We start from the raw sequence: 57671 nt of genomic DNA, 5'->3' as shown, positions 1-57671 counted from the left end.
ACAGCACGACAGTGTTCTCTGTTTACAGAAACACCTTCGGGTTGTGAGGTTAAGTGACTAAGCGTACACGGTGGATGCCTAGGCAGTCAGAGGCGATGAAGGGCGTGCTAATCTGCGAAAAGTGTCGGTAAGGTGATATGAACCGTTATAACCGGCAATACCCGAATGGGGAAACCCAGTGTGTTTCGACACACTATCGTATGGTGAATACATAGCCATACGAGGCGAACCGGGGGAACTGAAACATCTAAGTACCCCGAGGAAAAGAAATCAACCGAGATTCCCCTAGTAGCGGCGAGCGAACGGGGAACAGCCCAGAACCTGAATCAGTTCTTGTGTTAGTGGAAGCGTCTGGAAAGTCGCGCAGCAAAGGGTGATAGCCCCGTACACTAAAATGCATTAACTGTGAGTTCGATGAGTAGGGCGGGACACGTGACATCCTGTCTGAATATGGGGGGACCATCCTCCAAGGCTAAATACTCCTGACTGACCGATAGTGAACCAGTACCGTGAGGGAAAGGCGAAAAGAACCCCGGCGAGGGGAGTGAAATAGAACCTGAAACCGTGTACGTACAAGCAGTGGGAGCACCTTCGTGGTGTGACTGCGTACCTTTTGTATAATGGGTCAGCGACTTATATTTTGTAGCAAGGTTAACCGTATAGGGGAGCCGTAGGGAAACCGAGTCTTAACTGGGCGAATAGTTGCAAGGTATAGACCCGAAACCCGGTGATCTAGCCATGGGCAGGTTGAAGGTTGGGTAACACTAACTGGAGGACCGAACCGACTAATGTTGAAAAATTAGCGGATGACTTGTGGCTGGGGGTGAAAGGCCAATCAAACCGGGAGATAGCTGGTTCTCCCCGAAAGCTATTTAGGTAGCGCCTCGTGAACTCATCTTCGGGGGTAGAGCACTGTTTCGGCTAGGGGGCCATCCCGGCTTACCAAACCGATGCAAACTCCGAATACCGAAGAATGTTATCACGGGAGACACACGGCGGGTGCTAACGTCCGTCGTGAAGAGGGAAACAACCCAGACCGCCAGCTAAGGTCCCAAAGTCATGGTTAAGTGGGAAACGATGTGGGAAGGCATAGACAGCCAGGATGTTGGCTTAGAAGCAGCCATCATTTAAAGAAAGCGTAATAGCTCACTGGTCGAGTCGGCCTGCGCGGAAGATGTAACGGGGCTAAACCATGCACCGAAGCTGCGGCAGCGACGCTTAGGCGTTGTTGGGTAGGGGAGCGTTCTGTAAGCCGTTGAAGGTGAACTGTGAGGTTTGCTGGAGGTATCAGAAGTGCGAATGCTGACATAAGTAACGATAAAGCGGGTGAAAAACCCGCTCGCCGGAAGACCAAGGGTTCCTGTCCAACGTTAATCGGGGCAGGGTGAGTCGACCCCTAAGGCGAGGCCGAAAGGCGTAGTCGATGGGAAACAGGTTAATATTCCTGTACTCGGTGTTACTGCGAAGGGGGGACGGAGAAGGCTAGGCTAGCCGGGCGACGGTTGTCCCGGTTTAAGCGTGTAGGGGGGTGTTCCTGGTAAATCCGGAACGCTATCAACCCTGAGGCGTGATGACGATGCACTACGGTGCAGAAGTAGTTGATGCCCTGCTTCCAGGAAAAGCCTCTAAGCATCAGGTAACATCAAATCGTACCCCAAACCGACACAGGTGGTCAGGTAGAGAATACCAAGGCGCTTGAGAGAACTCGGGTGAAGGAACTAGGCAAAATGGTGCCGTAACTTCGGGAGAAGGCACGCTGGCGCGTAGGTGAAGAGACTTGCTCTCGGAGCTGAAGCCAGTCGCAGATACCAGCTGGCTGCAACTGTTTAATAAAAACACAGCACTGTGCAAACACGAAAGTGGACGTATACGGTGTGACGCCTGCCCGGTGCTGGAAGGTTAATTGATGGGGTCAGCCGCAAGGCGAAGCTCTTGATCGAAGCCCCAGTAAACGGCGGCCGTAACTATAACGGTCCTAAGGTAGCGAAATTCCTTGTCGGGTAAGTTCCGACCTGCACGAATGGCGTAATGATGGCCAGGCTGTCTCCACCCGAGACTCAGTGAAATTGAACTCGCTGTGAAGATGCAGTGTACCCGCGGCAAGACGGAAAGACCCCGTGAACCTTTACTATAGCTTGACACTGAACATTGAGCCTTGATGTGTAGGATAGGTGGGAGGCTTTGAAGTGTGGACGCCAGTCTGCATGGAGCCAACCTTGAAATACCACCCTTTAATGTTTGATGTTCTAACTCGGCCCCATAATCTGGGGTGAGGACAGTGTCTGGTGGGTAGTTTGACTGGGGCGGTCTCCTCCCAAAGAGTAACGGAGGAGCACGAAGGTTAGCTAATCACGGTCGGACATCGTGAGGTTAGTGCAAAGGCATAAGCTAGCTTGACTGCGAGAGTGACGGCTCGAGCAGGTACGAAAGTAGGTCTTAGTGATCCGGTGGTTCTGAATGGAAGGGCCATCGCTCAACGGATAAAAGGTACTCCGGGGATAACAGGCTGATACCGCCCAAGAGTTCATATCGACGGCGGTGTTTGGCACCTCGATGTCGGCTCATCACATCCTGGGGCTGAAGTAGGTCCCAAGGGTATGGCTGTTCGCCATTTAAAGTGGTACGCGAGCTGGGTTTAGAACGTCGTGAGACAGTTCGGTCCCTATCTGCCGTGGGCGTTGGAAGATTGAGAGGGGTTGCTCCTAGTACGAGAGGACCGGAGTGAACGCACCACTGGTGTTCGGGTTGTCATGCCAATGGCACTGCCCGGTAGCTAAGTGCGGAAAAGATAAGCGCTGAAAGCATCTAAGCGCGAAACTTGCCTCGAGATGAGTCTTCCCTGGGCCTTTAAGGCCCCTGAAGGAACGTTTAAGACTAAGACGTTGATAGGCTGGGTGTGTAAGTGCAGCGATGCATTGAGCTAACCAGTACTAATGATCCGTGAGGCTTAACCTTACAACACCAAAGGTGTTTTAGAGTAGACGACAATTTTCAGCGACGTTCCGAGATTGGTTTCGATGGCGACACGAGAGTGAAGCGGTTGGAATGAAACAGAATTTGCCTGGCGGCAATAGCGCGGTGGTCCCACCTGACCCCATGCCGAACTCAGAAGTGAAACGCCGTAGCGCCGATGGTAGTGTGGGGTCTCCCCATGCGAGAGTAGGACACTGCCAGGCATCAATTAAGCCAAGAGGCCATCCGCAAGGATGGCCTTTTTGCTATGCGCAGAAAACAGGAAATAACAGTGAAAACCCCTCACCCCAGCCCTCTCCCAGAGTACCCACCGAGAATATCCTGAACACTTGTGTAGGGGAGAGGGAGCTGTCCGGCATCGTGGGTGAGCCTGTGCGGCTTCGGCAAGTCGGAACCTTTGATTAGCCTGTACTGCTTCAGAACGTTGGGAGCAAGAAGAAAGATGGGGTATTGCGCAGGAATATCAGCGGACTCGATCGGTTCCCTCTCCCTGTGGGAGAGGGTTAAGGTGAGGGGTCATTACTCGGCTATCCCGAATTATCTCCGCATCGGTAAACGATTAAATATAACCGGGTTCCCACCTGGAAATATTCATGAAATTTTTAGTTCCACACCCGCCTGGCTAATTCATACATATCATTAATGCCTATAGCCTTTATATAACTTAGACTTGTGCTTGAATCGAGATAATGGAATTATCATATTATTATGATTTGCAAGGATATTTTTAATGTCCGATGAAGTCAGCGGTTATTAGCTAACAAGAAATTACAAGTGAATAAAAACAAATAATAGCCATGCGCGGTGGATCGAGTAGACTAGATGATAATTTGTTCCGTCAGAGTATTTAAATCATGTCTACTGAAAGCGCGTCTTTAAAAAATCACAATACTTTTGCGCTCCCGGTCAACGCAGCGCATTTAGTCATTGCTGAAGAAATTGAAATGATGATTAAAGCCTGGCAGCAAGCGCAAAAGCGCCAAGAGCCACTGCTGGTACTCGGTGAAGGGAGCAACGTCCTGTTCCTGGAGGATTTTGCCGGTACGGTCATGATTAACCAGTTAAAAGGTATCACCGTCAGGGAAGAGCAGGACGCCTGGCATCTGCATGTTAGCGCCGGGGAGAATTGGCACCATCTGGTTAGCCAGATGCTCGAGCGTGGCATCCCCGGGCTGGAAAATCTGGCATTGATCCCGGGGTTGGTCGGTTCGGCTCCGATCCAGAATATCGGGGCGTACGGTATTGAGCTCAAACAGGTCTGTGAGTATGTCGATCTGCTGAACCTAACTACGGGTGAAATCGATCGCATGGATCCTGAACGCTGCCAATTTGGTTACCGGGAAAGCGTTTTTAAGCATGAACTTAAGCAAGGCTTCGTGATTGTGGGCGTTGGTTTACGGCTTAGCAAACAGTGGAGCCCGTTGCTGAACTACGGCGACCTTACCAAGCTGGATCCCAAGACGGTAACGCCGCAGCAGGTATTTGACGCGGTATGCGCCATGCGGCGCAGCAAGCTGCCAGATCCACGTATTACCGGTAATGCAGGTAGCTTCTTTAAAAACCCGCTGGTGAGCGGGGAAGCCGCTAAAACGTTATTAGCCCAGTATCCTGCAATGCCACATTATCCGCAGCCGGACGGGCAAGAAAAGTTGGCTGCCGGTTGGCTGATCGATCAGTGTTCACTCAAGGGGCATCAGATCGGTGGCGCAGCGGTGCACCGTCATCAGGCCTTGGTATTGGTAAATGTCGATAATGCCAGCAGCCAGGATGTGGTGGCACTGGCCAGGCACGTGCGCAATACGGTAGCGCAGAAATTCGATGTCTGGTTAGAACCGGAGGTACGTTTTATGGGGGCCACTGGTGAGCAGGATGCCGTAGAGGTCATTTCATGAGAGACACCACAGTTCCACTGAAGATCATCTCCCTACTGGCGGACGGCGAGTTCCACTCTGGCGAACATTTGGGTGAGTCATTGGGAATGAGCCGCGCAGCGATTAACAAGCATATTCAGACCATCCGGGAGTGGGGTTTGGATGTGTTCACGGTTCCGGGGAAAGGCTATAGCCTACCTGCGGTGATCAACTTGCTGGACGCTGAGCGTATTCTTGGCTTACTGGAAGACAAGCGTGTCACGGTGTTGCCCGTGGTTGATTCAACCAACCAGTATCTGTTGGACAGGCTTGCAGAACTGACTTCCGGTGATGCCTGCATAGCCGAGTATCAGCAGGCAGGACGTGGGCGGCGTGGTCGTCAGTGGATTTCACCCTTCGGAGCTAACCTATATTTATCCATGTTCTGGCGTCTTGAACAAGGGCCGGCGGCCGCGATGGGGTTAAGCCTGGTTATTGGCATCGTGATGGCAGAAGTGTTGCAGCGTCTCGGTGCAGAACAGGTTCGTGTGAAGTGGCCAAATGATTTATACCTTAACGATCGCAAGTTGGCCGGTATTCTGGTTGAGCTGACTGGTAAAACCGGGGATGCAGCCCAGTTGGTGCTCGGAGCGGGTATCAACATGGCGATGCGCGAAACCAACGCCAGTCAGATTGATCAGCGCTGGATCAACCTACAGGAAGCCGGGATCACTATCGATCGTAATGAATTGGCCGCCAAATTGCTTAATGAGCTACGCAATTCATTACGGCAATTTGAAATAGACGGGTTAGCTCCCTTTATTTCACGTTGGCGTAAATTAGATAACTTTATCGATCGCCCGGTTAAGCTATTAATTGGTGAACAACAGATTTTTGGTATTGCCCGCGGTATTGATCAGCAGGGCGCATTGCTGCTTGAGCAGGAAGGGGTAATAAAACCCTTTATTGGTGGTGAGATATCTTTGCGGAGTGCTGAATAAGCTAAAATAAGAGAGGCCATTGGCCTCTCTTACGCTATCGATTATTTCCGTAACCGTACACTTTCCACAGCGTGATTGGCACTCTTAGTCATAATCAAGCTGGCTCTCTCGCGAGTCGGTAAGATATTCTGCTGTAAATTCAATCCATTAATCTCATTCCATAGCTGAGTGGCGATGTTGATCGCCTCCGTTTCCGGCAACTGCGCATAGCTATGGAAATAGGAGTCTGGGTTAGAGAACGCACCCTGACGGAATTTCAGGAAGCGGTTGATATACCAGCTTTGCAATAGATCGCCAGGGGCATCAACATAGATTGAGAAATCAACAAAGTCGGAAACAAATACCCGGTGAGGATCGTGTGGATAGTCCATACCGCTTTGCAAAACATTCAATCCTTCCAGGATCAGAATATCAGGCTGTTCGATAACTTTATTGCCTTCAGGCACGACGTCATAGATAAGGTGAGAGTATACCGGCGCAGTAACACGTTTGGCACCGGATTTAACTTCCGAAACGAATTTCACCAGGCTATGCATATCGTAGGATTGCGGGAATCCTTTTTTCTTCATCAGGCCGCGCTCGTTCAGCACCTTGTTCGGGTGCAGAAAGCCGTCTGTGGTGATCAGCTCCACGCTACGATGTTCAGGCCAGCGGCTCAACAACGCCTGCAATAAACGCGCTGTGGTACTTTTACCCACGGCTACGCTGCCAGCAATGCCGATCACATAAGGAATGCGTTGACCATCAGTGCCAAGGAATTGCTCCAGAACTGCCTGGCGACGCAGGTTAGAACTGATATAGAAGTTCAGCAACCGTGAGAGCGGCAAGTAGATCTGTGCGACTTCTTCCAAGGAGAGATCTTCGTTAATCCCTTTGAGTTTAACAATCTCTTCTTCTGACAGCGTCAGCGGCACCGAATCCCGTAACGCGGCCCACTGGCTGCGATCGAACTGAAGGTAAGGCGTCGCTAAAGATTGATCTCTTTTTATCATAAGCCAAATTCTGCCTGTTAACGCAGGTTGGGAAAGGCGCTGGACGCCAACTCCAGATAATAATCAAACTGCATATTATAGACAGCTGGCTTTTAGGCGTAGACTTTTTTCGCAATTGTGGTCGATTAGTGGCAGTTTTTACCAATAGTGCGAACAGGCACGCAATTGAGAAAGGGCCTGTTGCAATGCGGTATCACTGGGCAATGATACCGTTTTCAGGTCAGCTGGCGGCGGCGCGAGAGGGTTGCTGAACGGCAAACAGCCGCTTGTAGTAAATCGCCGTAGGATGGTAATACCCGTCGGGAGCCGCGGCGTAATCGGGTATCTCCCCGAGGCAACGATAGCCTAACGAGCGATACAGCCCTTCGGCTGCAGAACCGGCCTGAGTGTCCAGATAAAGCAGGCCACGGCGGATCTCAAGCGCCATTTTTTCTAGCGATTTCATCAACGCCTGCCCAACGCCATTGCGGCGGGCGCGGCTGTGCACCAGCAGTTTTTGTACTTCGGCCCGGTTGCGGCCGTTCGGCTTTTGACACAGGGCGAGTTGGACTGTGCCAATGACGCCGCTTTCGTCTCTGGCAATCCACAATAACAACTCTCCTTTGGCCAAAGCAGGGCGTAGGCTATGGAAGTAGCTCTCGGCATCTTCGTGGGGAATTTGCGTGTCGTAACCTACTGAAGCCCCGTGAGTGACCGCATCGGTGAGCAACTGCGCCAGCTCGGCGCGGTAAATGGGAAGCGTTGCCGCATTGATCAGGACAATTTTCATCGGTCATACCTCCTGGCTATTAGGGATAATGATGATAAGCAATAAGCGCGCCAATGCGGCTAACCTGTGCGGGTGCAGCCAGTCCAGGGACGAAAGCGGTATATAAGCACCATCAGAGAGCACCGTCCTCTTTGTTGCGCACCATCCCGATCGCGGCTTTCAACCGATAGGCTATCTTTGATTGAGCGATACGGAAAAGTGCAGGGAAAGCCTCAGCAGGGTAGGTCTAAAATAGTTTAGATTAATGCCCATAATTGATGAAATTTTGCGCCTCAACGGTAAAAAATTGCGAGCCGGATGCAGAAATCGGCTGATTTATGAGCGATAGGGCTTAGATCGCAATTTTTTTGTTGCATAGCCCGTCAGCTCTACCTAGAATGCGCTGCACTTGATGCCGGCTTAGCTCAGTAGGTAGAGCAACTGACTTGTAATCAGTAGGTCACCAGTTCGATTCCGGTAGCCGGCACCATTCAAGTATAAAGTAGTTAAAATCTGGTGGGGTTCCCGAGCGGCCAAAGGGAGCAGACTGTAAATCTGCCGTCACAGACTTCGAAGGTTCGAATCCTTCCCCCACCACCATTTTAGACCCGAGGCACTGGGTCACACCGAGCGGAATCATTAAGATGAGCATCGTTCGGGGAAGGTAAGAACCTTATAACAAGGTTCAAGTCTCACAAAGTGAGACAATGCCTTCAAACAGTTCGCGCCGCGTAACGGAAGTTGCTGGCACGAAGGGTGAAGAGTTAAGCGACGAACAATCCTTCTCTCCACCTTTAAAGTCTACAGAAAAGTCAGGTAGCCGAGTTCCAGGATGCGGGCATCGTATAATGGCTATTACCTCAGCCTTCCAAGCTGATGATGTGGGTTCGATTCCCACTGCCCGCTCCAAGATGTGCTGATATAGCTCAGTTGGTAGAGCGCACCCTTGGTAAGGGTGAGGTCGGCAGTTCGAATCTGCCTATCAGCACCACTTCTTAATTTCTCGCCCCCTGATTTTCTTTCTGTTTCCTGAATTCAACAAGCAAATGCTTGGTTGATGTGGTGATACCACCGATTTATCCGTGTCTTAGAGGGACAATCGATGTCTAAAGAAAAATTTGAACGTTCAAAACCGCACGTTAACGTCGGTACTATCGGCCACGTTGACCACGGCAAAACTACCCTGACTGCTGCAATCACTACCGTTCTGGCTAAAACCTACGGTGGTTCTGCACGTGCTTTCGACCAGATCGATAACGCGCCAGAAGAGAAGGCTCGTGGTATCACCATCAACACTTCTCACGTTGAATATGACACCCCGACTCGTCACTACGCGCACGTTGACTGCCCAGGGCACGCCGACTACGTGAAAAACATGATCACCGGTGCTGCTCAGATGGACGGCGCTATCCTGGTTGTAGCTGCGACTGACGGCCCTATGCCTCAGACTCGTGAGCACATCCTGCTGGGTCGTCAGGTTGGCGTTCCTTACATCATCGTATTCATGAACAAATGCGACATGGTTGATGATGAAGAGCTGCTGGAACTGGTAGAAATGGAAGTTCGTGAACTTCTGTCTGCTTATGACTTCCCTGGTGATGACCTGCCGGTTGTTCGTGGTTCAGCGCTGAAAGCACTGGAAGGCGAAGCTGAGTGGGAAGCTAAAATCATCGAGCTGGCCGGTCACCTGGATTCTTACATCCCAGAACCAGAGCGTGCTATCGACCTGCCGTTCCTGCTGCCAATCGAAGACGTATTCTCCATCTCCGGTCGTGGTACCGTAGTTACCGGTCGTGTTGAGCGCGGTATCGTTAAAGTTGGCGAAGAAGTTGAAATCGTTGGTATCAAAGACACCGTTAAGTCTACCTGTACTGGCGTTGAAATGTTCCGCAAACTGCTGGACGAAGGCCGTGCTGGTGAGAACGTAGGTGTTCTGCTGCGTGGTATCAAGCGTGAAGACATCGAACGTGGTCAGGTACTGGCTAAACCAGGTTCCATCAAGCCGCACACTCAGTTCGATTCAGAAGTGTATATCCTGAGCAAAGAAGAAGGTGGTCGTCATACTCCATTCTTCAAAGGCTACCGTCCACAGTTCTACTTCCGTACAACTGACGTGACCGGTACCATCGAACTGCCAGAAGGCGTAGAGATGGTAATGCCAGGCGATAACGTGAACATGGTTGTTACCCTGATCCACCCAATCGCTATGGACCAAGGCTTGCGTTTCGCAATCCGTGAAGGCGGCCGTACCGTTGGCGCTGGTGTTGTTGCCAAAGTTATCGCTTAATCGCGGATAATATTTGACGCGACATGCGATAAAAGGGCATCATTTGATGCCCTTTTTCTACGCTGTGAACTAGAACCTATCTCATCAGCGATTTTGCAGTCATAATCATTGGTGAGATGGGCTCTTAAACGGTATTGACTGAAATACGTCATGGCGTAAAACACCGAGATGCTGCCAAGCGGCATCTGTTCGGTTTGGTTTGCCTCGCATTGCGAGGCAAAGTTGTTTGTTCGAATCATTAGTGACAGGTTGGTTTATGAGTGCGAATACCGAGGCTCAAGGGAGCGGGCGCGGCCTTGAAGCGGCCAAGTGGTCAATCGTCGCCGTTCTGTTGGTTGTGGCTATCGTCGGTAACTATTACTACCGTGATTTCAGCCTGCCGCTGCGGGCGTTGGCCGTTGTCGTGGTTATTGCCGTTGCAGGTGCAGTGGCATTGATGACTACTAAAGGCAAAGCCACCGTTGCATTTGCGCGCGAAGCGCGTACTGAAGTACGTAAAGTGATCTGGCCAACTCGTCAGGAAACGTTACACACCACGTTGATCGTTGCCGCGGTAACCGCCGTGATGTCACTGATTCTGTGGGGCCTGGATGGTATATTGGTCCGTCTGGTATCGTTTATTACTGGCCTGAGGTTCTAAAATGTCTGAAGCCCCAAAAAAACGCTGGTACGTCGTTCAGGCGTTTTCCGGTTTTGAAGGTCGCGTAGCGCAATCGCTGCGTGAACATATCAAACTGCACGATATGGAAGAGCTGTTCGGCGAAGTCATGGTTCCCACCGAAGAAGTGGTGGAGATCCGTGGCGGTCTGCGTCGTAAGAGTGAGCGTAAATTCTTCCCTGGCTATGTACTGGTTCAGATGGTGATGAATGACGCCAGCTGGCACTTGGTGCGCAGTGTTCCTCGTGTTATGGGCTTCATCGGTGGAACTTCCGATCGTCCTGCACCGATCAGCGATAAAGAAGTGGATGCTATTATGAACCGCCTGCAGCAGGCGGGTGATAAGCCACGTCCGAAAACGATGTTCGAGCCGGGTGAACTGGTGCGCGTCAACGATGGTCCATTTGCTGACTTTAACGGTGTCGTTGAAGAAGTGGACTACGAGAAGAGCCGCCTGAAAGTGTCTGTCTCCATCTTTGGCCGTGCAACGCCGGTGGAACTGGACTTTAGCCAGGTAGAAAAAGGCTGATCAAATAATCAGCAAGGCGAGCGGATTTGTGGCTTGTCAGAGGCGCGAAATTGAACTATAATTTCGCGCCTTTTGTTTTTAGATGTCTTGCTCTTGCAGCGAGACGAAACACGGGGAGCCTCTCAGGAGGCGATATTACCCAAACGAGGAAATTTCAATGGCCAAGAAAGTACAAGCCTACGTTAAGCTGCAAGTTGCAGCCGGTATGGCTAACCCAAGTCCACCAGTTGGTCCAGCTCTGGGTCAGCAAGGTGTTAACATCATGGAATTCTGTAAGGCATTTAACGCTAAGACTGACAGCGTTGAGAAAGGCCTGCCGATCCCGGTTGTTATTACAGTTTATTCTGATCGCTCCTTCACTTTCGTAACCAAAACCCCGCCGGCAGCAGTTCTGCTGAAGAAAGCGGCTGGTGTTAAATCTGGTTCCGGCAAGCCGAACAAAGAAAAAGTCGGCAAAGTGACTAGTGCACAGGTACGTGAAATCGCAGAAACCAAAGCTGCGGACATGACTGGTTCTGACGTTGAAGCGATGATTCGCTCCATCGAAGGTACTGCTCGTTCCATGGGCCTGGTAGTGGAGGATTAAGAAATGGCTAAGCTGACCAAGCGCATGCGCGTGATCCGTGACAAAGTTGATGCTACTAAACAGTATGACATCCTCGAAGCTGTTGCTCTGCTGAAAGAGCTGGCCACCGCTAAATTCGTAGAAAGCGTTGACGTTGCCGTTAACCTCGGCATCGACGCTCGTAAATCAGACCAAAACGTTCGTGGTGCTACCGTTCTGCCACACGGCACCGGTCGCAGCGTTCGCGTTGCCGTATTTGCCCAGGGCCCTAACGCTGAAGCTGCTAAAGCTGCAGGCGCAGAGCTGGTAGGTATGGAAGACCTGGCTGACCAGATCAAGAAAGGCGAGATGAACTTCGACGTAGTTATTGCTTCCCCGGATGCAATGCGCGTTGTAGGTCAACTGGGCCAGGTTCTGGGTCCACGTGGTCTGATGCCTAACCCGAAAGTGGGTACCGTTACCCCTAACGTTGCTGAAGCTGTGAAGAACGCTAAAGCAGGTCAGGTTCGTTATCGTAACGACAAAAACGGTATCATCCATACCACTATCGGTAAGGTTGATTTCGACACAGACAAGCTGAAGGAAAACCTGGAGTCTCTGCTGGTTGCGCTGAAAAAAGCCAAACCATCTCAGGCAAAAGGCGTGTACATCAAGAAAGTTAGCCTCTCCACCACCATGGGTGCTGGCGTAGCTATCGATCAAAGCGGCTTGACTGCTGTAGCGAACTAATCACCTGGTGATTAATCGCTTTGACTTGGGGGTGGGATTCATCTAGAATCTTATCCCCCAAGGTTCTGCTACGTGTGGAACAACAGATTTTTCGGTTGGAGCCTGGCCTATCCAGGCCTCCGTCCAAGACCGCAGGTGTGCCGCAAGGCACTTAATCCTTCCTGCGTAGACGGTGACAGAGCCTAAAGAAATTTTTTCTTTTTTAAAAAGAATGGTCTTTGCTGGATTCTGCTCACCGTGTTAAGCCGCTCAACGGCGCGTGTTCGCATAAGCTGTTGAGTGAAGTGAGTTCCGGGGATTTTCCCCGGCTAAATCCAGGAGCAAAAAGCTAATGGCATTAAATCTTCAAGACAAACAAGCGATTGTTGCTGAAGTCAACGAAGTAGCCAAAGGCGCGCTGTCTGCGGTAGTTGCGGATTCTCGTGGCGTTACCGTTGATAAAATGACTGAACTGCGTAAAGCAGGTCGTGAAGCTGGCGTTTACATGCGTGTTGTTCGTAACACCTTGATGCGTCGCGTAGTTGAAGGCACTCCGTTCGAATGCCTGAAAGACACGTTTGTCGGTCCTACCTTGATTGCATTCTCTACTGAACACCCGGGCGCTGCTGCTCGTCTGTTCAAAGAGTTCGCGAAAGCGAATGCAAAATTTGAGGTTAAAGCTGCGGCCTTTGAAGGTGAGCTGATCCCTGCGGCACAAATCGACCGCTTGGCAACGCTGCCTACTTACGATGAAGCAATCGCACGCCTGATGGCAACCATGAAAGAAGCCGCTGCTGGCAAATTGGTTCGCACTCTGGCTGCAGTACGCGATCAGAAAGAAGCGGCATAAGCCTCTCTCTTTCTTAGCCTTTGCTTACGTATTTAAACTATTTCTGAATTTTAGGAACTTTTGTTATGTCTATCACTAAAGACCAAATTATCGAAGGCGTTGCAGCCCTGTCTGTAATGGAAATCGTTGAACTGATCGCCGCTATGGAAGAGAAGTTCGGTGTTTCTGCTGCTGCTGTAGCTGCAGGTCCTGCTGCTGCTGTTGAAGCTGCTGAAGAAAAAACTGAATTCGACGTTGTACTGAAAGGTATCGGCGCGAACAAAGTTGCAGTAATCAAAGCAGTACGTGGCGCAACTGGCCTGGGTCTGAAAGAAGCTAAAGACCTGGTTGAGTCTGCACCAGCAGCACTGAAAGAAGGCATCAGCAAAGACGACGCTGAAGCACTGAAAAAAGCTCTGGAAGAAGCTGGCGCTGAAGTTGAAGTTAAATAAGCCACTGCTTTTGGAGTGCAGTCTGTTTTAACTAACAGACTGATGGCTGGTGACTTTTTGGTCACCAGCCTTTTTGCGCTGTAGGGCGTCAGTAGAGTTTCACACTGTTTGACTACTGGCTAACCCCAATATTTCTTTCTATCGACGACTTAATATACTGCCCTCTGCGCCGCAGCCGAATCTGCCGCCACGGCAATGAAATGATTTAAGCGTGATAGAAACGAGTATTGCGGAAAGTGTTCTCGCTTTCCGGTCAACAAAACGGTGTTGCATGAACCGTCCCCTATCCGGACGGACAATAGGTTCGACTTTCCAGCGAGCTGAGGAACCCTATGGTTTACTCCTATACCGAGAAGAAACGTATTCGTAAGGATTTTGGTAAGCGTCCACAAGTTTTGGACATACCTTATCTCCTTTCTATCCAGCTTGACTCGTTCCAGAAATTTATCGAGCAAGATCCAGAAGGGCAATACGGCTTAGAAGCCGCATTCCGTTCTGTTTTCCCGATCCAGAGCTACAGTGGCAATTCGGAGCTGCAATACGTTAGCTACCGTCTTGGTGAGCCGGTGTTTGACGTTAAAGAGTGCCAGATCCGTGGTGTGACGTACTCTGCACCGCTGCGCGTAAAACTGCGCCTGGTCATCTACGAACGTGAAGCACCAGAAGGTACGGTCAAAGACATCAAGGAACAAGAAGTCTATATGGGCGAAATTCCGCTCATGACCGAAAACGGTACCTTTGTCATTAACGGTACCGAGAGGGTTATCGTATCCCAGCTGCATCGTAGTCCTGGTGTGTTCTTCGACAGCGATAAGGGCAAAACCCACTCCTCGGGTAAAGTGCTGTATAACGCACGTATCATCCCTTACCGTGGCTCATGGCTGGATTTCGAGTTTGACCCGAAAGACAACCTGTTCGTGCGTATCGACCGTCGCCGCAAACTGCCTGCGACCATTATTCTGCGCGCGCTGAGCTACACCACTGAGCAGATCCTTGACCTGTTCTTTGAGAAAGTTGTTTTCGAGATCCGTGATAACAAGCTGCAGATGGAGCTGGTTCCAGAGCGTCTGCGTGGTGAAACTGCGTCCTTCGATATCGAAGCCAACGGTAAGATCTACGTTGAGAAAGCACGCCGTATCACCGCTCGTCATATCCGTCAGCTCGAAAAAGACGAAATTCGCAGTATTGAAGTACCGGTTGAGTACATCGCGGGCAAAGTGGTCGCGAAGGACTATATCGATACTAATACCGGCGAACTGATCTGTGCAGCCAACATGGAGCTGTCACTGGATCTGTTGGCCAAGCTGAGCCAGTCAGGCCACAAGCGTATCGAAACGCTGTTCACCAACGATCTGGACCACGGTGCGTACATCTCTGAAACCGTACGTGTCGACCCAACCAGCGATCGTCTGAGCGCTCTGGTAGAAATCTACCGCATGATGCGCCCTGGTGAGCCACCAACGCGTGAAGCCGCGGAAAGCCTGTTCGAGAACCTGTTCTTCTCTGAAGACCGCTACGATCTGTCTGCGGTTGGCCGGATGAAGTTTAACCGTTCTCTGCTGCGTGACGAGATCGAAGGTTCGGGCATCCTGAGCAAAGACGACATCATCGAAGTGATGAAGAAGCTCATCGATATCCGTAACGGTAAAGGCGAAGTGGACGATATCGACCACTTGGGCAACCGTCGTATCCGTTCCGTTGGCGAAATGGCCGAAAACCAGTTCCGTGTCGGTCTGGTACGTGTTGAGCGTGCGGTGAAAGAACGTCTGTCCCTGGGCGATCTGGATACCCTGATGCCTCAGGACATGATCAACGCCAAGCCAATTTCGGCGGCGGTGAAAGAGTTCTTCGGTTCAAGCCAGCTGTCCCAGTTTATGGACCAGAACAACCCGTTGTCCGAGATCACGCACAAACGTCGTATCTCTGCATTGGGCCCAGGCGGTCTGACCCGTGAACGTGCCGGCTTTGAAGTTCGAGACGTACACCCGACTCACTACGGTCGTGTGTGTCCAATCGAAACGCCGGAAGGTCCAAACATCGGTCTGATCAACTCCTTGTCCGTGTACGCACAGACCAACGAGTATGGCTTCCTGGAAACCCCGTACCGCCGCGTGCGTGACGGCGTGGTTACCGATGAAATCAACTATCTGTCTGCTATTGAAGAAGGCAACTTCGTTATCGCTCAGGCGAACTCCAACCTGGACGAAGAAGGCCGCTTCGAAGAAGACTTGGTTACCTGTCGTAGCAAAGGCGAATCAAGCCTGTTTAGCCGCGACCAGGTTGACTATATGGACGTATCAACCCAGCAGGTTGTTTCTGTTGGTGCTTCACTGATCCCATTCCTGGAACACGATGACGCCAACCGTGCATTGATGGGTGCGAACATGCAACGTCAAGCGGTGCCAACCCTGCGTGCTGACAAGCCGCTGGTAGGTACCGGTATGGAACGTGCCGTAGCGGTTGACTCCGGTGTTACTGCCGTAGCCAAACGTGGTGGTGTGATCCAGTACGTGGATGCTTCCCGTATCGTTATCAAAGTTAACGAAGACGAGATGTACCCGGGCGAAGCAGGTATCGATATTTATAACCTGACCAAGTACACCCGTTCTAACCAGAACACCTGTATCAACCAGATGCCTTGTGTGAATCTGGGTGAGCCAATCGAGCGCGGCGACGTGCTGGCAGATGGCCCGTCTACAGACCTGGGTGAACTGGCATTGGGTCAGAACATGCGCGTCGCGTTCATGCCTTGGAACGGCTACAACTTCGAAGACTCCATTTTGGTCTCCGAGCGTGTAGTACAGGAAGATCGCTTCACCACCATCCACATTCAGGAACTGGCTTGCGTGTCTCGCGACACCAAACTGGGGCCGGAAGAGATCACCGCCGACATCCCTAACGTGGGTGAAGCTGCGCTCTCCAAACTGGATGAATCCGGTATCGTGTATATCGGTGCAGAAGTGACCGGTGGCGACATTCTGGTTGGTAAGGTAACGCCGAAAGGTGAAACCCAGCTGACGCCAGAAGAGAAGCTGCTGCGTGCGATCTTCGGTGAGAAAGCGTCTGACGTTAAAGACTCTTCTCTGCGCGTACCAAACGGCGTTTCCGGTACGGTTATCGACGTGCAGGTCTTTACCCGCGATGGTGTGGACAAAGACAAGCGTGCGTTGGAAATCGAAGAGATGCAGCTGAAGCAGGCGAAGAAAGACCTGACTGAAGAACTGCAGATCCTCGAAGCTGGCCTGTTCGCTCGTATCCATGCGGTACTGGTTTCTGGTGGTATCGAAGCCGAGAAGCTGAGCAAACTGCCACGCGATCGCTGGTTGGAACTGGGCCTGACCGACGAAGACAAGCAAAACCAGCTGGAACAGCTGGCAGAGCAGTACGACGAACTGAAATCCGACTTCGAGAAGAAGCTGGATGCCAAGCGTCGTAAGATCACCCAAGGTGACGATCTGGCACCAGGCGTGCTGAAAATCGTCAAGGTGTATCTGGCCGTTAAGCGTCAGATCCAACCGGGTGACAAGATGGCAGGCCGCCACGGTAACAAGGGTGTTATCTCCAAGATCAACCCGATCGAAGATATGCCTTACGATGAAAACGGTACGCCGGTTGACATCGTTCTGAACCCGCTGGGCGTTCCATCGCGTATGAACATCGGTCAGATCCTGGAAACTCACCTGGGTATGGCGGCGAAAGGCATTGGTGAGAAGATCAACCAAATGCTCAAGCAGCACCAGGAAGTTGCCAAGCTGCGTGAATTCATCCAGAAGGCTTACGATCTGGGTGACGGCGTTTGCCAGAAAGTTGACCTGAACACCTTCACCGACGACGAAGTCTTGCGTCTGGCAGAGAACCTGAAAAAAGGTATGCCGATCGCAACCCCAGTCTTCGATGGTGCGAAAGAGTCAGAAATCAAGCAACTGCTGGAAATGGGCGGTATCCCGACTTCAGGTCAGATTACGCTGTTTGATGGCCGTACCGGCGAGCAGTTCGAGCGCCAGGTAACCGTCGGCTATATGTACATGCTGAAACTGAACCACTTGGTTGACGATAAGATGCACGCGCGTTCTACCGGTTCTTACAGCTTGGTTACTCAGCAGCCGCTGGGTGGTAAGGCGCAATTCGGTGGTCAGCGCTTCGGTGAGATGGAAGTGTGGGCGCTGGAAGCATACGGCGCAGCTTACACCTTGCAGGAAATGCTTACCGTTAAGTCGGATGACGTCAACGGCCGTACCAAGATGTACAAAAACATCGTGGATGGCGATCACCGTATGGAACCAGGCATGCCGGAGTCCTTCAACGTACTGTTGAAAGAAATCCGCTCGCTGGGTATCAACATCGAACTGGAAGGCGACTAATCGCTATTTCAGCTCTGGCTCCCGACCTTAGGGAGCCAGAGGGTGGTTGTTCAGGTCACACGGGCGCGCGATTTGTCAGCGTGCGCCCAACAGGTTTAACTCCGACAGGAGCCAATCCGTGAAAGACTTATTAAAGTTTCTGAAAGCGCAAACTAAGACCGAAGAGTTTGATGCGATCAAGATTGCTCTGGCATCGCCAGACATGATCCGTTCATGGTCGTTCGGTGAAGTTAAAAAGCCGGAAACCATTAACTACCGTACGTTCAAACCTGAGCGTGACGGCCTTTTCTGCGCCCGTATCTTTGGGCCGGTAAAAGATTACGAGTGCCTGTGCGGTAAGTACAAGCGCTTGAAACACCGCGGCGTGATTTGTGAGAAGTGCGGCGTTGAAGTGACCCAGACCAAAGTACGCCGTGAGCGTATGGGCCACATCGAACTGGCTTCCCCAACTGCGCACATCTGGTTCCTGAAATCGCTGCCTTCGCGCATCGGTTTGCTGCTGGATATGCCGCTGCGTGACATCGAACGTGTACTGTACTTCGAATCCTACGTAGTAGTCGAAGGCGGTATGACCAACCTCGAGCGTCGTCAGATCCTGACTGAAGAGCAGTATCTGGATGCGCTGGAAGAGTTTGGTGACGAATTCGACGCCAAGATGGGTGCGGAAGCTATTCAGGCCCTGTTGAAAAACATGGATCTGGAAGCCGAGTGTGAGCAGCTGCGTGAAGAGCTGAACGAAACCAACTCCGAAACCAAGCGTAAGAAGCTGACCAAGCGTATCAAGCTGCTGGAAGCGTTCGTGCAATCTGGTAACAAGCCAGAGTGGATGATCCTGACCGTGCTGCCGGTACTGCCGCCAGATCTGCGTCCATTGGTTCCACTGGATGGTGGCCGTTTCGCGACTTCAGATCTGAACGATCTGTACCGCCGCGTGATCAACCGTAACAACCGTCTGAAACGCCTGCTGGATCTGGCTGCGCCGGACATCATCGTGCGCAACGAAAAGCGTATGCTGCAAGAAGCGGTAGATGCCCTGCTGGATAACGGCCGTCGCGGTCGTGCGATCACCGGTTCCAACAAGCGTCCTCTGAAATCTTTGGCCGACATGATCAAAGGTAAGCAGGGTCGTTTCCGTCAGAACCTGTTGGGTAAACGTGTTGACTATTCTGGTCGTTCTGTAATCACCGTAGGTCCATACCTGCGTCTGCATCAGTGCGGTCTGCCGAAGAAAATGGCACTGGAGCTGTTCAAACCGTTCATCTACGGCAAGCTGGAACTGCGTGGCCTGGCCACAACGATCAAAGCCGCCAAGAAAATGGTTGAGCGCGAAGAAGCTGTCGTTTGGGATATCCTGGACGAAGTGATCCGCGAACACCCGGTACTGCTGAACCGTGCACCAACCCTGCACCGTTTGGGTATCCAGGCGTTTGAACCGGTTCTGATCGAAGGTAAAGCGATCCAGCTGCACCCGCTGGTTTGTGCGGCATACAACGCCGACTTCGATGGTGACCAGATGGCTGTTCACGTACCGTTGACGCTGGAAGCCCAGCTGGAAGCGCGTGCGTTGATGATGTCTACCAACAACATCCTGTCACCAGCGAACGGCGAGCCAATCATCGTTCCTTCTCAGGACGTTGTATTGGGTCTGTACTATATGACTCGTGACTGTGTTAACGCCAAAGGCGAAGGCATGGTTCTGACGGGTCCTAAAGAAGCTGAACGCGTTTACCGCGCCGGTCTGGCCTCTCTGCATGCACGCGTAAAAGTGCGTATTACAGAAGAGATCAAGAATACCGAAGGTGAATCTATTCACCAGACTTCGATTATTGATACCACCATCGGTCGCGCCATCCTGTGGATGATCGTACCGCAAGGTCTGCCTTACTCGATCGTCAACCAGCCTTTGGGCAAGAAAGCGATCTCCAAGATGCTGAACACCTGTTACCGCATCCTGGGCCTGAAGCCGACCGTAATCTTCGCTGACCAAATCATGTACACCGGTTTTGCTTACGCTGCCCGTTCAGGCGCGTCTGTAGGTATCGATGACATGGTTATCCCAGCCAAGAAAGCAGAGATCATCGAAGAAGCGGAAACCGAAGTTGCCGAGATCCAGGAGCAGTTCCAATCTGGTCTGGTTACCGCGGGCGAACGCTACAACAAAGTGATCGATATCTGGGCTGCGGCGAACGAACGTGTTGCTAAAGCGATGATGGAAAACCTGTCGGTTGAAGACGTGGTTAACCGTGACGGCGTGGTGGAACAACAAGTTTCCTTCAACAGCATCTTTATGATGGCCGACTCCGGTGCTCGTGGTTCTGCCGCTCAGATCCGTCAGTTGGCGGGTATGCGTGGCCTGATGGCCAAGCCAGATGGCTCCATCATCGAAACGCCAATCACTGCGAACTTCCGTGAAGGTCTGAACGTACTCCAGTACTTCATCTCCACGCACGGTGCTCGTAAAGGCTTGGCGGATACCGCACTGAAAACGGCAAACTCCGGTTATCTGACCCGTCGTCTGGTTGACGTGGCGCAGGACCTGGTAGTGACCGAAGACGACTGTGGTACTCACAACGGCATCATGATGACTCCGGTTATCGAAGGTGGTGACGTTAAAGAGCCACTGCGTGAACGCGTTCTGGGTCGTGTGACCGCTGAAGATGTCATCAAGCCGGGTACGGCTGACATCCTGGTGCCACGCAACACCCTGCTGAACGAGAAGACCTGTGACCTGTTGGAAGAGAACTCTGTCGACAGCGTGAAAGTCCGTTCCGTAGTTAGCTGTGAAACCGACTTTGGTGTGTGCGCCAACTGCTATGGTCGCGACCTGGCACGTGGTCACATCATCAACAAAGGTGAAGCCATCGGCGTTATCGCGGCCCAGTCCATCGGTGAGCCGGGTACACAGCTGACGATGCGTACGTTCCACATCGGTGGTGCGGCATCTCGTGCGGCAGCAGAATCCAGCATCCAGGTGAAGAACAAAGGTAACCTGAAGCTGAGCAACGTGAAGTTCGTTATGAACGCTGCAGGCAAGCTGGTAATTACCTCGCGTAATACCGAACTGAAGCTGATCGACGAATTCGGCCGTACCAAAGAAAGCTACAAAGTGCCTTACGGTGCCGTAATGGGCAAAGGTGATGGTGCAGAAGTTAACGGCGGCGAAACCGTTGCTAACTGGGATCCACACACCATGCCGGTTGTGACCGAGGTGAGCGGTTTCATTCGCTTCGCCGATATGGTTGACGGCCAGACCATTACCCGCCAGACCGACGAACTGACCGGTTTGTCTTCTCTGGTAGTACTGGACAGCGCAGAGCGTACCGGTAGCGGTAAAGACCTGCGTCCGGCACTGAAAATCGTTGATGCCAAAGGCGACGACGTATTGATCCCAGGTACTGATATGCCTGCTCAATACTTCCTGCCGGGTAAAGCGATTGTGCAGTTGGAAGACGGTATTCAGATCGGTGCGGGTGATACCCTGGCACGTATTCCTCAGGAATCCGGCGGTACCAAGGATATTACCGGTGGTCTGCCACGCGTTGCGGATCTGTTCGAAGCACGTCGTCCGAAAGAACCGGCAATCCTGGCTGAAATCAGCGGGATTATCTCGTTCGGTAAAGAGACCAAAGGCAAACGTCGCCTGGTAATCTCTCCACTGGACGGCAGCGACGCTTACGAAGAGATGATCCCTAAATGGCGTCAGCTCAACGTGTTCGAAGGTGAAATTGTGGAACGTGGTGACGTTGTTTCTGACGGCCCAGAATCTCCACATGACATTCTGCGTCTGCGTGGTGTGCATGCGGTTACTCGCTACATCACCAACGAAGTGCAGGAAGTTTACCGTCTGCAAGGCGTTAAGATTAACGATAAACACATCGAAGTTATCGTTCGTCAGATGCTGCGTAAAGGGACCATCGTTAGCGCTGGTAGCACCGAGTTCCTGGAAGGCGAACAGGCTGAAGTATCACGCGTTAAGATTGCTAACCGTAAACTTGCTGCTGAAGGCAAGATCGAAGCAACCTTCTCACGCGATCTGCTGGGTATCACCAAGGCTTCCTTGGCGACCGAGTCCTTCATCTCTGCTGCATCGTTCCAGGAAACGACGCGCGTTCTCACCGAAGCGGCCGTTGCCGGTAAGCGTGATGAACTGCGCGGCCTGAAAGAGAACGTGATCGTGGGCCGTCTGATCCCAGCCGGTACCGGTTACGCTTATCACCAGGATCGTATGCGCCGTAAGGCTCTGGGTGAAACTCCGGTTGTTCCGCTGGTTAGCGCGGAAGAAGCGACAGCCAACCTGGCCGAATTGCTCAACGCCGGTAACCTGGGTGGCAGTGACGAATAAGTCACTTCATCCCTGACTGCACGTTAAGCAGTGAATGACTAAAGCCCTGGCTATCCTAGCCGGGGCTTTTTGTTGTACAGTGCTGTAAAGTTAAAATAACGGGACAGGCATGGATACCTCAACTTCAGTCAGTGGCAGCAGCGCTGCCAACAGTGAAATAACCTCATCAACCCAGTATTCTCAAAGCCGCGCGCGACGTGCCGCCTGGGGAAGCTTCGTTGGCGCCGTAGTCGATTGGTACGACTTCCTACTGTACGGAATAGTTGCCGCTTTAGTCTTTAACACCGAATTCTTCCCGCAGGTCAGCCCAACGATGGGCACGCTGGCCGCCTTTGGCACCTTTGGCGTCGGTTTCTTGTTCCGCCCGTTAGGTGGCATGGTGTTCGGGCATTTTGGCGATAAGCTGGGCCGTAAGCGTATGCTGATGATCACCGTCTGGATGATGGGGATCTCTACGGCGTTGATCGGCCTGCTGCCCTCGTTCGATTCGGTCGGCTGGTGGGCCCCGGTCATGCTGGTGCTGCTACGAGCGGTGCAAGGGTTTGCTGTGGGTGGTGAATGGGGTGGTGCTGCCTTGCTGGCGGTAGAAAGCGCGCCTAAGAAGAGAAAAGCCTTTTACAGCAGCGGCGTACAGATTGGTTTTGGCGTCGGGCTGCTGTTGGCTACTGGTTCTGTTTCCCTGGTCAGCCACTACACCAGCAATGAGGACTTTATCAACTGGGGCTGGCGTTTGCCGTTCCTGTTCAGCCTGGTGCTGGTCGCCATTGCCTGGTGGGTCCGTAACGGCATGGACGAGTCACAGGAGTTTGAAGCCAATAAAACGCTGCACGAACGGGCCGAGAAAATCCGCAAGTTCCCGATCTTTGAGGCGCTGCGCCAGAATCCCAAAGCCTTCTTGTTGATCATTGCCCTACGCTTTGGCGAACTGCTGACGATGTATATCGTCACGGCCTTTGCCATGAACTACTCAACCACCCATCTTGGCCTGTCACGGGATCTGTTCCTGAATATTGGCTTGCTGGTCGGGGCGGTGAGCTGTGTCTCGATCCCTTGCTTTGCCTATTTGGCCGATAGCTTTGGCAGACGGCGGATCTACGTGACGGGAGCATTGATTGGTGTTGCCAGCACGGTACCGTTTTTCATGGCGCTGGAAAGCCGTAACACGGTGATGATTATCTTCTTTGCCATCATGCTGGGAAATATGGCGCACGACATGCTGGTCAGCGTGCAGCAGCCGATGTTTACCGAGCTGTTCGGCACGGCATACCGCTATAGCGGAGCCGGAGTAGGCTATCAGGTCGCGAGCGTGGTCGGTGGTGGCTTCACGCCGTTTATTGCCGTGTTGCTGGTGGAGTTGATGGACGGCTCCTGGCATCTGGTTGCCGCCTATCTGGCGCTAGGGTGCCTGCTTTCGGCCATTGTAGGTATGCGTATGAAACCCCAGACGGCGGATTGAAACGTTTATAGGGGCGCAGTATACGGCGCCCCGACAAAGGGAAAGGTAGCGCTAGCGGGTGTTTTTAACCAAGGGACAGTTTAATGCGCATTCCACAAGCCGCTGCATATCGTCGTAAAGTGGAGAGGCTTGCATTTGAAACATTCCTCTCCAGCCGACTCACTGCGGGTTGGCTGACCCCCATTCGTACAGCGATCTCTGTGCTTGTCAGTCCTGATTTAGACTTCATTTCGATCAGGACTGCGCGAAGTTCCTCTTCCTGGCTTTCTTGCTCATAGGCCTTTCTAACTTCATGATTAGCAAGAGATTTAGCTTTAACTTCTGAAAATTTAATACCTTTAACTGTCATCTTTCAGTTCCGGTCCTTTAGCTTCCAGCTTTTCAAGTCCTTTAAGCGCCTTGGCCTGCATAACAGGTTCGAGCTCATAAATTTCGCTCTCTGCCTCGGGGTGAAATAGCAATTCATACATATAAGCCCCCACAGGTGAATAGTCAACATAACCTATGGATTATAATAATGTATAAGTTATATTTTATAGGCAAAGTCAACCAAGGAACCGGAAGCGTGCGGCCAGTCCCCGCACGCTCCGGCGTTTGGTAAGCAAGGTTATCAAGAGGGGGAGATAACCTTGGTTGGCTTAGGAACGCTTGCCAACACCGCCACTATAACGAGGCCATTTCTCCCTGCCAGCTCGCCTTGGCGGCTTTGCGCAGTGTTTCCAGACCTATTGGCTCGATGGTGCAACCGTTGCAGGTAGTTGCGTAGCGCGTCCCAGATAATCATCCCAATCTTTCCACACCGGCTGTAGCCCAGCGGCACCTATCGCCTGTGCCACCTGCTGCGGAGTTCGGCTGTCGTGCGGTTCGAACTGTTCCAGCTCTGGCGGCACATCGTCGGCATAACCACCCGGCTGGGTTTTGGAACCGGCACTGACGCTGTTGATGGCTACCGGGATCATATGATCGCGGAAGAAGGCCGACTCTCGTGTAGATAATGAAAGCTCCACGTCAGGAGCGAATAACCGGAAAGCACAGATCAACTGTACCAGTTGCGGTTCACTCATGATCGAGGCCGGCTCAATACCCCCGGCACAGGGCCGCAGGCGAGGGAACGAGATCGAGTAACGGCTCTGCCAGTAAGTCTGTTGCAGGTAAAACAGATGCTCTGCCAGCAGATAGCAGTCCGTGCGCCAACTGCTGGAAAGCCCAATCAGCGCCCCTAGCCCGATCTTGTCGATCCCGGCGCGCCCCAGACGATCCGGCGTACTCAGTCGCCAATGAAAATCCTGTTTCTGGCCACGCAGATGGTGCTGCTGATAGGTCGCGGGATGATAGGTTTCCTGATAGACCAATACGCCGTCCAGCCCAAGGGTTTTCAGCTCGGTGTAGTCTTGTTGTGCCAGAGGCTGCACCTCCATCATCAGCGAACTGAAATGACGGCGAATGGCGGGCAGATGCTGGCGGAAATAATCCATGCCGACTTTGCGCTGATGTTCTCCGGTCACCAGCAGCAGGTGCTCAAATCCTAATGCCTTGATAGCCGCGCATTCCCGTTCGATCTCTGCCGCATCAAGCGTTTTGCGCTTGAGGTGGTTACTCATCGAAAAACCGCAGTAGGTGCAGTCGTTGGCACACAGGTTAGAAAGATATAACGGCACATAGAAGCTCACCACGTTACCGAAACGCTGGCGGGTGAGCTGCTGTGCTCGTTGCGCCAGGGGCTCCAGATAGGGAGCGGCGGCAGGGGAGATAAGCGCCATAAAATCCTCCCGCGTCAGCTTGGGGCTATTCAGTGCCTGCTCAACGTCACGCGAAGTTTTGCTGTTAATACGCAGCGTCAGGTCATCCCAATCCCAACTTGGCAGGCGCTCGCTAAAATCACTGGCCATCAGCATGTCTCCTCTGAATGACTGAGAAACGCCGTCAGCGGACTGGATGCGGCGGCGATCGACTGGCGGCTGCCTAGCCCGGAGTTGCGTGCTAACTCTCCGGCCTCCAGCGCCAGGCGGAAAGCCTGGGCCATTTGCACCGGATCCCGCGCCACGGCGATGGCGGTATTGACCAGTACCGCATCGGCTCCCAGTTCCATCGCCTCTAACGCGTGGCTTGGGGCACCGATCCCGGCATCAATGACTACCGGCACTTTGGCCTGTTCAATAATGATCTCAAGGAAATCACGGGTCAGTAAGCCACGGTTAGAACCGATTGGCGCGCCGAGTGGCATCACGGCGGCACAGCCCGCTTCCTCCAGCCGCTTACACAGCACCGGATCGGCACCGCAGTAAGGCAGCACCACAAAGCCCTGTTTGACCAGGATCTCCGCCGCCTTGAGCGTTTCGATCGGGTCTGGCAGCAGGTATTTAACCTCTGGGTGAATTTCCAGTTTGACCCAGTGAGTCCCCAGCGCTTCGCGCGCCAGCCGGGCGGCAAACACCGCCTCATCTGCCGTTTTTGCCCCGGAAGTGTTGGGCAGTAATTTCACGCCCAACCGTTGCAGCGGTGCCAGAATGGCGTCATTCCCGCCGCGCAGGTCGACGCGTTTCATCGCCATAGTGACCAGTTGTGAGCCGGAGGCCTGTAGCGCAGCCAGCATTAACTCGGGCGTGGCGAATTTCCCCGTGCCGCTAAACAGGCGTGAGGTAAAGGTGGTATCGGCGATTTGCAGCATGTCAGCCTCCGGCAATCGCTTGAAACAGCAAGATATCATCACCGTCCTGCACCTGACGGGTGGCCCAGTCGCTGCGTGGAATGATGACCTGGTTGATCGCCAAAGCGCTACCTGGCTGGTGGCGTTCCAGCCGTTCGAGCAAAGCGTCAATGCTTAACGGCTGCTCCAGCTCCAGTGGTTGATCGTTGAGGGTGATCTTCATGCTGGCTCTCCGCAGAGGGGGCAGGTGCTGGCTTTGCTCAGTTGCAGAGTGCTCCAGCTTTGCTGCTTGCCGTCGAACAGGCGCAGCTTGCCGCTAAGGGAGGAGGGCAGCCCAGCCAGCATTTTTATCGCTTCCAGCGCCTGCAGAGTTCCGATCACACCGACGACTGGGCCGAGCACGCCCGCCGTGCGGCAGTTGCGCTGCGGTTCGGTTTGTTCCGGGTAGAGGCAGGCATAGCAACCGTGGGAATACGGCGGCTCGATAACCAGCAACTGGCCGCTGAACCCCACTGCGCTGCCGCTGATCAACGGCACGCTGGCTTGGATGCAGGCGACATTCACCGCATGACGGGTGGCCATGTTGTCGCTGCAATCGAGCACCAGATCGGCACGGGCGACGGCATCGTTCAGCGTTGCCCCTTGCAGGCGTTGCTCCAGCGCGATCGACTCCACCAGAGGGTTCAGTGCTTGCAAATGGTTCTTTGCCAACTGAGCCTTGCTGGTGGCGATATCACCGGTGCGGTAGAGAATTTGCCGTTGCAGATTGGTAATGTGCAGTTGGTCATCATCGGCCAACAGCAAGGTACCAACGCCAGCGGCAGCGAGATATAGCGCTGCCGGAGAGCCTAACCCTCCTAATCCGACGATCAGCACTGTGGCTTGTTTCAGCTTTTCCTGCCCCTCGGGGCCGACGTCTTCCAGCAGCAGTTGCCGGCTGTAGCGCAAGAACTCTTGGTCATTGAGCATCGCATGACTCCTTGCCTTCAATCAGCTGCAGCAGTGTTGCCGTAGCGGCGCGCCAGTCTGGTGCCTGGGTGATGGCGCTGACCACGGCCACGCTGCCAACGCCGCAGGCCAGCACGGCGGGGACGCGCTCGATGCTGATCCCGCCAATGGCTACTGTGGGATACTCCTGTAATCCGGCGACGTGGCGTCGTAACTCGGTCAAGCCTTGCGGCTCAGAGGGCATCTCCTTGGTTTGCGTTGGGAAGATATGCCCCAGTGCGATATAGGAAGGTTTGACGGCGATCGCCCGGGCCAGCTCAGCATCGTCATGGGTGGAAACGCCCAAGCGCAATCCCGCACGATGGATAGCTGCCAGATCGGTGGTGTCCAAATCTTCCTGCCCCAGGTGGACGCCGTAGGCATCATGCTTAATCGCCAACCGCCAATAATCATTGATAAACAGCCGGGCCTGATAGCGCTTGCCAAGGGCGATAGCGGCGGCAATGTCCGCCTCCACTTGCTCGTCTGGCAGATCTTTGATGCGTAGTTGGATAGTGGTAACGCCTGCCTCCAGCAGGCGGGCGATCCATTCAACGCTGTCGACGACCGGGTATAAACCCAGCCTGTGCGGTGTTGCAGGGAAGGGAGAGGTGAGGTTAGTCATTATTTATCTCCTCCTGCAAATTGGCCGCACTGTGGTACAGCTCGCTGCCGCGTGAGCGGAATTCAGCCGACATTTTCTCCATCCCGGTCAGTTGCACTTCGATCGGTTTGGCGGCCTCTTGTGCGGCGGCATAGTCACGCACTTCCTGGGAAATCTTCATCGAGCAGAACTTCGGCCCACACATGGAGCAAAAGTGGGCAATCTTGCCGGATTCTTGCGGCAGCGTTTCGTCGTGATAGGCGCGGGCGGTTTGTGGATCCAGCGCCAGGTTGAACTGATCTTCCCAACGGAATTCAAAGCGCGCCTTGGACATGGCGTTATCGCGGATCTGTGCACCTGGATGGCCTTTCGCCAAGTCGGCGGCGTGAGCGGCGATCTTGTAGGTGATCAGCCCCTGTTTCACGTCTTCTTTGTTAGGCAGCCCCAGATGCTCCTTCGGCGTCACGTAGCAAAGCATCGCGCAGCCGAACCAGCCGATCATTGCCGCGCCGATCCCGGAAGTAAAATGGTCGTAACCCGGAGCGATATCGGTGGTCAATGGCCCCAGCGTATAGAACGGTGCTTCATGGCAATGTTCCAGCTCCTCGGTCATGTTGCGGCGGATCATCTGCATCGGCACGTGGCCTGGGCCTTCGATCATCACCTGTACGTCATATTCCCAGGCAATCTTGGTCAGTTCGCCCAGCGTATGCAGCTCAGCGAATTGCGCTTCGTCATTGGCATCCTGGATCGAGCCTGGGCGCAGGCCGTCGCCGAGTGACAGCGAGACATCGTAAGCGGCGCAAATTTCGCAGATCTCGCGGAAGTGCTGATAGAGGAAGTTCTCCTGATGATGCGACAGGCACCACTTCGCCATGATCGAGCCACCACGGGAGACAATGCCGGTTAGGCGTTTGGCGGTCATCGGCACATAACGCAGCAACACCCCAGCGTGAATGGTGAAGTAATCGACGCCTTGCTCAGCCTGTTCCAGCAAGGTATCGCGGAACATTTCCCAGGTCAGGTTCTCTGCCACGCCATTCACTTTCTCCAACGCCTGATAGATTGGTACTGTGCCGATCGGCACCGGGCTGTTGCGCAGGATCCATTCACGGGTTTCGTGGATATAGCGGCCAGTGGAGAGATCCATCACGGTGTCAGCGCCCCAGCGGGTTGACCATACTAACTTCTCGACTTCCTCTTCGATCGAAGAGGTGACCGCCGAGTTGCCGATATTGGCATTCACCTTCACCAGGAAATTACGGCCAATAATCATCGGTTCGGATTCCGGGTGGTTGATGTTGGCGGGGATGATGGCGCGGCCTGAGGCCACTTCCTGGCGCACAAATTCCGGCGTGATGTTCTCCGGCAGATTTGCGCCCCAACTTTGGCCGGGATGCTGGTGGCGCAGTACTTCGCCACGAATGCGCTCACGGCCCATATTTTCGCGAATGGCGATAAATTCCATCTCTGGGGTGACAATACCGGCGCGCGCGTAATGCAACTGCGTAACACATTTACCCGGCAGGGCTTTACGGGGCAGCGGCAGATGTTCAAAGCGCAGATGGTCTAACCCAACATCGGCCAGTCGTTGTTGGGTGAAGCCGGAACTGACGCCGCTTAACGCTTCGGTATCGGCACGTTCGGCGATCCAGCCCGCTCGTACTTTGGCCAAACCACGATGTACGTCGAGCACCGCCTGCGGATCGCCATACGGCCCTGCGGTGTCATACACCGGGATGGCTTCGTTCTGTTCATATTGGGGCTGGTCTTTGTTGCCGCCAATCAGCGTCGGGCTGAGCTGGATCTCACGCATCGGTACCTGGATATCGCTGCGCGAACCCGCGAGATAGATCCGCTGTGAGTTGGGGAAGGTGACGCCTTGCAGAGAGTCGATAAAATCTTGCGCTTGGTCACGCTGTTGTTTACGGGCACGAGGTTTGTTCACGGTAGACATAGCAAATTCCTATCAGTGGAGTGATGTGTGGAAAATTGCTTGTCTGGAGCTCGGAGGGAGTAATGATGGTAGCCGGTAAGGCAGGCACAGCCCCTGGCGGGAGCATCTTGCCTATGGCGATAGATTACTCTTGTTCCCTTCGCGGGTATTAACCCGATCAGGTTCCGCGGATCCCGAATTAACGGTCTCAGCCTGGCTAATTTAATGAAAAATCAGCGCTAGGCACTCCGACAAGAGTCCTCAGTATAAGAGGGTCAACAAAAACCACAAGCCCTCCCCCGTCATCTTTCAAGCCGTAGCGTTGTTGGCTGCCTAGCTACGACTTGAAATCTATAGGGAGATAGAGATCAAAATCAGGCTGGGTGTGATAGCGATTCAGTATTGCTAGTGCCCGGTTGGCCCTGCTGCCAAGTTTCTGCCGCCAACTGGATTAACTGATCTTCCAAGGCGAAACGTGATGCCAGGGCTTCGCCGATATCTGACAGCGCCTGATTGAGTTCTTCACACACATCCTGATCGATAACGACTTCAGTGTAGCGGTCATGGAACGCCATCACGGCTTCGGTATTGGCCTGTAATTTTGGGTAGAACTTGGTGGCTAGCGCCATCTTGGGGCTGGCGGAGCCTTCCACTTGTTTGATAATTTTGTCATAAATGTGAAAATGCCCGGCAGAGAGATAATCCACCAGATTCTGGCAAAAGTTCTCCAGCGCTTTTTCATTGAGCGGCGTATGCTTTTCTTTGTTGGGTTTAATGCCGACTAAACTGCAGTAGGTAACCAGCAGCTGCTTACGTGCCTGCAGCCATTGATCGACTAATTCATTACTGCCACCAACGCGCTGAGTCAGGCTTTCCAATCGGTTTAGCATGATTGACTCCGTGTGTAAGAGAAAGAAAAAGTGGTAAGTTAATAAAATGTAACAAAGAGCATTCCTAGATTGCCAGTGAAGCAGAGGTTGTGCAACAACATATGGAACTTGCATTAACGGGTAACGAAAATGGCTGGTGGATCGTCAGCCATGAAAGCAAAATTTGGTTACCAAACGGTGAATTGCCGTTTGGTTCTGCCGCACTATTTTCATTGCAAGGCCAGCCTGCTCGGCAAATTGGCGAATGGGAGGGAGCACCGGTCTGGCTGGTGCGCCAACCGATGCCGAAAGAGATGGGATCGGTGCGGCAACTGCTCAGTCTCGATCGTGGCCTGTTCCAACTCGCCGGACGCGGCGTACAGCTGGCCGACTTTTATCGCTCGCACCGGTTCTGTGGCTACTGCGGCCATGAGATGCACCTCAGCCGTACCGAAAGCGCCTGCCTGTGTGATAACTGTCGCGAACGTTATTATCCGCAGATTGCCCCTTGTGTGATTGTCGCTATCCGCCGCAAAGACGAGATCCTGCTGGCACAACATGTGCGCCACCGTGGGGGGATCCATACCGTGCTGGCGGGGTTTGTGGAGGTGGGGGAAACCCTGGAGCAGGCCGTAGCGCGCGAGGTGATGGAAGAAAGCAATATCGCCATTACCAACCTGCGCTACGTCACCTCGCAGCCCTGGCCGTTCCCTCATTCGCTGATGATGGCGTTTATGGCCGAGTATCAGGGCGGTGAACTGCGCCACGATCCGAAGGAGTTGCTCAATGCGGGCTGGTATCGCTATGACCAACTGCCGATGCTGCCACCACCTGGTACCGTGGCACGCCGCCTGATTGAGGACACCGTGGCGCTGTGTCGGGCAGAATAATGTACAATGGCGGCAGATAATCAAGGGAGCCCAAGAAATGAATGAGTTGAAGAACGATCGCTACCTGCGTGCGCTGCTGCGCCAGCCGGTGGATCTCACCCCTGTATGGATGATGCGCCAGGCCGGTCGTTATTTGCCAGAGTACAAAGCCACCCGTGCTCAGGCCGGGGATTTCATGTCGCTGTGCAAAAATGCCGAACTGGCCTGCGAGGTGACATTACAGCCCCTGCGCCGTTATGCACTGGACGCCGCCATCCTGTTCTCCGACATTCTCACCATTCCCGATGCCATGGGGCTTGGGCTCTATTTCGAAACCGGGGAAGGCCCGCGTTTTTCTTCGCCAATCACCTGCCGTGCCGATGTAGAGAAGCTGCCTGCATTCGATCCGGAAGACGAGCTGGGCTATGTCATGAACGCGGTGCGTACCATCCGCCGTGAATTGAAGGGTGAAGTGCCACTGATCGGTTTCTCCGGCAGCCCGTGGACGTTGGCGACCTATATGGTCGAAGGCGGCAGCAGCAAGGCATTCACCAAGCTGAAGAAAATGATGTATGCCGAGCCGCAGACGCTGCATTTGCTGCTGGATAAGCTGGCGGACAGCGTGATCCTGTATCTCAATGCCCAGATCAAGGCCGGGGCGCAGTCCGTAATGGTATTCGATACCTGGGGCGGCGTGCTGACGGGCCGTGATTATCGCGAGTTCTCACTGCACTATATGCATAAAATCGTCGATGGCCTGCTGCGTGAAAATGACGGACGCCGGGTGCCGGTGACGCTGTTCACCAAAGGCGGCGGCCAGTGGCTGGAAGCGATGGCGGCCACGGGGTGCGATGCGCTGGGCCTGGATTGGACCACCGATATTGCCGACGCGCGCCGCCGTGTGGGCGATAAAGTCGCGCTACAGGGGAATATGGATCCTTCCATGCTGTATGCCGCACCGGAACGCATCGCCCAGGAAGTGGAAACCATTCTGGCCGGTTTTGGCCAGGGCGAAGGTCATGTCTTCAACCTTGGCCACGGTATTCATCAAGACGTGCCACCGGAACATGCCGGGGCCTTCGTTGAAGCGGTGCATGCGCTGTCGGCCAAATACCACCGCTAAACCGCAAGGAGACGCTGTGATTGATACTCAGGCTCTGCGCGCCGAACAGCTACGGCGTGCCGGGGAAGTCATTCGTCACGATGATTTTCTGCAAGACCCACCGGCGTTTATCGCCGGTGCGGATGTCGGTTTTGAACAAGAAGGCGCGGTAACACGCGCCGCCATTGCTATCCTGCGCTATCCTTCGCTCGAGCTGGTGGAGTATCAGATCGCCCGTATCAGCACCACCATGCCCTATATCCCCGGATTTCTCTCGTTTCGCGAGTACCCTGCGCTGATCGCCGCCTGGGAGCAACTGCAACAGAAGCCCGACCTGATCTTTGTCGATGGCCATGGTATTTCCCATCCAAGACGTCTGGGGGTTGCCAGCCACTTTGGCCTGCTGGTCAACGTGCCGACCATTGGCGTGGCCAAGAAGCGTTTATGTGGTAAATTTTCCCCGTTGGACGCTACCGTTGGCTCGCTGGCCTCGCTGGAGGACAAGGGCGAACAGCTGGGATGGGTATGGCGCAGCAAAGAGCGCTGTAATCCGTTATTTATCGCCACGGGCCATCGCGTGAGCACCGACAGCGCTTTGGCCTGGGTGCAACGCTGCATGGCAGGCTACCGTTTGCCGGAGCCCACGCGGTGGGCCGATGCCATTGCCTCACGCCGCCCGGCCTTTGTACGCTGGTTACAGCAGCATCCAGAGGTGTCGTAATGAGCGATTTCGGGTACACTGCGCGGCAGATAATGAGTAAGAGAGTAGACCATGCTACGTAACCCGATTCATTTACGCTTGGAAAAGCTGGAAAGCTGGCAGCATTTGACCTTTATGGCCTGCCTGTGCGAGCGTATGTACCCGAATTACCAGATGTTCTGTCTGCAGACGGAGTTTGGCGACCCGGCCGTTTATCGCCGTATCCTGGACTTGGTCTGGGAAACGCTGGTGGTGAAAGACGCCAAGGTCAACTTTGACAGCCAGTTGGAAAAGTTGGAAGAGGCGATCCCGTCGGCAGAAGATTACGATCTTTACGGCGTTTACCCAGCGATCGATGCCTGCATTGCATTAGGGGAATTGATCCATTCGCGCCTCAGCGGAGAGACGTTGGAGCACGCCATTGCCATCAGCGAAACCTCAATTCGCACCGTGGCGATGTTGGAAATGACCCAAGCTGGCAAAGAAATGACCGACGAAGAGCTGAAAATTCTGCCTGCCGTTGAGGAAGAATGGGACATTCAATGGGAGATTTTCCGCCTGTTGGCCGCCTGCGAAGAGCGTGATCTGGATCTGATCAAAGGGTTACGATCTGACCTGCGCGAGGCCGCGGTGAGTAACATTGGGATAAATTTAACGCAATAAGGCAAGAAAACGTGATTTAACGTCTGATTTGTCGTGCCTTAAGGCTTCACATCCGCACCCTGTCTGGTCTACATTTGGGGGGCGAAAAAAAAGTGGCTATCGGTGCGTGTATGCAGGAGAGTGCTGTCCATCGGCATATCCGTCGCACTCGATGCTTTGCAAACGATAAACACACTGTAAGGATAACTTATGAACAAGACTCAACTGATTGATGTAATCGCAGAGAAGGCTGACCTTTCCAAGGCTCAAGCTAAGCTGGCTCTGGAATCTACCCTGGCTGCCATTACTGAGTCCCTGAAAGAAGGTGATGCAGTACAATTGGTTGGTTTCGGTACTTTCAAGGTAAACCATCGTAGCGAGCGCACTGGCCGCAACCCACAGACTGGTAAAGAAATCAAAATCGCAGCAGCTAACGTGCCTGCGTTCGTTTCTGGTAAAGCACTGAAAGACGCGGTTAAGTCTTAATCGCGTGTTGCAGAAAGGTTTAAACAGGGGGGCGTTGGCGCCCCTTTTGTTTATTCAACGGGCACTCATGGCGGTGACGGTTGTTGCTGCCTTGAGTGCTTGTAGTTTCCGTTCTGCCCCGCCAACCTTTACCGCCAGCGGCTTTGTGGCCGATCAGGGGGTAATGCGGGTGTGGCGGATGGATGACGGCCAGCAGCGGCCAGTGGCGCTGTTGAGTGTCTACAGCCCTTATCGCGGGCCGGGTACCGTCACAACGCTGTATGAATATCAACGCGGCGTGTTGTACCAAATCAAACGCACCGATGCCGATGGCGATCGCGACTCCATTCAACTGCGTTTCACCGCCAACGGTACCGTCAGCTTTATGCAGCGCCAATTGGCCACGCAGCGCCAGAAGCTCTCCAACGATGAAGTCGTGCTCTATCAATATCAGGCACGGCGGATACTGGAATTGAGCGATGCGCTTAATGCCGGTCGAGTACGGCTGTTACAGGGGCACTGGCAGCAGGGTGCGGTGAAGCTGTGTAATGGCGAAGTCGTGAAGCCAGGTTTGGATCAACAGGCCGAAGAGTGGATCATGCGGCGTGCGGCCAACAGCAGTCAGCCAGTGAACGTAGCCTGGTTGGATGGGCCGGAAGGTCGTGAGCTGTTGCTGGTGGCAAACAATGACTTCTGCAGTTGGGAACCGACCAAAGACACCCTGTAGCGCATAAAAAAGGCCCTGCGAACAGAGCCTGAGACTTTTAAAACGCCACCGAGCGACACGTAGGGGCGCTGCATGCTGCGCCGTCTAGATAATCAATACCTATTACTTTTCGCGTGCGATAGCACGGTAGCCAATATCCTTGCGGCAGAAACTGTCTTGCCACTGAATACCTTCCGCTAGCTGATAGGCTAACTGCTGAGCTTGAGCTACCGTTGCGCCCAATGCCGTTACGCACAACACGCGCCCGCCGTTGGTCACGACGTCATTCCCTTGCATACGCGTTCCGGCATGGAACACTTTGCCATTGGCATCTTCTTGCTGAGGCAAGCCGTGGATCACATCCCCTTGGCGATAATCCGCAGGATAGCCGCCAGCCGCCAACACCACGCCGAGAGCAGGGCGTTCATCCCATTCGGAAGTCTTCTCATCCAGCTTGCCTTCGGCCCCAGCCAGGCAGAGTTCAACCAGATCGGAGCGCAGGCGCAGCATGATCGGCTGCGTTTCCGGGTCGCCAAAGCGGCAGTTGAATTCGATCACCTTGGGTTGACCATCCTCAGCAATCATCAGGCCAGCGTACAGGAAGCCGACATAGGTGTTGCCTTCCGCTGCCATGCCGCGCACGGTTGGCCAGATCACCTGGTCCATTACGCGCTGGTGGATTTCATCCGTCACCACTGGCGCTGGCGAGTAGGCGCCCATGCCGCCGGTATTCGGGCCGGTATCGCCGTCACCGACACGTTTATGATCCTGGCTGGTGGCCATTGGCACCACATTCTTACCATCGACCATGACGATAAAGCTGGCTTCTTCGCCTGTCAGGAACTCCTCAACCACGATGCGATGCCCGGCGTCACCAAATGCATTACCTGCCAGCATATCCTGAATGGCGTCTTCGGCTTCCTGCAACGTCATCGCGACGATCACGCCTTTGCCTGCCGCCAGGCCATCTGCCTTGATGACAATCGGTGCACCTTGGCGGCGTACGTAGGCCAAGGCGGGTTCCACTTCGGTAAAGTTCTGGTATGCAGCGCTTGGGATAGCGTGGCGAGCCAGGAAATCCTTGGTAAAGGCTTTGGAGCCTTCAAGCTGTGCTGCGGCCTGCGACGGGCCAAAGATTTTCAACCCGGCAGCCTGGAAGGCATCTACCACACCGATCACCAGCGGCGCTTCCGGGCCTACAATGGTCAGGCCGATGGCGTTGTCCTTGGCAAAGGCAACCAGCGCCGGGATATCGGTTGGGGCGATATCGACGTTGGTCAGATTGCTTTCCAATGCGGTACCCGCATTACCTGGGGCCACGTAAACCGTATCTGCCAATGGCGATTGGGCCGCTTTCCAGGCCAGCGCATGTTCACGCCCGCCGTTGCCAATAATTAAAATATTCATCAGGTGCTCCATAAACGGCGTGCGCATTGAGCGCACGCAGCAAAAGGGATTAATGGCGGAAGTGGCGCATGTCGGTGAAGATCATCGCGATGCCGTGTTCGTTGGCCGCCGCAATCACTTCATCATCACGAATCGAACCACCCGGCTGGATCACGCAGGTAATACCCACCGCTGCAGCCGCATCAATACCGTCACGGAACGGGAAGAAGGCGTCAGACGCCATGGCGGAGCCTTTGACTTCCAGCCCTTCGTCAGCGGCTTTGATCCCGGCGATCTTGGCGGAGTAAACGCGGCTCATCTGCCCGGCGCCTATGCCGATGGTCATGTTGTCGCGCGCATAGACGATGGCGTTGGATTTGACGAACTTGGCCACTTTCCAGCAGAACAGCGCATCACGCAGCTCCTGAGCGGTTGGCTGGCGCTCGGATACCACGCGCAAATCGGCTTCGGTCACCATACCCAGATCGCGATCCTGTACTAACAGACCACCGTTGACGCGTTTAAAGTCCAGCCCGGCGATGCGCTGTTGCCATTGGCCACAGGCCAGCACGCGTACGTTCTGTTTCGCTGCCAGCAGAGTGCGGGCTTCTTCACTGATGCTTGGCGCGATGATGACTTCAACAAACTGACGGCTGATGATCGCCTGTGCCGTTTTGGCATCCAGTTCACGGTTGAAGGCAATAATGCCACCAAAGGCCGAGGTTGGATCGGTTTGGTAGGCGCGCTCATAGGCGGCAAACAGGTTCTCACCGATAGCAACGCCACAAGGGTTGGCATGCTTGACGATTACGCAGGCTGGTTCGGCAAATTCTTTCACACATTCCAGCGCCGCATCGGTATCGGCGATGTTGTTGTAGGAAAGTGCTTTACCCTGTAGCTGGTCGGCGGTGGCCACGGAGGCCTCCTGCACATTCTCTTCTATATAGAAGGCGGCCTGCTGGTGGCTGTTTTCACCGTAGCGCATATCCTGCTTCTTGATGTAGTTCAGGTTCAGCGTACGTGGGAAGCGGCCGGAAGGTTCTGCGGTTTCACCGTGATAAGGCGGCACCAGGGTACCAAAGTAGTTGGCGATCATGCTGTCATAGGCGGCGGTATGCTCAAACGCTTTGATCGCCAGGTCGAAACGGGTTGGGTACAACAGTGAACCGTTGTTGTTATCCATCTCGGTGATCACTGCGGCGTAGTCACTGCTCTTGACCACGATGGCCACGTCTTTATGGTTCTTGGCGGCCGAGCGCACCATGGTTGGGCCACCGATATCGATATTCTCTACGGCGTCTTCCAGCGAGCAATCTGGGCGAGCGACGGTTTGCGCGAAGGGATACAGGTTTACCACAACCATATCGATCGGTTGGATCGCATGTTGTTCCATGATGGCATCGTCCTGGCCGCGACGGCCCAGAATGCCACCGTGCACTTTCGGGTGCAGGGTTTTGACTCGTCCGTCCATCATCTCCGGGAAGCCGGTGTAGTCGGAAACTTCGGTAACAGGCAGACCGGCATCGGCCAGTAGGCGGGCAGTGCCACCGGTGGAGAGTAATTCGACGCCTCTCTGGGAGAGGGCTTCGGCGAATTCAACGATTCCGGCTTTGTCGGACACGCTGAGCAGGGCCCGGCGGATTGGACGAGGTTGTTGCATGGTTTTATCCCTTGGCTTTGAGTCGCAATAAAAGAGCGTTACGTGGATCTCCACCTTGTTGCTTCTTATATAGAGGGGATTTCTTCCTATATAGAGAAGGACAGGAACAGATTCAGGTAGCGCCCCGATAAAAACGGGGATTGTTTCGTCGCGGGGAATTGTAGCGAAAACGTTTGCGTGGCGCTCGTAAATTTTCCGACCAAATGCGTTCTGTGGATAAGTTAGTGCATAACCGGGTATAAGGACGGGTTTTGCTGTGGAATGCAGCAAACGGTGATTTTTGTTGAAAATACCTGTTGCGGCCTGCGTGGAACTCCCTATAATGCGCCTCCATCGACACGGAACATGTGAACAACTTCACAGAGTCTCCGGGGGTCGCAGAGAAAAAAACCTGAAATTAAGGTTGACTCTGAAAGAGGAAAGCGTAATATACGCCACCTCGAGTTAGCAAGCGAAAGCGCGTAACTCACTGCTCTTTAACAATTTATCAGACAATCTGTGTGGGCACTCACAAGACGATATCCAGCTACTTCGGTAGCAAAAAAATATCAAGTCTTGAAGAGTGACCAAGCAGTAATTCATGCGAATGAATTATTACGAAAGTTAATTTTCGAGCATCGCTGCACGAGTTGCAGCAAATCAAGCTTTTAATTGAAGAGTTTGATCATGGCTCAGATTGAACGCTGGCGGCAGGCCTAACACATGCAAGTCGAGCGGTAGCACAGGGAGCTTGCTCCTGGGTGACGAGCGGCGGACGGGTGAGTAATGTCTGGGAAACTGCCCGATGGAGGGGGATAACTACTGGAAACGGTAGCTAATACCGCATAACGTCTTCGGACCAAAGTGGGGGACCTTCGGGCCTCACACCATCGGATGTGCCCAGATGGGATTAGCTAGTAGGTGAGGTAATGGCTCACCTAGGCGACGATCCCTAGCTGGTCTGAGAGGATGACCAGCCACACTGGAACTGAGACACGGTCCAGACTCCTACGGGAGGCAGCAGTGGGGAATATTGCACAATGGGCGCAAGCCTGATGCAGCCATGCCGCGTGTGTGAAGAAGGCCTTCGGGTTGTAAAGCACTTTCAGCGAGGAGGAAGGGTTCGGTGTTAATAGCACTGTTCATTGACGTTACTCGCAGAAGAAGCACCGGCTAACTCCGTGCCAGCAGCCGCGGTAATACGGAGGGTGCAAGCGTTAATCGGAATTACTGGGCGTAAAGCGCACGCAGGCGGTTTGTTAAGTCAGATGTGAAATCCCCGAGCTTAACTTGGGAACTGCATTTGAAACTGGCAAGCTAGAGTCTTGTAGAGGGGGGTAGAATTCCAGGTGTAGCGGTGAAATGCGTAGAGATCTGGAGGAATACCGGTGGCGAAGGCGGCCCCCTGGACAAAGACTGACGCTCAGGTGCGAAAGCGTGGGGAGCAAACAGGATTAGATACCCTGGTAGTCCACGCTGTAAACGATGTCGACTTGGAGGTTGTGCCCTTGAGGCGTGGCTTCCGGAGCTAACGCGTTAAGTCGACCGCCTGGGGAGTACGGCCGCAAGGTTAAAACTCAAATGAATTGACGGGGGCCCGCACAAGCGGTGGAGCATGTGGTTTAATTCGATGCAACGCGAAGAACCTTACCTACTCTTGACATCCACAGAACTTTCCAGAGATGGATTGGTGCCTTCGGGAACTGTGAGACAGGTGCTGCATGGCTGTCGTCAGCTCGTGTTGTGAAATGTTGGGTTAAGTCCCGCAACGAGCGCAACCCTTATCCTTTGTTGCCAGCACGTAATGGTGGGAACTCAAAGGAGACTGCCGGTGATAAACCGGAGGAAGGTGGGGATGACGTCAAGTCATCATGGCCCTTACGAGTAGGGCTACACACGTGCTACAATGGCATATACAAAGAGAAGCGAACTCGCGAGAGCAAGCGGACCTCATAAAGTATGTCGTAGTCCGGATCGGAGTCTGCAACTCGACTCCGTGAAGTCGGAATCGCTAGTAATCGTAGATCAGAATGCTACGGTGAATACGTTCCCGGGCCTTGTACACACCGCCCGTCACACCATGGGAGTGGGTTGCAAAAGAAGTAGGTAGCTTAACCTTCGGGAGGGCGCTTACCACTTTGTGATTCATGACTGGGGTGAAGTCGTAACAAGGTAACCGTAGGGGAACCTGCGGTTGGATCACCTCCTTACCTAAAGATATGCAGTTGAGTGCAGTGTCCACACAGATTGTCTGATGAAAAAGTAACGAGCAGAAATACCTTTATAGGCTTGTAGCTCAGGTGGTTAGAGCGCACCCCTGATAAGGGTGAGGTCGGTGGTTCAAGTCCACTCAGGCCTACCAAATTCGCACTTGTGCTGCGTTGCACGCGATACGTTTACACCGTAAACGTCCAGTGAGCATGCCTTGCCTGAGCGAGTGGTAAATAAAGGTTTCTGCAAGTGACTGTATGGGGCTATAGCTCAGCTGGGAGAGCGCCTGCCTTGCACGCAGGAGGTCAGCGGTTCGATCCCGCTTAGCTCCACCATATCCATATGGTCCTTGATAATACTTCAGAGTGTACTGGCAACAGTATGCTGCGAAGTATTTTGCTCTTTAACAATCTGGAACAAGCTGAAAATTGAAACATGACAGCTGAAACTTATCCCTCCGTAGAAATATTGGGGTAAGGATTAACCTGTCATAGAGTCTCTCAAATAAACAGCGCGACAGTGTCTCTGTTTACAGAAACACCTTCGGGTTGTGAGGTTAAGTGACTAAGCGTACACGGTGGATGCCTAGGCAGTCAGAGGCGATGAAGGGCGTGCTAATCTGCGAAAAGTGTCGGTAAGGTGATATGAACCGTTATAACCGGCAATACCCGAATGGGGAAACCCAGTGTGTTTCGACACACTATCGTATGGTGAATACATAGCCATACGAGGCGAACCGGGGGAACTGAAACATCTAAGTACCCGAGGAAAAGAAATCAACCGAGATTCCCCTAGTAGCGGCGAGCGAACGGGGAACAGCCCAGAACCTGAATCAGTTCTTGTGTTAGTGGAAGCGTCTGGAAAGTCGCGCAGCAAAGGGTGATAGCCCCGTACACTAAAATGCATTAATTGTGAGTTCGATGAGTAGGGCGGGACACGTGACATCCTGTCTGAATATGGGGGGACCATCCTCCAAGGCTAAATACTCCTGACTGACCGATAGTGAACCAGTACCGTGAGGGAAAGGCGAAAAGAACCCCGGCGAGGGGAGTGAAATAGAACCTGAAACCGTGTACGTACAAGCAGTGGGAGCACCTTCGTGGTGTGACTGCGTACCTTTTGTATAATGGGTCAGCGACTTATATTTTGTAGCAAGGTTAACCGTATAGGGGAGCCGTAGGGAAACCGAGTCTTAACTGGGCGAATAGTTGCAAGGTATAGACCCGAAACCCGGTGATCTAGCCATGGGCAGGTTGAAGGTTGGGTAACACTAACTGGAGGACCGAACCGACTAATGTTGAAAAATTAGCGGATGACTTGTGGCTGGGGGTGAAAGGCCAATCAAACCGGGAGATAGCTGGTTCTCCCCGAAAGCTATTTAGGTAGCGCCTCGTGAACTCATCTTCGGGGGTAGAGCACTGTTTCGGCTAGGGGGCCATCCCGGCTTACCAAACCGATGCAAACTCCGAATACCGAAGAATGTTATCACGGGAGACACACGGCGGGTGCTAACGTCCGTCGTGAAGAGGGAAACAACCCAGACCGCCAGCTAAGGTCCCAAAGTCATGGTTAAGTGGGAAACGATGTGGGAAGGCATAGACAGCCAGGATGTTGGCTTAGAAGCAGCCATCATTTAAAGAAAGCGTAATAGCTCACTGGTCGAGTCGGCCTGCGCGGAAGATGTAACGGGGCTAAACCATGCACCGAAGCTGCGGCAGCGACGCTTAGGCGTTGTTGGGTAGGGGAGCGTTCTGTAAGCCGTTGAAGGTGAACTGTGAGGTTTGCTGGAGGTATCAGAAGTGCGAATGCTGACATAAGTAACGATAAAGCGGGTGAAAAACCCGCTCGCCGGAAGACCAAGGGTTCCTGTCCAACGTTAATCGGGGCAGGGTGAGTCGACCCCTAAGGCGAGGCCGAAAGGCGTAGTCGATGGGAAACAGGTTAATATTCCTGTACTCGGTGTTACTGCGAAGGGGGGACGGAGAAGGCTAGGCTAGCCGGGCGACGGTTGTCCCGGTTTAAGCGTGTAGGGGGGTGTTCCTGGTAAATCCGGAACGCTATCAACCCTGAGGCGTGATGACGATGCACTACGGTGCAGAAGTAGTTGATGCCCTGCTTCCAGGAAAAGCCTCTAAGCATCAGGTAACATCAAATCGTACCCCAAACCGACACAGGTGGTCAGGTAGAGAATACCAAGGCGCTTGAGAGAACTCGGGTGAAGGAACTAGGCAAAATGGTGCCGTAACTTCGGGAGAAGGCACGCTGGCGCGTAGGTGAAGAGACTTGCTCTCGGAGCTGAAGCCAGTCGCAGATACCAGCTGGCTGCAACTGTTTAATAAAAACACAGCACTGTGCAAACACGAAAGTGGACGTATACGGTGTGACGCCTGCCCGGTGCTGGAAGGTTAATTGATGGGGTCAGCCGCAAGGCGAAGCTCTTGATCGAAGCCCCAGTAAACGGCGGCCGTAACTATAACGGTCCTAAGGTAGCGAAATTCCTTGTCGGGTAAGTTCCGACCTGCACGAATGGCGTAATGATGGCCAGGCTGTCTCCACCCGAGACTCAGTGAAATTGAACTCGCTGTGAAGATGCAGTGTACCCGCGGCAAGACGGAAAGACCCCGTGAACCTTTACTATAGCTTGACACTGAACATTGAGCCTTGATGTGTAGGATAGGTGGGAGGCTTTGAAGTGTGGACGCCAGTCTGCATGGAGCCAACCTTGAAATACCACCCTTTAATGTTTGATGTTCTAACTCGGCCCCGTAATCCGGGGTGAGGACAGTGTCTGGTGGGTAGTTTGACTGGGGCGGTCTCCTCCCAAAGAGTAACGGAGGAGCACGAAGGTTAGCTAATCACGGTCGGACATCGTGAGGTTAGTGCAAAGGCATAAGCTAGCTTGACTGCGAGAGTGACGGCTCGAGCAGGTACGAAAGTAGGTCTTAGTGATCCGGTGGTTCTGAATGGAAGGGCCATCGCTCAACGGATAAAAGGTACTCCGGGGATAACAGGCTGATACCGCCCAAGAGTTCATATCGACGGCGGTGTTTGGCACCTCGATGTCGGCTCATCACATCCTGGGGCTGAAGTAGGTCCCAAGGGTATGGCTGTTCGCCATTTAAAGTGGTACGCGAGCTGGGTTTAGAACGTCGTGAGACAGTTCGGTCCCTATCTGCCGTGGGCGTTGGAAGATTGAGAGGGGTTGCTCCTAGTACGAGAGGACCGGAGTGAACGCACCACTGGTGTTCGGGTTGTCATGCCAATGGCACTGCCCGGTAGCTAAGTGCGGAAAAGATAAGCGCTGAAAGCATCTAAGCGCGAAACTTGCCTCGAGATGAGTCTTCCCTGGGCCTTTAAGGCCCCTGAAGGAACGTTTAAGACTAAGACGTTGATAGGCTGGGTGTGTAAGTGCAGCGATGCATTGAGCTAACCAGTACTAATGATCCGTGAGGCTTAACCTTACAACACCAAAGGTGTTTTAGAGTAGACGACAATTTTCAGCGACGTTCCGAGATTGGTTCTGGTGGTTACGAAAGTAACGGCCAAGAATGAAACAGAATTTGCCTGGCGGCAATAGCGCGGTGGTCCCACCTGACCCCATGCCGAACTCAGAAGTGAAACGCCGTAGCGCCGATGGTAGTGTGGGGTCTCCCCATGCGAGAGTAGGACACTGCCAGGCATCAAATTAGTGTGCTGATATGGCTCAGTTGGTAGAGCGCACCCTTGGTAAGGGTGAGGTCCCCAGTTCGACTCTGGGTATCAGCACCACTTTATTTAAGTGGTTTAGAAGTTCGGCAGAAAGAAAAGAATCAAAAGAATTTGCTTGGCGGCAATAGCGCGGTGGTCCCACCTGACCCCATGCCGAACTCAGAAGTGAAACGCCGTAGCGCCGATGGTAGTGTGGGGTCTCCCCATGCGAGAGTAGGACACTGCCAAGCATCAATTAAGCCAAGAGGCCATCCGCAAGGATGGCCTTTTTGCTATGCATCGAAAACAGAAATCCCCTCACCCCAACCCTCTCCCTGAGTACCAACCGGGAACATCATGAACACCGGTGTGGGGGAGAGGGAGCTGTCCGCCATCGTAGGTGAGCCTGTACCGCTTCGAGAAGTGGGGAACCTGCCGATGTTGTGGGTTAGCCTGTGTAGCTTCGGAAAGCGTGGGGGAAGTATCAGCGGACTCGATCGGTTCCCTCTCCTGGGGGAGAGGGTTAGGGTGAGGGGGCATCACTGCTCGTATTTTTTGCTGAACTGATAAACACTAACCGACCCCCGGTTTAACTCACTTTATCTGGCGATGAAACATTTTCACCTTCCCGTTGAATCCTCGACATGACGCTAAAAAAGCGTTATCTTCGGGCATCTAGAAGTCTAAACGTATAAACGGATGTGTGAGGGGTAAGCAATGCCGATTCGTGTTCCTGATGAGTTACCTGCGGTCAATTTCTTGCGTAATGAGAACGTGTTTGTCATGACATCCTCACGCGCAAAAACACAGGAAATCAGGCCGTTAAAGGTACTTATCCTCAACCTGATGCCGAAAAAGATCGAAACGGAAAACCAGTTCCTGCGTTTACTTTCCAACTCGCCATTGCAGATCGATATTCAGCTACTGCGCATCGATAGCCGTGAGTCGAAGAACACGCCTACGGAGCACCTGAATAATTTCTACTGTAACTTTGAAGATATCCAGAATGAAAACTTTGACGGGCTGATCGTGACCGGTGCTCCGCTGGGCCTGGTGGACTTCTGTGATGTCGCCTATTGGCCGCAGATCGAGCGAGTGATCGAATGGGCCAAGGATCATGTAACCTCAACCCTGTTTGTCTGTTGGGCAGTGCAGGCCGCGCTAAACATCCTGTACGGCATTCCAAAGAAGACGCGTGAGGTGAAGCTCTCGGGTGTGTACCAGCATCGTACGTTGCACCAGCATGCCTTGCTGACCCGAGGTTTTGATGAAACCTTCCTGGCACCTCACTCCCGTTATGCCGATTTCCCAACCGAGATCCTTCGGCAGTACACCGACCTGGATATCCTGGCTGAATCAGAGCTGGCAGGCGCCTATCTGTTCGCCACCAAGGATAAACGCATGGCCTTTGTCACCGGGCATCCGGAATATGACACCCTGACGTTAGCGGGCGAGTATTGTCGCGATAACGATGCAGGCCTCAATCCTACCGTACCGCTAAATTATTTCCCCGATGATAACCCCGAATTGCCCCCTGCAGCTTCATGGCGAAGCCATGGTCACCTGCTGTTTTCCAACTGGTTGAACTACTACGTTTACCAGATCACGCCGTTCGATCTACGTCATATGAATCCTACCCTCGAGTAACATTTTTCTCTGTACCGGGTGGCTGAATCGAGGCCACCCTGGTTTACCCCACCGTTTTTCCCGCCAAATCTGCAACGTTTCAGCATCTATAACTCATTTAAAAACAATGTATTACCGCCATTCCTTTGTCGTAATGGAACCGGTTTCCTAGTTTGCTATAAATGATAAATAATCTAATCAATTGATAATAAAAGGTTAATAAAATATTTATTAAAAAAATGGAAATCGTTTTTGATTTTTAATTTTTGTTGGTTATTCTAGGATCCTGCGGGATGACATCTGACCAGTTGGCGGTCTTTTTTTCACCCGATTTCCGACAATAATGCTTCGCCTGGCCTGCAATGGCTGCGTGGAATGATGGAAAGGATCAAGACAATGACGCAACAGATGGTAGGCACAGAATTAGCGTTCACACAGGCTTTCGGCTCAGCAGAGCGGCAGATACTGACGGATGACGCGGTCGAGTTCCTGGCTGAACTGGTGGGTAAATTTACGCCACAACGCAACAAACTGTTGGCGGCACGTGCCAGCTGGCAAGAGAAAATCGATCGTGGCGAGCTGCCAGGATTTATTTCGGAAACGGATTCCATTCGGCAGGGTGACTGGCAGATCCGCGGCGTTCCCGCTGACTTGCGCGACCGTCGGGTTGAGATTACCGGTCCGGTTGAACGCAAAATGGTGATCAATGCCCTCAATGCCAACGTCAAAGTATTTATGGCCGACTTTGAAGACTCACTGGCACCCAGCTGGGACAAGGTTATCGACGGGCAGATCAACCTGCATGATGCGGTCAACGGCACCATCTCTTACACCAATGAAGCCGGCAAGATTTACCAGCTCAAACCCAACCCGGCGGTGTTGATTGCCCGCGTGCGTGGCCTGCATTTGCCGGAAAAACACGTGCAGTGGCAGGGGGAAGCGATCCCTGGTGGGTTGTTCGATTTTGCACTCTATTTCTTCCACAACTATCGCCAACTGCTGGCAAAAGGCAGTGGCCCGTATTTCTACCTGCCGAAAACCCAATCCTGGCAGGAGGCTGCCTGGTGGAGCGAAGTCTTTAGCTTTACCGAGGATCGCTTCGGGTTACCGCGCGGCACCATCAAGGCCACGGTGTTGATTGAAACCCTGCCTGCGGTATTCCAGATGGACGAGATCCTGTATCACCTGCGCGATCATATCGTCGGGCTGAACTGTGGCCGTTGGGACTACATCTTCAGCTATATCAAAACGCTGAAGAACCATGGCGATCGAGTGTTGCCGGACCGTCAGTCAGTCACTATGACCCAGCCTTTCCTCAGTGCTTATTCTCGCTTGCTGATTAAGACCTGTCACCGCCGCGGTGCTTTTGCTATGGGCGGAATGGCGGCGTTTATCCCCAGCAAAGACGCCGAGCAAAACGCAGTGGTGTTGGGCAAGGTACGTGCTGATAAAGAACTGGAAGCGACCAATGGTCATGACGGGACTTGGGTAGCGCATCCAGGGTTGGCAGATACGGTGATGGAAGTGTTTAACCGCATCCTGGGTGAGCGCCAGAACCAGTTAGAGGTGCTGCGTGAGAACGATGCTCCTATCACGGCGGCGCAACTGCTGGAGCCGTGTGACGGTGAGCGAACCGAAACCGGTATGCGCGCCAATATCCGCGTGGCGGTGCAATACATTGAAGCCTGGATCTCCGGTAATGGCTGCGTACCGATTTATGGCCTGATGGAAGATGCCGCCACCGCCGAGATTTCACGTACCTCAATCTGGCAGTGGATCCATCACGAGAAAAGCCTCAGCAATGGCCAACAGGTAACCAAGGCCCTGTTCCGCCAGATGCTGCAGGAAGAGATGCAGGTCGTTCGTAAAGAATTGGGTGAAGCGCGTTATCACGCAGGCCGTTTCGAAGAGGCGGCACAGCTGATGGAGCGTATTACCACGCAAGACGAATTAATCGATTTCCTGACCTTACCCGGCTACGAATTACTGGCCTGAAACCGTTCCTGACCTTTAACCCTACAGTATTGAAAAGGATAAAAATATGACGACCTCTCGTACCCAACAGATCCAACAGCTGGAACAGGAATGGAAATCAGCACGCTGGGAGGGCATCACCCGCCCTTACAGCGCCGAAGACGTGATCAACCTGCGTGGCTCGGTCAATCCGGTTTGTACGTTGGCGCAAAACGGTGCGGCGAAACTCTGGGAATTGCTGCACGGTAAATCCCGCAAAGGGTACGTGAACAGCCTTGGGGCGCTGACCGGTGGCCAGGCGCTGCAACAGGCGAAAGCGGGCGTTGAAGCGATCTACCTGTCCGGTTGGCAGGTAGCGGCTGATGCCAACACCGCTTCCGCTATGTATCCCGACCAATCACTGTACCCGGTCGACTCTGTCCCGACGGTGGTTGAGCGTATCAACAATACTTTCCGTCGGGCGGATCAGATCCAGTGGGCGAATAAGGTTGAACCCGGCAGCAAAGGCTATACCGATTATTTCCTGCCGATCGTGGCAGATGCCGAAGCCGGGTTTGGCGGCGTGCTGAATGCCTTTGAACTGATGAAGGCGATGATCGAAGCCGGTGCCGCCGGGGTGCATTTCGAAGACCAACTGGCGGCAGTGAAGAAGTGTGGTCATATGGGCGGCAAGGTCTTGGTACCGACTCAGGAAGCTATCCAGAAGCTGGTTGCGGCGCGCTTGGCTGCTGACGTTCTCGGTGTCCCAACCCTACTGATTGCTCGTACCGATGCCGACGCGGCAGACCTGCTGACCTCCGATTGCGATCCGTATGACAGCGCCTTCGTGTCTGGCGAACGCACCGCCGAAGGTTTCTACCGCACCCATGCTGGTATTGAGCAGGCCATCAGCCGTGGGCTGGCTTATGCTCCTTATGCCGACCTGGTGTGGTGCGAAACCTCAACGCCGGACCTGGAAGCTGCGCAACGCTTTGCCGATGCGATCCATGCCAAGTTCCCGGGCAAGCTGTTGGCCTATAACTGTTCTCCATCGTTCAACTGGAAAAAGAACCTGGACGATCAGACTATCGCCCGCTTCCAGGATGCGCTGTCCGCCATGGGCTACAAGTACCAGTTCATCACTCTGGCCGGTATCCATAGCATGTGGTTCAACATGTTCGATCTGGCACACGCTTACGCGCGTGGCGAAGGCATGAAGCACTATGTCGAAAAAGTGCAGCAGCCGGAGTTCGCCGCGGTCGAGCGTGGTTACACCTTTGCTTCGCATCAGCAGGAAGTGGGGACCGGCTACTTCGATAAGGTAACCACCATTATTCAGGGGGGCGCTTCCTCGGTAACGGCACTGACCGGCTCCACAGAAGAACAGCAGTTCTGATCCCCAAGGGGCCTGGCATGGCGCCAGGCTCTTGTTTCATTCCTGAATGGCAGAGGCAAAGATGGCGGAAAAACTGGAGCTGTTGATTGCACAGACGATCCTGCAGGGCTTTGATGCGCAATATGGCCGCTTTCTTGAAGTCACGGCCGGAGCACAGCAGCGTTTTGAGCAGGCAGACTGGCCCGCAGTACAACAGGCGATGAAACGACGTATCCATCTTTACGATCACCACGTTGGTCTGGTGGTCGAGCAACTGAAATGCATCACCGGGCAGAAATACTACGATGCGGATTTCCCTAATAGGGTGAAGGCGGTTTATACCGAGCTGTTGCCTGACTACCCGCGTTTTGAGATTGCCGAAAGCTTCTTCAACTCGGTTTACTGTCGGCTGTTCAAACATCGGGATTTAACCCCAGATAAGCTGTTCGTTTTCAGCTCTCAGCCCGAACGGCGCTTTCGCGATATTCCCAGGCCGTTGGCACGTGATTTTACTCCCAATGGCGATTTGGCTGCCATGCTGCACAGCCTGTTGATCGACTTGCCGCTGCGTCTGCCGTGGGAAGACCTGCCACGCGATATTCGCTATATCACCCAAGCCTTACTGCAGACTTTCAGTTCCCAACAGCTAGCGGGAGCGACGTTCCAAATTGGTAATGAGCTGTTCTACCGTAACAAGGCGGCCTGGTTGGTCGGTAAGCTGCGGGTGGCCGACGGAGTTTACCCGTTCCTGTTGCCGATCCATCACAGCGAGTCCGGCGCGTTGTTCATTGATACCTGCCTGACCAGCAAGGCCGAAGCCAGCATCGTGTTTGGCTTCGCCCGTTCCTACTTTATGGTCTATGCCCCGTTGCCAGCGGCGATGGTTGAATGGTTGCGGGAGATCCTGCCGGGTAAAACCACCGCCGAACTGTATATGGCGATCGGCTGCCAGAAGCATGGTAAAACCGAATGCTACCGTGAATACCTGAATTTTATGGCGCAGTCGCAGGAGCAATTTATTATTGCGCCGGGCGTGAAAGGCATGGTGATGCTGGTGTTTACGCTGCCGTCCTTTGATCGGGTATTCAAAGTGATCAAAGACGAATTTGCGCCGCAGAAAGAGGTTACGCAGGCGCAGGTGATGGCCTGCTACCAACTGGTAAAAGAGCACGATCGCGTCGGGCGGATGGCCGATACCCAGGAATATGAGAATTTTGTGGTGGATAAGGCGCGTATCAGCCCGCAACTGTTGGCGGAGTTGCAGCGTGAAGTGCCGGAAAAACTGGAAGATCTCGGCGATCGGGTGGTCATCAAGCATCTGTATATGGAGCGGCGAATGACGCCGTTGAACCTGTATCTCGAACAGGCAGATGAACGGCAAATGCATGACGCCATCGAAGAATATGGTAATGCGATCAAACAGCTGGCTGCGGCCAATATCTTCCCCGGCGATATGCTGTTCAAAAACTTCGGTGTGACACGTCATGGGCGCGTAGTGTTTTACGACTACGACGAGATTTGCTACATGACCGAGGTGAACTTCCGTAATATCCCGCCGCCGCGCTACCCGGAAGATGAACTGGCGAGCGAGCCCTGGTACAGCATTTCACCTAACGACGTTTTCCCCGAAGAGTTCCGCCATTTCCTGTGTGGCGACCGGCGCATCCGCAAGGTCTTTGAGGAGATGCACAGCGATCTGTTTGAAGCGGACTACTGGCGAGGGTTGCAGCAGCGCATCAAGGAAGGGCACGTCGAGGATGTGTTTGCCTACCGTAAAAAGCGGCGTTTCAGCCAGCGGTTACCGTCGGGGTACGCGCAGGCTGGCTGATAGCAGGCCCAGCAAGCTGGGCCATGTCAGGATTAAAACGTGATACAGCAGGCGCCCTGTTCGGCCCCGGAAAGCTGGCTGCGTAACGCGCCAAACAGTTCACGGCCACAGCCGTTCCTTTCACCGCTCAGATCGGGGTGATAGGGAGTGCGCTGGGCCAGTTCTGCTTCGGCGACCAGCAGTTGCAGCTCGCCGGTGCGGCCATTCACCCGGATCATATCGCCGCTTTGTACTTTGGCCAGCATACCGCCAGTGTAGGCCTCTGGGGTGACATGGATCGCCGAAGGAACCTTGCCGGAAGCGCCGGACAGACGGCCATCGGTCACCAACGCGACCTTGAAGCCGCGATCCATCAATACCCCAAGCGGTGGCATCAGCTTATGCAGTTCAGGCATGCCATTGGCCTGTGGCCCCTGGAAACGCACGACCACTACGCAGTCCCGATCCAGCTTGCCTGCTTCGAAGGCAGGGACGATATCGTGCTGGCTTTCGAATACGATCGCCGGGGCTTCGATAATCTGATTTTCGGCAGGCACCGCCGACGTCTTCATCACCGCACGGCCCAGATTACCGGCCAGCACCTTGGTTCCGCCATGGTGCTCGAACGGTTTGGCTATGCTGGCAATCACGTTCGCGTCCAGCGAACTTGCTGCCCCGTCGCGCCAGGCCAACTGGCCATTGTCCAGCCAAGGTTCCTGGGTGTAACGCTCCAGGCCGAAACCGGCGACGGTATGCACATCCTGATGCAACAGGCCGTTGTTCAGCAGCTCGCGCACGACCAATTGCACACCGCCCGCCGCTTGGAACTGATTGATATCCGCCGGGCCGTTGGGGTAGATGCGGCACAGCAGTGGCACCGAATCGGAAAGCTCAGAGAAGTCATCCCAGTTGATGATGATGCCTGCTGCGCGAGCCATGGCCACCATATGCATCGTCAGGTTGGTCGATCCCCCGGTGGCCAGAAGCGATACGATGCCGTTAACCACCACTTTTTCATCCACCAATTGGCCTATCGGCAGGTAATTACCGGCGGTTTCTGTCAGGCGGGTGATTTGGCGAGCGGCAGCATCATTGAGCGCATCGCGCAGCGGCGTGTCTGGATGAATGAAAGAGGCGCCGGGCAGATGCAGGCCCATCACCTCCATCACCATCTGGTTGGTGTTGGCCGTGCCGTAGAAGGTACAGGTGCCAACGCCGTGGTAAGAGGCCGCTTCGGCTTCCAGCAGCGCGTGGCGATCGGCCTTGCCCTCGGCATACAGCTGGCGCACACGTACTTTCTCTTTATTTGGCAGGCCGCTGCTCATCGGCCCGGCAGGCACAAATACGGCAGGCAAATGGCCGAAGGACAGGGCAGACATCACCAACCCTGGCACAATCTTGTCGCAGATACCCAGGAACAATGCGCCGTCGAACATGTTATGGGACAGACCGATAGCTGCGGACATGGCTATCACATCGCGGCTCATCAACGACAGCTCCATACCGTCCTGCCCCTGAGTCACACCATCGCACATTGCTGGCACACCACCTGCGACCTGGCCAACGGCACCAACGCTGTGCAACGCCTGTTTCAGCCGCTGTGGGTAGCTTTCATAAGGCTGGTGGGCGGAGAGCATATCGTTGTAGGCAGTGATGATGGCGATATCGCTGCGCACCATGTTTTTCAGGGCGGCTTTATCGTCGGGCTTGCAGGCGGCAAAGCCGTGGGCCAGGTTGCCACAGGCTAGCTGCGAGCGGTGTACCGTCTGCGTACGGGCTTCATTAATGCGCGCCAGATAGGCAGCTCGGCTCTCTTTTGAACGTTCAATGATGCGTTGTGTTACACGTGCCAGGGTGCTGTTAATCATACCATCCTCACAATGCAGCCCTAATGCGCGCGGCGAGGGCCAGTTATGTTGTTCAGAACATCTCGTTATGCACAGGCTTCTTGCGGCAGAAAGCTCTGGATATGCCGCACAGTGTCGGCAATCACCGCATCCAGCGGCTGATCGATATCGATGGCCTGGACGTCAACTTCATCTTGGCCCGGCTGCTCCAGCGTGGCGAACTGGGTGACCAGCATTTGGGGTTTGAAGAAATGCCCCTTGCGGGCAGCCAGCCGAGCTTCGATCACTGGGAAGTCGCCGTGCAAATAGATGAATGACAGATTGTCGTTACCGGCACGCAGCCGATCGCGATAATGTTTTTTCAGCGCAGAGCAGACGATGATCGAGACCGCATTGGTACGCTGCATGGCGAAAGCGGCGTCGTTCAGGGCGGCCAACCAGGGTGCGCGATCGTCGTCATTGAGCGGTTCGCCTGAGGCCATTTTCTGGATATTGCAGCGAGGATGGAGAAAGTCACCGTCCAGGAAGTTGGCTGATAGCTGTTGGGCAACAGCATTGGCGACGGCAGACTTGCCGCTGCCGGAAACGCCCATAATGACGTAAACACGATTCTGATTATTGGTCATGGTTTGGTTCCCCCACCTGCGAGCCATAGTCTGTTGCGGCTAGATTATTTAACTGCCGATTGTTACCGGTAACATGTTATCGGTAACATTGTCGAGGGAAGCGCCAAAGGTTGCAATCGGCTTTCGGTGGCAAGATCGCTAATTGTGATCGAATTCATACTTTTCACCGGCAGCGAAACAAAGTCTCTACAGCGCGATACAGAAAAATAACAGCGGGGATTTGCTCATGACCTAGGGCGCCAAATGCAGCGCCCGTCTAATCACCGTACGCCGCCGTACTCCAGGCTGATTTCTTTTGCCGCATGGATCACCAGCGCACCGAGTTCCGTCACGCGATCGTCGGTAATGCGCGATACCGGGCCGGAGATGGAGATGGCGGCAAAGGCTTCGCGGTGCTCATCAAAGATGCAGGCGGCCAGGCAGCGTAGGCCAAGGGCATGCTCTTCATCGTCGAACGAGAATCCCTGCTTGCGGATCACCGCCAACCCTTCTTTCAGGTTATGTGGCGTTAGCGTATGCGGGGTATAGGTGTGCATGCCTTTTTTATGCAGCAGCCTAGTCACTTCGTCATCCTGCATGGTGGCCAGAAAGGCTTTGCCCGCACCAGAAGCATGCATCGGCAGCTTGCCGCCAATCGGGGCCGACATGCGCATCAACGCGGTGCATTGCACCTGATCGATAATCACCGCCTGATCCTCGGCTTTGTCCATCACCGCCAGATTGACCGTTTCCCCCGACTCTTCCATCAGGCGGCGCAGCGTTGGGTGCACCATCGCCAGCAGGTTACGGCTTTGCAGGAAGCTACTGCCCACCACAAACGCATGTGCCCCCATGGTCCATAGGCCAAGATCGCCTACCTGACGGACAAACCCCTGCTGTTGCATGGTCGTCAGCAGACGGTGGGTAGTAGAGTTGGGCAACCCGGCCTGCTGGGCCAGATCGGTCAGTGCCACGTTACCTTGCGCTTCGGCAATATATTCCAATAGTTTCAGACCACGAGTCAGTGACTGGACCTGGCCGGTCGCCGTGCTGGTGGCGGGCGCGGCGGCGCGGGGTTTTTTACCGCGTTTGGCGGGAACGGGAGTGGCCATGATTCACCTTATGCTTTCCGTATGATGGAATTCATTTTCGTTTTTTGAGTATGAATTGCAAGTTGCTTCTCCGCTCATCGGATCTGTTGCTCGGCGAACCTGAAAAACTCTCAATACCCGCTCGCAACTTTGCCGCCATAACCTGTGCTAGGATGTCAGACCCTCCATCTTTCAAGTTGCAGGATGCATGACGGGCGCAGTGTGCCGCGCCGCTACAACATTGGGATGTGGGGTAATAAGTCGTCGGGCGGATAATCGGGTGTGAAGGGGCTACAGTGATAAATCGAGTGGAACAACTGCGTCAGCAGCTATCGCAGCGTATTTTAGTGTTGGACGGCGGTATGGGCACCATGATCCAGAGCTATCGGCTGGAGGAGGCAGACTACCGCGGTGAGCGTTTTGCCGATTGGCAAAGCGATCTGAAAGGCAATAACGACCTGCTGGTGTTAAGCAAGCCGGAGGTGATCACTGCGATCCACAACGGTTACCTGGAGGCGGGGGCCGACATCCTCGAAACCAACACCTTCAACTCGACCACTATCGCGATGGCCGACTACCATATGGAGTCGCTGTCCGCCGAAATTAACTACCAGGCCGCTTTGCTGGCTCGTGCTTGTGCTGATGAATGGACGGCGCGCACCCCGGAAAAACCGCGCTATGTCGCTGGTGTACTGGGCCCAACCAACCGTACCGCCTCTATCTCCCCTGACGTTAACGATCCGGCCTTCCGTAATGTCTCTTTTGACCAGTTGGTAGAGGCCTACCGCGAATCAACCCGCGCGCTGGTGGAAGGGGGGGCCGATCTGATCATGATCGAAACCATCTTCGATACCCTGAATGCCAAAGCGGCGGCCTTTGCGGTCGAAACCGAATTTGAAGCGCTGGGCGTGACCTTACCGATCATGATTTCCGGCACCATCACCGACGCCTCTGGTCGCACCCTTTCCGGCCAGACTACCGAAGCGTTCTACAACTCGCTGCGTCACGTTAAACCGCTGACCTTTGGCCTGAACTGTGCGCTTGGCCCGGATGAGTTACGCCAATACGTGGCGGAATTGTCTCGCATCTCTGAAAGCTATGTGACCGCCCACCCGAACGCCGGTTTGCCCAATGCCTTTGGTGAATACGATCTCGATGCCGAAGAGATGGCCAAACAGGTGGGCGAATGGGCGCACGCTGGTTTCCTCAATATTATCGGTGGCTGCTGTGGCACCACTCCGGCGCATATTGCCGCGATGGCTAAAGCGGTCGAGGGCGTACCGCCCCGGCAGTTGCCAGAGTTACCGGTGGCTTGCCGCTTGTCCGGCCTGGAACCGCTGAATATTGATGCCAAATCGCTGTTCGTCAACGTGGGTGAGCGTACTAACGTTACCGGCTCGGCCCGTTTCAAGCGGCTGATTAAAGAAGAAAAGTATAACGAGGCGCTGGCCGTGGCCCGCCAACAGGTGGAGAGCGGTGCCCAAATCATCGACATCAACATGGATGAAGGGATGCTCGACGCCGAAGCGGCGATGGTGCGTTTCCTCAGCCTGATCGCCGGTGAGCCGGACATAGCCCGCGTCCCGATCATGATCGACTCCTCTAAATGGAGCGTTATCGAAAAGGGCCTGAAATGCATTCAGGGTAAAGGCATCGTCAACTCAATCTCGATGAAAGAGGGCGAAGAAGCCTTTATCCACCATGCCAAACTGGTGCGCCGCTACGGTGCCGCCGTGGTGGTGATGGCCTTCGATGAAGTTGGCCAAGCGGATACCCGCCAACGCAAATTTGAGATTTGCCGCCGTGCTTACCAGATCCTGACCGAACGTGTGGGTTTTCCGCCGGAAGACATCATCTTTGACCCGAACATTTTTGCCGTCGCAACCGGTATCGAAGAGCATAACAACTATGCCGTCGACTTTATCGAAGCCTGCGCCGACATTAAAACCCACCTGCCGCACGCGATGATCTCCGGCGGCGTGTCCAACGTCTCCTTCTCGTTCCGTGGCAACGATCCGGTGCGTGAAGCGATCCACGCGGTGTTCCTGTATCACGCCATTCGCAATGGTATGGATATGGGGATCGTCAACGCCGGACAGTTGGCGATCTATGACGATCTCAGCACCGAACTGCGTGAAGCCGTTGAGGATGTGGTGCTCAACCGCCGTCAGGACGGCACCGAGCGCCTGCTGGAACTGGCGGAGAAATACCGGGGCAGCAAAGACAATGAAGTGGCGGTGCAGCAGGCCGAATGGCGCGGCTGGCCGGTAGTGAAACGCCTGGAGTATTCGCTGGTAAAAGGTATTACCGAATTTATTGAGTTAGACACCGAAGAAGCGCGCCAGCAGGCGGATCGCCCGATCGAAGTGATCGAAGGGCCGCTGATGGCCGGCATGAACGTGGTCGGTGACCTGTTCGGCGAGGGTAAAATGTTTCTGCCGCAGGTGGTGAAATCGGCCCGCGTGATGAAGCAGGCTGTGGCCTATCTCGAACCTTACATTGAGGCCAGCAAACAGAAAGGCACCACCGCCGGGAAAATTCTGCTGGCGACGGTGAAGGGCGACGTGCACGACATCGGCAAAAACATCGTCGGCGTGGTGCTGCAATGTAACAACTACGAAATTATCGATCTTGGCGTGATGGTGCCGACGGACAAAATCCTGAAAACCGCCCGCGAACAGAACGTGGATATTATCGGTCTGTCTGGCCTGATCACCCCGTCACTGGACGAAATGGTGAACGTGGCAAAAGAGATGGAGCGCCAAGGCTTTACTCTGCCGCTGCTGATCGGCGGGGCTACCACCTCCAAAGCCCATACCGCAGTGAAGATTGAGCAGAACTACAGCGGCTCGACTACCTACGTGCAGAACGCCTCGCGTACCGTTGGCGTGGTTGCGGCGCTGCTGTCAGACACCCAGCGGGACGAGTTTGTCGCCCGCACTCGCAAAGAATACGAAACCGTGCGTATCCAACACGGGCGTAAAAAGCCGCGTACACCGCCGGTCAGCCTGCAACAGGCGCGGGATAACGCTATGGTGCTGGATTGGGAAAACTACCAGCCACCGGTACCGAACAAGTTGGGGGTGTTCCCGGTTGAGGCCAGCATTAACACGCTGCGCCACTATATCGACTGGACGCCGTTCTTTATGACCTGGTCGCTGGCGGG

At 53.9% G+C, this 57671-nt stretch carries 38 protein-coding genes, 7 tRNA genes, 6 rRNA genes, 1 other RNA gene, 1 pseudogene and 1 riboswitch (1 of these 54 running past the window's edge); of the genes and pseudogenes, 37 read left to right on the top strand and 16 right to left on the bottom strand.

Going from position 1 to position 57671, the window contains the following annotated elements; genetic code table 11:
- Window positions 1–47 precede the first annotated feature (47 nt).
- From D9980_RS18210 to birA, 4 genes are all read left to right on the top strand, one after another.
- Window positions 48–2955, top strand: a 23S ribosomal RNA gene (locus tag D9980_RS18210).
- Between the two features lie 105 nt (window positions 2956–3060).
- Window positions 3061–3176, top strand: a 5S ribosomal RNA gene (gene rrf, locus D9980_RS18205).
- A gap of 651 nt (window positions 3177–3827) precedes the next feature.
- Window positions 3828–4865 (top strand): UDP-N-acetylmuramate dehydrogenase, encoded by a 1038-nt coding sequence (murB, locus tag D9980_RS18200; protein WP_121608047.1) that lies wholly within the window; start codon window positions 3828–3830, stop codon window positions 4863–4865.
- Entirely contained in the window at window positions 4862–5824 is a 963-nt protein-coding gene (gene birA, locus D9980_RS18195) for a bifunctional biotin--[acetyl-CoA-carboxylase] ligase/biotin operon repressor BirA (protein WP_121608046.1), read from the top strand. Before murB ends, birA begins: the two co-directional genes overlap by 4 nt.
- Before the next feature lie 41 nt (window positions 5825–5865).
- On the opposite strand, the gene coaA is transcribed toward birA, so the two are convergent.
- Both coaA and D9980_RS18185 read right to left on the bottom strand, forming a co-directional pair.
- On the bottom strand, window positions 5866–6816 hold the full coding sequence (coaA, locus tag D9980_RS18190) for a type I pantothenate kinase (protein ID WP_021808140.1): 951 nt from the start codon (window positions 6814–6816) through the stop codon (window positions 5866–5868).
- Between the two features lie 220 nt (window positions 6817–7036).
- On the bottom strand, window positions 7037–7585 hold the full coding sequence (locus tag D9980_RS18185; RefSeq protein WP_121608045.1) for an N-acetyltransferase: 549 nt from the start codon (window positions 7583–7585) through the stop codon (window positions 7037–7039).
- Between the two features lie 393 nt (window positions 7586–7978).
- On the opposite strand from D9980_RS18185, the gene D9980_RS18180 reads away from it, so the two are divergent.
- From D9980_RS18180 to shiA, 15 genes are all read left to right on the top strand, one after another.
- A tRNA-Thr gene (locus D9980_RS18180) sits at window positions 7979–8054 on the top strand.
- Between the two features lie 25 nt (window positions 8055–8079).
- Window positions 8080–8164, top strand: a tRNA-Tyr gene (locus tag D9980_RS18175).
- A 44-nt stretch (window positions 8165–8208) separates the two neighbouring features.
- Window positions 8209–8358, top strand: a non-coding RNA gene (locus D9980_RS18170) — RtT sRNA.
- 40 nt (window positions 8359–8398) lie between these two features.
- A tRNA-Gly gene (locus D9980_RS18165) sits at window positions 8399–8473 on the top strand.
- Window positions 8474–8479: 6 nt separating this feature from the next.
- Window positions 8480–8555: transfer RNA gene (locus D9980_RS18160), tRNA-Thr, on the top strand.
- A 111-nt stretch (window positions 8556–8666) separates the two neighbouring features.
- Entirely contained in the window at window positions 8667–9851 is a 1185-nt protein-coding gene (gene tuf / locus D9980_RS18155; RefSeq protein WP_046808028.1) for an elongation factor Tu, read from the top strand.
- 256 nt (window positions 9852–10107) lie between these two features.
- Window positions 10108–10491, top strand: coding sequence for a preprotein translocase subunit SecE (gene secE, locus D9980_RS18150; protein ID WP_021182153.1), 384 nt, complete (start codon window positions 10108–10110; stop codon window positions 10489–10491).
- Window position 10492: 1 nt separating this feature from the next.
- Entirely contained in the window at window positions 10493–11038 is a 546-nt protein-coding gene (gene nusG, locus D9980_RS18145; RefSeq protein WP_021182154.1) for a transcription termination/antitermination protein NusG, read from the top strand.
- A 157-nt stretch (window positions 11039–11195) separates the two neighbouring features.
- The gene (gene rplK / locus D9980_RS18140; protein ID WP_024485331.1) at window positions 11196–11624 is read left to right on the top strand and encodes a 50S ribosomal protein L11; all 429 of its coding nucleotides are present in this window, start codon (window positions 11196–11198) and stop codon (window positions 11622–11624) included.
- A 3-nt stretch (window positions 11625–11627) separates the two neighbouring features.
- The gene (rplA, locus tag D9980_RS18135) at window positions 11628–12332 is read left to right on the top strand and encodes a 50S ribosomal protein L1 (RefSeq protein ID WP_024485330.1); all 705 of its coding nucleotides are present in this window, start codon (window positions 11628–11630) and stop codon (window positions 12330–12332) included.
- 331 nt (window positions 12333–12663) lie between these two features.
- Window positions 12664–13161, top strand: a complete 498-nt coding sequence (gene rplJ, locus D9980_RS18125) for a 50S ribosomal protein L10 (RefSeq protein ID WP_024485329.1) — start codon at window positions 12664–12666, stop codon at window positions 13159–13161.
- Between the two features lie 65 nt (window positions 13162–13226).
- Window positions 13227–13592 carry a 50S ribosomal protein L7/L12 gene (gene rplL / locus D9980_RS18120; RefSeq protein WP_021182158.1) on the top strand — a complete coding sequence of 122 codons (366 nt, stop codon included), beginning with the start codon at window positions 13227–13229 and terminating at the stop codon, window positions 13590–13592.
- A 332-nt stretch (window positions 13593–13924) separates the two neighbouring features.
- Window positions 13925–17953, top strand: a complete 4029-nt coding sequence (gene rpoB, locus D9980_RS18115; protein ID WP_024485328.1) for a DNA-directed RNA polymerase subunit beta — start codon at window positions 13925–13927, stop codon at window positions 17951–17953.
- 118 nt (window positions 17954–18071) lie between these two features.
- Complete coding sequence (gene rpoC, locus D9980_RS18110) at window positions 18072–22295, top strand: DNA-directed RNA polymerase subunit beta' (RefSeq protein WP_121608044.1); 4224 nt, start codon at window positions 18072–18074, stop codon at window positions 22293–22295.
- A 109-nt stretch (window positions 22296–22404) separates the two neighbouring features.
- Entirely contained in the window at window positions 22405–23751 is a 1347-nt protein-coding gene (shiA, locus tag D9980_RS18105) for a shikimate transporter (RefSeq protein WP_121608043.1), read from the top strand.
- Window positions 23752–23815: 64 nt separating this feature from the next.
- Here the strand turns inward: shiA and D9980_RS18100 are convergent, their stop codons facing one another.
- The 9 genes and pseudogenes from D9980_RS18100 to rsd form a co-directional block, all read right to left on the bottom strand.
- The gene (locus D9980_RS18100; protein WP_121608042.1) at window positions 23816–24100 is read right to left on the bottom strand and encodes a helix-turn-helix domain-containing protein; all 285 of its coding nucleotides are present in this window, start codon (window positions 24098–24100) and stop codon (window positions 23816–23818) included.
- Between the two features lies 1 nt (window position 24101).
- Window positions 24102–24221 (bottom strand): annotated as a pseudogene (locus tag D9980_RS27190) (type II toxin-antitoxin system RelE/ParE family toxin); the annotation flags it as partial.
- Window positions 24222–24476: 255 nt separating this feature from the next.
- Window positions 24477–25640 (bottom strand): 2-iminoacetate synthase ThiH, encoded by a 1164-nt coding sequence (gene thiH, locus D9980_RS18090; protein ID WP_121609046.1) that lies wholly within the window; start codon window positions 25638–25640, stop codon window positions 24477–24479.
- Window positions 25640–26419, bottom strand: a complete 780-nt coding sequence (locus tag D9980_RS18085) for a thiazole synthase (protein WP_121608041.1) — start codon at window positions 26417–26419, stop codon at window positions 25640–25642. Before D9980_RS18085 ends, thiH begins: the two co-directional genes overlap by 1 nt.
- A gap of 1 nt (window position 26420) precedes the next feature.
- Window positions 26421–26621 (bottom strand): sulfur carrier protein ThiS, encoded by a 201-nt coding sequence (gene thiS / locus D9980_RS18080; protein WP_121608040.1) that lies wholly within the window; start codon window positions 26619–26621, stop codon window positions 26421–26423.
- Window positions 26618–27367: a HesA/MoeB/ThiF family protein gene (locus D9980_RS18075; protein WP_121608039.1), complete on the bottom strand. Its 750-nt coding sequence runs from the start codon at window positions 27365–27367 to the stop codon at window positions 26618–26620. The genes thiS and D9980_RS18075 overlap by 4 nt, the downstream gene beginning before the upstream one ends.
- Complete coding sequence (gene thiE, locus D9980_RS18070) at window positions 27357–28010, bottom strand: thiamine phosphate synthase (RefSeq protein ID WP_121608038.1); 654 nt, start codon at window positions 28008–28010, stop codon at window positions 27357–27359. The genes D9980_RS18075 and thiE overlap by 11 nt, the downstream gene beginning before the upstream one ends.
- Window positions 28003–29946, bottom strand: a complete 1944-nt coding sequence (thiC, locus tag D9980_RS18065) for a phosphomethylpyrimidine synthase ThiC (RefSeq protein WP_121608037.1) — start codon at window positions 29944–29946, stop codon at window positions 28003–28005. Before thiC ends, thiE begins: the two co-directional genes overlap by 8 nt.
- A 117-nt stretch (window positions 29947–30063) precedes the next feature.
- Window positions 30064–30186: riboswitch (TPP riboswitch) on the bottom strand.
- A 113-nt stretch (window positions 30187–30299) separates the two neighbouring features.
- Window positions 30300–30815 (bottom strand): sigma D regulator, encoded by a 516-nt coding sequence (gene rsd, locus D9980_RS18060; protein ID WP_121608036.1) that lies wholly within the window; start codon window positions 30813–30815, stop codon window positions 30300–30302.
- A 101-nt stretch (window positions 30816–30916) separates the two neighbouring features.
- On the opposite strand from rsd, the gene nudC reads away from it, so the two are divergent.
- From nudC to D9980_RS18030, 6 genes are all read left to right on the top strand, one after another.
- On the top strand, window positions 30917–31684 hold the full coding sequence (gene nudC / locus D9980_RS18055) for an NAD(+) diphosphatase (RefSeq protein ID WP_121609045.1): 768 nt from the start codon (window positions 30917–30919) through the stop codon (window positions 31682–31684).
- A 37-nt stretch (window positions 31685–31721) separates the two neighbouring features.
- On the top strand, window positions 31722–32786 hold the full coding sequence (gene hemE / locus D9980_RS18050) for a uroporphyrinogen decarboxylase (RefSeq protein WP_021808058.1): 1065 nt from the start codon (window positions 31722–31724) through the stop codon (window positions 32784–32786).
- Window positions 32787–32802: 16 nt separating this feature from the next.
- Window positions 32803–33486, top strand: a complete 684-nt coding sequence (gene nfi / locus D9980_RS18045; RefSeq protein ID WP_121608035.1) for a deoxyribonuclease V — start codon at window positions 32803–32805, stop codon at window positions 33484–33486.
- Between the two features lie 51 nt (window positions 33487–33537).
- Window positions 33538–34128 (top strand): YjaG family protein, encoded by a 591-nt coding sequence (locus D9980_RS18040; protein ID WP_021808056.1) that lies wholly within the window; start codon window positions 33538–33540, stop codon window positions 34126–34128.
- Window positions 34129–34317: 189 nt separating this feature from the next.
- Window positions 34318–34593, top strand: a complete 276-nt coding sequence (gene hupA, locus D9980_RS18035; protein WP_021182173.1) for a nucleoid-associated protein HU-alpha — start codon at window positions 34318–34320, stop codon at window positions 34591–34593.
- Window positions 34594–34660: 67 nt separating this feature from the next.
- Window positions 34661–35299 (top strand): DUF1481 domain-containing protein, encoded by a 639-nt coding sequence (locus tag D9980_RS18030; RefSeq protein ID WP_037412648.1) that lies wholly within the window; start codon window positions 34661–34663, stop codon window positions 35297–35299.
- Between the two features lie 102 nt (window positions 35300–35401).
- Here the strand turns inward: D9980_RS18030 and purD are convergent, their stop codons facing one another.
- Window positions 35402–36685: a phosphoribosylamine--glycine ligase gene (gene purD / locus D9980_RS18025; protein ID WP_121608034.1), complete on the bottom strand. Its 1284-nt coding sequence runs from the start codon at window positions 36683–36685 to the stop codon at window positions 35402–35404.
- 49 nt (window positions 36686–36734) lie between these two features.
- Window positions 36735–38324, bottom strand: coding sequence for a bifunctional phosphoribosylaminoimidazolecarboxamide formyltransferase/IMP cyclohydrolase (gene purH / locus D9980_RS18020; RefSeq protein ID WP_121608033.1), 1590 nt, complete (start codon window positions 38322–38324; stop codon window positions 36735–36737).
- Window positions 38325–38972: 648 nt separating this feature from the next.
- On the opposite strand from purH, the gene D9980_RS18010 reads away from it, so the two are divergent.
- From D9980_RS18010 to aceK, 11 genes are all read left to right on the top strand, one after another.
- Window positions 38973–40513 (top strand): 16S ribosomal RNA (locus D9980_RS18010).
- 75 nt (window positions 40514–40588) lie between these two features.
- A tRNA-Ile gene (locus tag D9980_RS18005) sits at window positions 40589–40665 on the top strand.
- 108 nt (window positions 40666–40773) lie between these two features.
- Window positions 40774–40849, top strand: a tRNA-Ala gene (locus tag D9980_RS18000).
- 219 nt (window positions 40850–41068) lie between these two features.
- A 23S ribosomal RNA gene (locus tag D9980_RS17995) occupies window positions 41069–43975 on the top strand.
- A gap of 102 nt (window positions 43976–44077) precedes the next feature.
- A 5S ribosomal RNA gene (rrf, locus tag D9980_RS17990) occupies window positions 44078–44193 on the top strand.
- Window positions 44194–44206: 13 nt separating this feature from the next.
- A tRNA-Thr gene (locus tag D9980_RS17985) sits at window positions 44207–44282 on the top strand.
- A 54-nt stretch (window positions 44283–44336) separates the two neighbouring features.
- Window positions 44337–44452: ribosomal RNA gene (gene rrf, locus D9980_RS17980) — 5S ribosomal RNA — on the top strand.
- The 16S, 23S and 5S rRNA genes sit together here with 3 tRNA genes alongside, the layout of an rRNA operon.
- A gap of 466 nt (window positions 44453–44918) precedes the next feature.
- Complete coding sequence (gene metA / locus D9980_RS17970) at window positions 44919–45848, top strand: homoserine O-succinyltransferase (RefSeq protein ID WP_024484018.1); 930 nt, start codon at window positions 44919–44921, stop codon at window positions 45846–45848.
- Window positions 45849–46223: 375 nt separating this feature from the next.
- Window positions 46224–47822 carry a malate synthase A gene (gene aceB, locus D9980_RS17965; protein ID WP_094982862.1) on the top strand — a complete coding sequence of 533 codons (1599 nt, stop codon included), beginning with the start codon at window positions 46224–46226 and terminating at the stop codon, window positions 47820–47822.
- A gap of 46 nt (window positions 47823–47868) precedes the next feature.
- Window positions 47869–49176: an isocitrate lyase gene (gene aceA / locus D9980_RS17960; protein WP_121608031.1), complete on the top strand. Its 1308-nt coding sequence runs from the start codon at window positions 47869–47871 to the stop codon at window positions 49174–49176.
- A gap of 61 nt (window positions 49177–49237) precedes the next feature.
- Window positions 49238–50983, top strand: coding sequence for a bifunctional isocitrate dehydrogenase kinase/phosphatase (gene aceK, locus D9980_RS17955; protein ID WP_121608030.1), 1746 nt, complete (start codon window positions 49238–49240; stop codon window positions 50981–50983).
- Between the two features lie 32 nt (window positions 50984–51015).
- On the opposite strand, the gene edd is transcribed toward aceK, so the two are convergent.
- From edd to iclR, 3 genes are all read right to left on the bottom strand, one after another.
- Window positions 51016–52830, bottom strand: coding sequence for a phosphogluconate dehydratase (gene edd, locus D9980_RS17950; RefSeq protein WP_121608029.1), 1815 nt, complete (start codon window positions 52828–52830; stop codon window positions 51016–51018).
- A 65-nt stretch (window positions 52831–52895) separates the two neighbouring features.
- Window positions 52896–53435, bottom strand: coding sequence for a gluconokinase (gene gntK, locus D9980_RS17945; protein WP_121608028.1), 540 nt, complete (start codon window positions 53433–53435; stop codon window positions 52896–52898).
- Window positions 53436–53695: 260 nt separating this feature from the next.
- Complete coding sequence (iclR, locus tag D9980_RS17940; protein ID WP_121608027.1) at window positions 53696–54526, bottom strand: glyoxylate bypass operon transcriptional repressor IclR; 831 nt, start codon at window positions 54524–54526, stop codon at window positions 53696–53698.
- A gap of 275 nt (window positions 54527–54801) precedes the next feature.
- On the opposite strand from iclR, the gene metH reads away from it, so the two are divergent.
- Window positions 54802–57671, top strand: the 5' portion of a protein-coding gene (metH, locus tag D9980_RS17935) for a methionine synthase (RefSeq protein ID WP_024484006.1). 811 nt of this gene lie beyond the right edge of the window; the window shows 2870 of its 3681 coding nt (coding positions 1–2870); its start codon is at window positions 54802–54804; the stop codon falls past the right edge of the window.

The organism is Serratia sp. 3ACOL1 (assembly GCF_003668775.1).
Lineage (GTDB): Bacteria > Pseudomonadota > Gammaproteobacteria > Enterobacterales > Enterobacteriaceae > Chania > Chania fonticola.
The sequence above is the reverse complement of the archived record's forward strand: the minus strand, read 5'-3'. Positions and strand labels throughout refer to the sequence as shown.

What these genes read in the sequence shown, in the direction of transcription:
- thiC (WP_121608037.1), bottom strand. Translation starts at nt 29,946, where the DNA reads ATGTCTACCGTGAACAAACCTCGTGCCCGTAAACAACAGCGTGACCAA.
- aceA (WP_121608031.1), top strand. Translation starts at nt 47,869, where the DNA reads ATGACGACCTCTCGTACCCAACAGATCCAACAGCTGGAACAGGAATGG.
- D9980_RS18185 (WP_121608045.1), bottom strand. Translation starts at nt 7,585, where the DNA reads ATGAAAATTGTCCTGATCAATGCGGCAACGCTTCCCATTTACCGCGCC.
- thiS (WP_121608040.1), bottom strand. Translation starts at nt 26,621, where the DNA reads ATGAAGATCACCCTCAACGATCAACCACTGGAGCTGGAGCAGCCGTTA.
- coaA (WP_021808140.1), bottom strand. Translation starts at nt 6,816, where the DNA reads ATGATAAAAAGAGATCAATCTTTAGCGACGCCTTACCTTCAGTTCGAT.
- tuf (WP_046808028.1), top strand. Translation starts at nt 8,667, where the DNA reads ATGTCTAAAGAAAAATTTGAACGTTCAAAACCGCACGTTAACGTCGGT.
- rplK (WP_024485331.1), top strand. Translation starts at nt 11,196, where the DNA reads ATGGCCAAGAAAGTACAAGCCTACGTTAAGCTGCAAGTTGCAGCCGGT.
- purD (WP_121608034.1), bottom strand. Translation starts at nt 36,685, where the DNA reads ATGAATATTTTAATTATTGGCAACGGCGGGCGTGAACATGCGCTGGCC.
- nusG (WP_021182154.1), top strand. Translation starts at nt 10,493, where the DNA reads ATGTCTGAAGCCCCAAAAAAACGCTGGTACGTCGTTCAGGCGTTTTCC.
- D9980_RS18030 (WP_037412648.1), top strand. Translation starts at nt 34,661, where the DNA reads ATGGCGGTGACGGTTGTTGCTGCCTTGAGTGCTTGTAGTTTCCGTTCT.
- aceK (WP_121608030.1), top strand. Translation starts at nt 49,238, where the DNA reads ATGGCGGAAAAACTGGAGCTGTTGATTGCACAGACGATCCTGCAGGGC.
- nudC (WP_121609045.1), top strand. Translation starts at nt 30,917, where the DNA reads ATGGAACTTGCATTAACGGGTAACGAAAATGGCTGGTGGATCGTCAGC.
- hemE (WP_021808058.1), top strand. Translation starts at nt 31,722, where the DNA reads ATGAATGAGTTGAAGAACGATCGCTACCTGCGTGCGCTGCTGCGCCAG.
- rplL (WP_021182158.1), top strand. Translation starts at nt 13,227, where the DNA reads ATGTCTATCACTAAAGACCAAATTATCGAAGGCGTTGCAGCCCTGTCT.
- shiA (WP_121608043.1), top strand. Translation starts at nt 22,405, where the DNA reads ATGGATACCTCAACTTCAGTCAGTGGCAGCAGCGCTGCCAACAGTGAA.
- rpoB (WP_024485328.1), top strand. Translation starts at nt 13,925, where the DNA reads ATGGTTTACTCCTATACCGAGAAGAAACGTATTCGTAAGGATTTTGGT.
- D9980_RS18040 (WP_021808056.1), top strand. Translation starts at nt 33,538, where the DNA reads ATGCTACGTAACCCGATTCATTTACGCTTGGAAAAGCTGGAAAGCTGG.
- D9980_RS18075 (WP_121608039.1), bottom strand. Translation starts at nt 27,367, where the DNA reads ATGCTCAATGACCAAGAGTTCTTGCGCTACAGCCGGCAACTGCTGCTG.
- hupA (WP_021182173.1), top strand. Translation starts at nt 34,318, where the DNA reads ATGAACAAGACTCAACTGATTGATGTAATCGCAGAGAAGGCTGACCTT.
- D9980_RS18100 (WP_121608042.1), bottom strand. Translation starts at nt 24,100, where the DNA reads ATGACAGTTAAAGGTATTAAATTTTCAGAAGTTAAAGCTAAATCTCTT.
- rsd (WP_121608036.1), bottom strand. Translation starts at nt 30,815, where the DNA reads ATGCTAAACCGATTGGAAAGCCTGACTCAGCGCGTTGGTGGCAGTAAT.
- rplJ (WP_024485329.1), top strand. Translation starts at nt 12,664, where the DNA reads ATGGCATTAAATCTTCAAGACAAACAAGCGATTGTTGCTGAAGTCAAC.
- iclR (WP_121608027.1), bottom strand. Translation starts at nt 54,526, where the DNA reads ATGGCCACTCCCGTTCCCGCCAAACGCGGTAAAAAACCCCGCGCCGCC.
- gntK (WP_121608028.1), bottom strand. Translation starts at nt 53,435, where the DNA reads ATGACCAATAATCAGAATCGTGTTTACGTCATTATGGGCGTTTCCGGC.
- thiE (WP_121608038.1), bottom strand. Translation starts at nt 28,010, where the DNA reads ATGACTAACCTCACCTCTCCCTTCCCTGCAACACCGCACAGGCTGGGT.
- aceB (WP_094982862.1), top strand. Translation starts at nt 46,224, where the DNA reads ATGACGCAACAGATGGTAGGCACAGAATTAGCGTTCACACAGGCTTTC.
- rplA (WP_024485330.1), top strand. Translation starts at nt 11,628, where the DNA reads ATGGCTAAGCTGACCAAGCGCATGCGCGTGATCCGTGACAAAGTTGAT.
- D9980_RS18085 (WP_121608041.1), bottom strand. Translation starts at nt 26,419, where the DNA reads ATGCTGCAAATCGCCGATACCACCTTTACCTCACGCCTGTTTAGCGGC.
- secE (WP_021182153.1), top strand. Translation starts at nt 10,108, where the DNA reads ATGAGTGCGAATACCGAGGCTCAAGGGAGCGGGCGCGGCCTTGAAGCG.
- purH (WP_121608033.1), bottom strand. Translation starts at nt 38,324, where the DNA reads ATGCAACAACCTCGTCCAATCCGCCGGGCCCTGCTCAGCGTGTCCGAC.
- murB (WP_121608047.1), top strand. Translation starts at nt 3,828, where the DNA reads ATGTCTACTGAAAGCGCGTCTTTAAAAAATCACAATACTTTTGCGCTC.
- edd (WP_121608029.1), bottom strand. Translation starts at nt 52,830, where the DNA reads ATGATTAACAGCACCCTGGCACGTGTAACACAACGCATCATTGAACGT.
- metA (WP_024484018.1), top strand. Translation starts at nt 44,919, where the DNA reads ATGCCGATTCGTGTTCCTGATGAGTTACCTGCGGTCAATTTCTTGCGT.
- thiH (WP_121609046.1), bottom strand. Translation starts at nt 25,640, where the DNA reads ATGGCCAGTGATTTTAGCGAGCGCCTGCCAAGTTGGGATTGGGATGAC.
- birA (WP_121608046.1), top strand. Translation starts at nt 4,862, where the DNA reads ATGAGAGACACCACAGTTCCACTGAAGATCATCTCCCTACTGGCGGAC.